Raw genomic sequence first — 57,671 nt, 5'->3', positions numbered from 1 at the left:
TCAAAACATCTTTGGACAATCTTGAAGCATTTGTAGGGAATGACGCTATAACGAGTTAAAGAAGGTCTAGAATTCTTTCTAGCTTCATGCCTCGGGATCCTTTGATTAGAATTACATCTTTTTGATTTTTTAGAGTCCAATTAGACTCAAGGTCTTCATAAGATTTAAATTTTCGAACATTTGGGTTAGTACATTTAGTGGCAAAAAAATGAGTTCCGATTAAATATATTTCTTCTGTTTCTGTATTGCTTATCTGGTCTGTTATTTTTTGATGCTCTAGAGCTGCATCATCACCCAATTCAAACATATCTCCCAAAAAGACAATTTTAGTATTGTATTGTAATTGAACGAAATTATGTATAGCAGCTTCCATGCTTGATGGATTTGCATTATAGGCGTCCAGAATAATGGTATGATCTCCTTTTTTAATGATTTGTGAACGATTATTTGTAGGAGTATAGGATTCTATTGCATGTTTGATCTTGTCTATACTAATTTTGAAATGAGACCCAATAGCGATAGCAGCTGCAATATTTGTAAAGTTGTACTGGCCTATTAAATTACTGTGTATGGTACTATTTTGGTAAGAAATAATTACATTAGGATCGATCCCCATTAATTTAATAATTACATCACTGGTGTTAGATTGTGAAAAACTATACGTTTTTATTCCAGAAGATGCATTCACTAGCTTTTTATCCTCAAGATTAAGAAAAACTAATTTATTGTGCCTTTTTAGGTAATCATAAAGTTCTGTTTTTCCTTTTAAGACACCTTCTATACTTCCAAAACCTTCTAGGTGAGCTTTGCCGATATTTGTAATATATCCATAGTCTGGCGTGGCAATAGAGCATAAAAATGCAATTTCCTCCAGGTGATTGGCTCCCATTTCTACAATTCCTATTTGAGTTTCCTTTGTCATTGATAAAAGTGTAAGAGGAACTCCGATATGGTTGTTGAGATTGCCTATCGTTGCAGTAGTCTTAAAAGAAGAAGAAAGGACACTGTTGATTAATTCTTTTGTGGTGGTTTTTCCATTGCTTCCGGTTAAAGCAATAATAGGAATATTTAAGTGCTTACGATGAAACGAAGCTAAGTCTTGTAGCGTTTGTAGAACATCATCTACAAGAATATGTTTTTCTGTTGTTTTAAATGCTACTTCATCAATTATTGCATATGCTGCTCCATGTTCCAGGGCTTTTTGTGCATATGTGTTTCCATTAAATTTTTCTCCTTTTAAAGCAAAAAAAATGACACTAGGCTCTATTTTTCGAGTATCTGTACATACGCCATTGCTGGCTAGGAATAATTGATGTATTTGGGTGATGGTCATTAATTATATGATATTAAAAAGCCCTGACAAATATGTACAGGGCTTTTGGTATTTATAACGAACTTTAATTAAATTCTTATCCTTTTGGTTTCTGGTGTCTTGGTGTTTTTTTCTTTCTGGCTTTAGTACCAACACGAGACATTGCATTTCTGAAACCAATATAATCGGTAGCCATATCTTGGGGTAAGAACCTCCTTTGTGCTGGATCTAACCAATAGGCTCTGTCTTTCCAGGAACCACCTTTGTATACACGTACTTCATCATCTACAATGGTAGTTCTCTTACTAGACTCATCGTATCTTCTGTCCATTTGTGTGCTATCTTCTGCATCAGGACCTACATAATGAATAGGTGCATTGTACATTCTTCTGTTAGGAGTAGCTTGATCTTGAAATCCTTCGTAATATCTAGAAGAACTTTTATCACCATCTCTATAGTTTCTGTTATCACTATCAGTAAAATTAGTTCTCATGTATGTTTCCTGCTCATCGATAGGAACTTGTAAAATTCCACCAGGTAATACTCGAGCTATAATTTTACCATTACTAAGTGTATCGTATACTATAGAATCTGTCATAACGATTTTTACAGTTCCATCAGGATTGATAGCGTTTTTGGTATATACATTTCCTCTATAGTAGTTAAAATCATTATATTCATCATCTACAATAGGTCTGTAAACATCTGATACCCATTCTGCAACATTCCCTGCCATATCATATAAACCATAATCATTAGGATTGTAAGATTTTACAGGAGCAGTAATATCTGCACCATCATCACTCCATCCAGCGATTCCGCCATAATCACCATCACCTTGCTTAAAGTTAGCTAATTGATCTCCACGAGTTCTTCTTTTTCCAGAACGTGTGTATTTTCCAGTCCATGGATATTTTTTTCTACCTCTATAGATATTATAACTTCTAATTTCTACTAACCCTAAAGCAGCATATTCCCATTCAGCTTCAGTTGGGAGTCTGTATTTAGGTAAAAGTAATCCATCTTTACGTTGTATATATAGTCCTGTAGAGTCATTAGATTTTGCATATCTTTCGGATGCTCTACCACCTCTTGTAGCTTCATCATTACCTCCATAAGTTTGTGAAGGAGCGTTTAAATATGTATCTGTGTCAAAAGTGCTTTCTGCAGAAACATCTTCAAAAGGAGCATTCTTTTTAATCACATCTTCTTCTTCAAGGATTCTTTCATTAACGCGGTTAGTTCTCCAATTACTGAATTCTATTGCTTGAATCCAATTTACCCCTACAACAGGATAATTAGCATACGCAGGATGACGTAAGTAATTATTGGTCATCATTTCATTAAAACCAAGTCGATTTCTCCAAACTAATGTATCAGGAAGAGCACCATAATATATGTTTCTGTATTTTGGTTCTGTAGGAGGGTATACTCCTTTTAACCAATCAAGATATTCCAGATACATTACATTAGTAACTTCGGTTTCATCCATATAAAAGGATTGAACGTGTTGCTGAGTTGGGGTATTGTTCCAGTCATGCATTACATCATCTTGTACACGTCCCATAGTGAATGTACCTCCTTCGATAAATACCAAACCAGGGCCAGTTTCTTGCTCTTTGTAATTTGTCTGTACCTGAAATCCACCATCTTTGGAATTGTATTTCCAACCTGTGGCTCTAGAACTGCTCCCATAATCGTTCTTAGAACAACTAAACAGTAAAACACTAATGGAAAGCGCCATTAGCGACTTAAAAATAAACGCGTTTTTCATAATCTTAAGTTCGTTTAAGTAGAAATTAGGGCTTGCAATATAAATAATAAACGTTAAAATTACCCTAATTTTTTCAAAATATTATCAATTCACATTTTTTTATGAATTTATAACGACTCTGGTTTAACGCAATATTTGTGAGTTTATTATTTGAGATGTAATAAAAACAAGAAATTTAAAATATTAAAAAAACATTGTACTTAAATTTTTACGTTTCTTAACAAAATGTTAAATAAGCTGATTATTTAACATTATTTTCACTTCTTGTGGTGAGCAATCTTATAATGAGGTGAGATCGTTAATTGTTTGAAATTAAATAGTTTACAAAGAGATTAAGGGCGTATGTTTGGCATGTTTTAATAAAAATTAATCACGGAAACTAAAATGAAATATAAGATATCCTTAAAATCAGCGTTTATAAACCATCAACTTAAAAAAATTAAGAACTCACTATTCTTACTAACTAAATAACTATATATTTGTCAAACTCAATTTTTAAAGGATATGAAAAGATTATTAACCCTTAGCCTATTGTGTGTTACAGTTTTCACTTTTAAAACTCAGGCTCAGGAACAAAACAGAGCAATAACAACTGCTACTCCATTTTTATTAATAGCTGCAGATGCAAGAGCGGCTGGTTTAGCAGATCAAGGAGTTGCTACTTCTCCAGATGCATTTTCACAACAATGGAATCCGGCTAAATATGCATTCATAAAAAATAAGCAAGGGGTTGGGGTTAACTATACTCCTTACTTAAGTAATCTGGTTAATGACATATTCTTGGGGAATGTAAATTATTATAATCGTCTTAATGAGCGAAGTGCTGTAGCAGCGAGTTTTAGATATTTTAGCTTAGGGGATATAGAGTTTAGACAAGGGCCTAATGATGAGCCTAATGTTCAAAAACCAAATGAATTAACCCTTGATATTTCGTATGCATTAAAACTTAGTGATAGATTCTCTATGGCTGTAGCGGGTCGCTACTTACGTTCTGATCTTAGATTACAAGGTCTTGGGGCAGATGCTAGTGCAGCAGGAAGTTTTGGTGTAGATATCGCTGGTTTTTATAGAAGTGATGAGATTGCTTTTAATTCTTTTAATGGTAGATGGAGAGCAGGAGCTACAATTTCTAATATAGGACCAAAAATAAAATATGATGATGCAGGTCAAGAAAACTTTATACCTACTAATTTTAGATTAGGAGCTGCATTCGATTTTATTCTTAATGAAGATAATAGAATTACACCTTCGTTAGAGTTTAGTAAATTACTTGTGCCAACTCCATTAGATCCAGATACTAACGGTGACGGTAATATTACAGCAGAAGAACAGCAAGCTGCAAACGATGAGTATAATGATAAAAGTGCATTTGGATCTATCTTTTCTTCTTGGGGAGATGCGCCAGATGGGTTTAGCGAAGAATTAAAAGAAATTACCTGGGCATTAGGTGCAGAATATATGTATCGTGATGTATTTGCTTTTAGAGCAGGGTACTTTAATGAATCTGAAGAAAAAGGAGCACGTAAATTCCTATCTCTAGGTGCAGGTTTCAGGTATAATATTGTAAACTTAGATATATCGTATTTATTTTCTACCTCGTCTGTTAGAAGTCCACTTGAAGGAACACTACGTTTTGGTCTTTCCTTTAATTTTGGAGACGAATATTACGACTAGAAAATATCGTAAATTAATATAAAAAGTATCAAGCCGAAGGGTTTGATACTTTTTTTGTTTATAGTACATTGTAATACTTTTATTTGTAGTTCAAATTTAGGAATACGATATGCTTTGTAGAGTGTTTAAAGGCTATGTGGGTTAAATAATACTGTATGAGGAGTTAGAAAGTAATATTAATAACACATGAAACGAGCATTAAGAAATTACTAAAATCTAAACGTGTGAAAGAAATAGAAATAAAATCTGTCTTACAGGTATATGATTCATTTGATGAGTTACCAGCAAATATTCAGGAATTGATGCAGCAATCCTTTGCTATTAGAGATAAGGCATATGCTCCTTACTCTGAGTTTTTGGTTGGAGCAGCACTTTTATTAGAGAATGGTGAGGTGGTTTTAGGGAATAATCAGGAAAATGCGTGTTATCCCTCGGGATTGTGCGCAGAACGTACAGCTATATATTATGCCGGAGCTAATTTTCCTAAGGTTCCTATTGTTACTATGGCGCTTTCTGCTAAATCTTTAAAATATCAATTATTAACCCCGACACCTCCTTGCGGTGCCTGTAGACAAGCAATAGCAGAATACGAGGTAAAACAAAATATGCCAATAGCTATTTATTTTATGGGAGAAACAGGAAAAGTGGTTAAATCATCTTCTTTATCTAATATATTACCGCTTATTTTTGATAATTCATATTTATAACGTTTTCGTTGATTTTATCAGCAAACTCCTTTCCCTTTAATTTCGAATATGTTATTTTTGTTTTTCGTTCTCTTAAAAAATAAGAGAAAAAATTAAATAATGACTAGTTTTGTAGCTAGTTTTTTTAGACATACATCAGTACAATTAAATGAAAAAGATAACCAAAGATGTTTACCTAAATTGGTACGAAGAAATGCTTTTCTGGAGAAAATTCGAAGATAAGTTAGCTCAAGTTTATATTCAACAAAAAGTAAGAGGTTTTTTACACTTATACAATGGTCAGGAAGCAATTTTGGCAGGAGCTTTACATGCGATGGATCTTACCAAGGATAAAATGATTACAGCATATCGTAATCACGTTCAGCCAATTGGTATGGGTGTAGATCCAAAACGAGTAATGGCAGAGTTGTATGGTAAAGCTACTGGTACTTCTCAAGGTTTAGGGGGGTCAATGCATATTTTCTCAAAAGAGCATCGATTTTATGGAGGACACGGAATTGTTGGAGGGCAAATACCTTTAGGAGCAGGTTTGGCATTTGCAGATAAATATCATAAAAGAGATGCAGTAACGCTTACATTTTTTGGTGATGGAGCCGCTCGTCAAGGGTCATTACATGAAACTTTTAATCTGGCAATGTTATGGAAGTTACCCGTAGTATTTTGCGTAGAGAATAATGGGTATGCTATGGGGACGTCTGTAGAAAGAACTGCAAACCATACAGATATTTGGAAATTAGGACAAGGATATGAAATGCCTTCTGGTCCAGTAGATGCAATGAATCCTATAAAAGTAGCAGAGGCTATGGATGAGGCAATAACAAGAGCAAGAACGGGTGGTGGTCCAACATTTTTAGAATTAAAAACATATCGATATAGAGGTCATTCTATGAGTGATGCGCAAAAATATCGCACAAAGGAAGAGGTGGCAGAATATCAAAAAATAGATCCAATAACTCAGATTTTGGATATTATTAAAGAGAAAAAGCACGCTACCGATGAAGAAATTGCAGTAATAGATAAACGAGTAAAAGATAGAGTGGCAGAATGTCAAAAATTTGCCGAAGAATCACCATTCCCAGAGAAGAATGTGATGTATGACGTTGTATACGAACAGGATAATTATCCATTTTTACCACACAAACCACAATAAATTATGGCTACAGTAATTAATATGCCGCGATTGAGCGATACCATGGAAGAAGGAGTGGTTGCGAAGTGGCTTGTTAAAAAAGGAGATAAAATTAGTGAAGGAGATATCCTTGCTGAAATAGAAACAGATAAAGCGACAATGGAGTTCGAATCTTTTTATGAAGGAACATTACTTCATGTAGGGATTGAAGAAGGCGAGACAGCTCCGGTAGATCAATTACTCGCAATTATCGGAGAAGAAAACGAAGATATTTCTGATTTATTAAACGGAAATACTACACCAAATGCAGAATCGGTAAAAGAAGAAAAAGTAGAAGAATCAACTCCAGTTTCTAATCAAACTGCTACAATTCCTGATGGCGTAGAGATTATTACTATGCCACGTCTTAGTGATACTATGGAAGAAGGAACCGTAGCTACCTGGTTAAAAAAAGTAGGAGATGCTGTGGAAGAAGGAGATATTCTAGCCGAAATAGAGACAGATAAAGCTACTATGGAGTTTGAGTCATTCTATAATGGAACCTTATTGCATATTGGGATAGAAGAAGGGCAAACTGCTCCAGTAGATGTTTTATTGGCAATAATTGGCCCTGCAGGAACAGATATATCTGCATTTAAAGATGGCGTTCCTGTAACAGCAGCAGTAAAAGATGTTGCACCTGCAAAAGAAGAAAAAACAGAAACAACAGTTGCAAATTCAGGAGGAAGTGCTTCGTCAGGAGGACGAATATTTGCTTCTCCGTTAGCAAAGAAAATAGCAGCAGATAAAGGAATAGACCTTTCTCTGGTAAAAGGAACAGGTGAAAACGGGCGTGTTGTTAAGAAAGATGTAGAATCATTTACACCTTCTGCAGCAGCTAGTGCTAGTACGTCACAACCAGTTAAAGAAACAACTTCTGCTCCTGTTGTACAAATATATACACCAGCAGGAGAAGAAAGTTTTGAAGAAGTGAAAAATTCGCAAATGCGTAAAGCTATTGCAAAAAGCCTTTCGGCTTCTAAATTTAATGCACCACACTACTACCTTACCATCGAGGTAAATATGGGAAATGCAATGGCATCGCGTAAGAAGATTAATGAATTACCAGATGTTAAAGTGTCTTTTAATGATATGGTGGTTAAAGCATGTGCATTGGCACTTCGTAAACACCCACAGGTTAATACGCAGTGGACAGATGTAGCGACCAGATATGCTAAGCATATTAATGTTGGGGTTGCTGTAGCAGTACCAGATGGATTGGTGGTTCCTGTTTTGCCTTTTACAGATCATATGTCTCTTACTCAAATAGGAGCTAAGGTTAAAGATTTAGCAGGTAGAGCCCGTAATAAAAAATTAACTCCGCAGGAAATGAGTGGTAGTACATTTACGGTATCTAATCTAGGGATGTTTGGAATCCAGGAATTTACTTCTATTATTAATCAGCCTAATTCAGCTATACTTTCGGTTGGTGCTATTGTAGAAAAACCAGTTGTTAAAGATGGCCAGATTGTAGTTGGTAATACAATGAAAATGACCTTAGCTTGTGATCACAGAACTGTAGATGGAGCAACAGGAGCTCAGTTTTTACAAACGTTAAAACAGTATCTTGAAAATCCGGTTACTATGCTTGCGTAGATGACTGCTATTATAATATTCATATTCAATCCTGCTTCTAATGAAGCGGGATTTTTTATCTTTATCCAAAACATATTTTTATGACAAAGAACATATTGATCATCCTGATTTCGATTTTATTTATCAATTGTAAGCAAGGAACAATTGCTCAACCACAAGCTAAAACAGCAGAAAATGCCTCTATAGAAAAAACTAAAGTTTCTGATGTTGCAGCTATAATGAATTTTTTAGCTAGCGATGAGTTGAAAGGAAGAGATACCGGAAGCGAAGGTTTAGAAAAAGCCGCAAAATTTATAGAAGAAGAGTTTAAGAAAAATAAGATAGCACCTTATTTTGAAACCTATAGAGATGCTTTTGATGCAAAAGGAACAGCAACATATAATGTTGTTGGATTTCTTAAAGGTACAGATGATGAGTTATCAAAAGAATTTATCATATTAGGAGCACATTTTGATCATATAGGTACAGGAAAAGAAGTTAATGGTGATGTAATTGCTAATGGCGCTAATGATAATGCAGCAGGAAGCAGTGCAGTAATTTCTCTGGCTAAACAATTTGCTCAATTAAAAAATAACAAACGTAGTATTCTTTTTGTGTTGTTTGGTGCAGAAGAAAGAGGATTACTAGGGTCGGCACACCTTGCAGAGGTACTAAAAGAAAAGAATATTAATGTGTATGCTATGGTTAATTTTGAAATGATAGGAGTACCATTAAATGATAAACCATATAAAGCCTATATCACAGGATATGAAATGTCTAATATGGCTCAAAAAATGAATGAATATGCAGGGTCAGAGCTGATAGGGTATTTGCCAAAAGCCAAAGAATTTCAACTGTTTAGAAGAAGCGATAATTATCCATTCTATGAGCAATTTAAAGTACCATGCCAGACGATCTCTACTTTCGATTTTACAAACTATGACTATTACCACCATGTAGATGATGAAATATCTGAAATGAATTTTGAGTTTATGGCAGAACTTATTAATAGTTGCTTTCCTGTACTTACAAAAATGGCAAATACATCGGATAAAGAAATTAAGTTAAATTAATAAAAAGAGATGGTCTGAAAAGTCAAAAAAGATATGATTTTCATAGGACCTAATTTTACAGAAGAATGAAAAATATCATCATAACAGGTGCAAGTAGAGGTATAGGGTATGAAATGGCAAAGCTATTTGCAGATGAAGGTCACCAGGTTTTGGCATTATCAAGGAATGAAAAACCTATCGATGCTCTTCAACATAAAAATATACATACATTTTCTTTTGACATCTGTAACCCAAAAGATCTTGAAAAGATGAGTAGCTACATCTCTTCTTCATGGAAACAGGTAGATATTTTGATCAATAACGCCGGTAAATTACTAAATAAACCTTTTGGTGAAATCTCTACTCAGGATTTTGAAGAGGTATATAAGGTAAATGTTTTTGGAGTAGCCGAAATTACACGTTTAACTTTGCCTCATATGAAACCCGGTAGTCATGTTGTTACAGTGAGTAGTATGGGAGGTATACAGGGAAGTATGAAGTTTCCTGGGTTAGCCGCTTATAGTTCTAGTAAAGGTGCGGTGATTACCTTAAACGAGCTATTGGCAGAAGAATATAAAGAAAGTGGTATTGGTTTTAATGTGCTTGCTCTTGGAGCTGTGCAGACCGAAATGCTGGAAGAAGCATTTCCGGGGTATCAGGCACCTTTAACAGCCATAGAAATGGCAGAATATATAAAAGAATTCTCCTTAACCGGAAATAAATTTTATAACGGAAAAGCCCTTCAGGTGTCTAGTAGTACACCATGATTTAATGAAACCTTACAGGTTTTAAAACCTGTAAGGTTTCATTTATTATGTAGCAACAATTGTTTAAAAGTATATTGATGAATATGAAAAATACTTTTGCTGCATATTAGTTTGTTTTCCTTCTATTTTTAATATAGACTACAATAAACTGCCTATAATATTTATTACTAGAGGCAATAGTTTGATTTTTTTAAATAAAACAGATAATGGTTATTCATTAAATAAGTAATGGATAACCATTATCTGTTTTGATGGATATGCATATAATGTGTAAGGTATTCTTTTATGAAAAAGGGGATATTTCCCCCTTTTTGATTAAAGGAAAAGGAATACATTTACATATGCTATTAAGAGTTGTAAAGGCGCCAAAAATGATTAATAGCATCCTAACCAAAATTATAGGCGAACTCCGAAAAGCCTTAAATAGAGTAGGAATCTTAAAACCATAAAAAATGAAACTAATTATTAAATTCTGTGTAGTGTCAGTTATGATGCTTTTTGTCTTTACAAGTTGTGATAAAGATGAAATAAATATCGAAGAATCTGGTGTTGAATCAATCAAGAGTCTTCAAAATAAAGCTCCGGAACAAGGAATTGTAGAAATCGTACATAATTATGATTATTACGGGGAAAAATTTAAAGTCCTTTATGTTTTAGATACCAAGGAATCTGAAGTGGTGAAAGTAGACGGGGATGTACAAATGGCAGAGCGTATTTTTGGAAAAAAAGATTCTCCTCAAGGATTGTTTTTTGAAGATCAAAAAGAAGGAGAGACTATCATTAATGTAAAAGTTTTTAACACTAATGATGAGGTAGATGAATATGTTGCTAAACTAGCAGGAGATTTTCCTAAGGAAAGATCAGGACAACAAATAACAAAAGAGGCTTGTGTTGATGGATCGATTAATGGTACCGGAAATTTTTATTTCTACTATCATATAAACTATGTTACAGAAATGACAGGTATACGAAGAACGAATAGATACTATTATAAAGATTGGAATTTGGGAGGATACAATGATCATATGTCTTCTCTTAGACTTACTAAGCCATGGGGAAGAAGAGCATATGTAAGGTTATACCAACATAGCTGCTATAACGGTAGAACTTTAAATTTTTATTCTCCATATTATCAAACTGCAGCTGGAGCAAACGATTTAAGAAATTACACTCTGTCTGGATGGTGGTTTTGGAGAAAATCATGGAATGATAAAACGTCATCATATAAGGTTTGGGCCTGGTAAACATACCTTGACCGTACTACATCATTGATGTTGTAAATAGAACTAGAAAAGCCATCGATTATACCTTAATTGATGGCTTTATTAATTTTGGATACCTTTTGTTTTTTCGAACTCTATTTTATGCGTTTTAAAAACTTCGTTATCAATAGTAATGATAGATGTTTTAATCAATGTTATAATAGTATCAGTCTGGTGTTCAAGAACAACTTGTGTTGCTACTTTTTTTACAGAATCTGAAACAGTTTCAAAAGGAGTGATAAAATTAATATGTTTAAGTTGGGCTCCTTCCTTTGCAGAGAGGAATTCATTTTTATTTGTATCGATAGTAAAATCGGGATTGGTCTTGGCCAATGTTTTTTTGTCTAGGTATTCCTGAAGTTTTTGAGTAATGATAAGAGTGTAGGCATCATCCTCAGAAAGATCAGATTGCTCTTCTACTTTTTCAAAACTCTCTGCAGCATCCATTTCCATAGATTTAGAAGCATTATTGGCACAGCCTAATGAGAATAAAAACACTATGATATATATGAGTCTTTTCATGATTTTATCCTGAATTTTAGTTTAACAATCTGTCCATTTAATCTTCGGGATTCTATAATCTCAATATTTTTTAAACTTTGTGTTGGTGTAGTTAATTTGTTTATAAATTCATCTTTGGCATACATTTCAATACCTAATCGCTGTGGTAGTACCTGAAAAATAGTTGCATCATTGGCAATTATTCTAGATAATTCTTTTCGTCTGTTTTTCCAATCGTTAACTTTTCCGTTAGCATAATAATGAAGCATTAAGGCATAGTCATCTGTTTTAATATGTAGGTCCTCACGGCGATCAGAAGAAGCTATTCGATATATGGTATCGGTTTTATGATAAGGAGACTGGACTACAAAACGAATAAAATCATCTTTTGTTTTCCAGGTAAAGCAGCCTGTACTGTCGCTTTTTGAATAAAAAGGAGATTCTTCATCGTTTAGTATAATAATATCGATAGGAATTTTGGTGATAGGTCGATTTCTATCCTGATCGATAAAGCAAAAACTAAAGATGTTCTGCTTAGGAATTAAGAAATATGCCAGGATCAATACGCCAAGACTTAAGGGTACAATCCAAAACCATTTAGGAATATCTAGTGTCTTTGCAGGGGTTGAAGAAATAGTGTGATTACTTTTAAAGTCATTCCAGTTTCTGTATTCGCAATATTGTGAGAGTAGATTAAGGATATCAACACGAGGTAATTTTTCTGAAGAATTTTTAAAATAACTATAGAAAGATTTTTCGCTAATCGAAGCTTTTACTCGTTTTTGTAAATCTTCCTGAAACCATATAATATCCTGTCCCTTCCAATCAGAAATATCATAACTCGAAGCAGTGTTTTCCTTTAAAAACTGTTGTGCAACAGCTTTTTTAAGGAGATCGAATAGTATTTTTTCTTCAGGAACTATAGTTTTAATGTTTTGATAATGAGTGATTTGTATTTTGTAAAATGTTTTACAATTCCTTTACAAGTATTCTACAATAGATAGATGAGGTTTGGTTTTAAGTTTGTTTTCAGTTTAACAAGATAAAAAATATAAAAATGAAAACGAACAAATTTAAAATAAGCAGAATAATAATTTTAGTAGGAGTTGTATTATCAGGATATTCTTGTGGTAACAGTGAAAGCAAATACGCTTTAGATTCAGAGAATATTATGCTAGAAGATACCGGAGAAACTCCTGTATTGTCAAGCATTGAATCTGGAGAACAAACAAAAGAAGCTACACTACTGGATAGTGATAGAATGAAAACTAAAAAAAATAATGTCGATACCAAGCTAAAGATTATTAAGAATGCTAATTGTCGAATTAAAGTTAAAGATGTTGAAGAAGCAACACTATTGGCTAGAAAAATTGCTTTAAAATACCAAGGATATATTTCTGACGAGCGATTCACAAATACAAATTATACTAAAGAAAACCGTTTTACAATAAGAATTCCTCAAGACCAGTTTGATACTGTTTTGGATAGTGTATGTGGATTGGCAGAATTCGTGGATTATAAAAATATATCTACAGTAGATGTAACCGAAGAATATATTGATATTACATCACGATTACAAACAAAGTTGAATGTAAAAGAGCGTTATGAAACCATTTTAAAAACAAGAGCTAAAACGGTAGAAGACATTTTAAAGACCGAAGAAAAACTTAGTTTGCTTCAGGAAGAAATCGAATCTTCCCAGGGAAGATTAAAATATTTAAGTAATAAGGTGTCCTATAGTACGGTTCAGGTAGATGTATATCAAACTATAATTCCAAAAGATGAACCTGTAGGGTACGAACCTCATTTTTTGGATAAAGCAAAACAAGGGTTGTCTTTTGGTTGGTCGATTATAGAAAACTTAACATTACTATTGTTTTATATCTGGCCATTGCTAGTATTAGGGAGTGTAATCTTTGTTTATTTTAGATGGATAAGAAAGTAAAAAATATTAAATTAAGCGTGCTATTCTCGTGCGCTTAATTTTGTATTTTGCGCAAGTAAAAGGAAGATTAATAATTTTGGGCATTTGAAAGAAATATTAAGGAAATATATTCCGGAACGATCTGTAGATAAGGTGTTTGATCTTATCATAAAATGTAATGTACATCTTAAAATCGTAAATGAAAGAGTTACACGACATGGGGATTATCGCAAAATGCCAGATGGGAGACACCAAATTACTGTAAATGCTTCTCTTAATAAATATCGTTTTCTCATTACCTTGATTCATGAAATAGCACATCTTGTAGCTTTTGAAAAGTATGGGCGTTATATAAAACCACATGGGATAGAATGGAAAAGAACTTTTCAACAATTAATGCTTCCCTATATTAATCCCGAAGTATTCCCAGCTAAATTATTACCTGTTATAGCACATCATTTTAAAAACCCAAGAGCTAGTAGTGATACCGATGAAAAATTATCATTAGCATTAAAACAATATGATCCTGCTAATGATAAAAATTATATCTTTGAGTTACCCCTCGGAAGTGTCTTCCGTTTATACAATGGAAAAGTCTTTAAGAAAGGTAATAAGAAAGTAAAACGTTATGAATGCGTAGAACTCAATACAGGCAGAATTTACCTTTTTAACCCAAACGCAGAAGTTGAATTATTAAATTGATTATGAACAAAAATTATTATGCAATATTGATGGCAGGTGGAGTAGGATCAAGGTTTTGGCCTGTGAGTACTTCAGAATTCCCAAAACAGTTTCACGATATGTTAGGAACAGGAGAAACACTGATTCAACGTACATTTTCACGTCTGGCTAAGATTGTTCCCAAAGAAAATATATTTATTCTTACCAACGAGCGATATAATGATCTGGTTTTAGAGCAGTTACCAGAAGCAGAGCAACGACAGGTAGTAACCGAGCCTGCAATGCGTAATACAGCACCATGTATCCTATATGCAGCATTAAAGATCCAGAAGGATAACCCTGATGCAGTTATGGTAGTTGCGCCTAGTGATCATTGGATCGAGGATGAAGATGCATTTATAGCAAATCTAGAATATAGTTTTACAGCATGTTTAGAACATGATATTTTGATGACCTTGGGAATTCAACCCACGTTTCCTAATACGGGATATGGTTATATTCAATATGATAAAGAAAGCGAAGAAGCTAAGAAAAAAGTAGCTCAATTTACAGAAAAACCAGATTATGATACTGCCAAAAAGTTTTTAAGTGAAGGAAACTATTTATGGAATGCCGGGATTTTTATCTGGAGTGTACAAAGTATAATAACTGCTTTCGCCAAATTTCAGCAACAGATGACTGCTTTATTCGAAAAAGGGTCGGTTGTCTATAATACGATGCAGGAGAACGATTTTATACAAGAAAATTATCCGCTGGCCGAGAACATATCTATCGATTATGCTATTTTGGAGAAAGCAGATAATGTATACGTGCTTCCGGCAACTTTTGATTGGAATGACTTAGGAACCTGGGGGTCGTTATATGATAAATTAGATAAAACAAAAGCTAATAATGCTGTAGTTAATGCCAGAGTATTACCAGAAGATGCATCTGGTAATATGATTAGAACATCTGATGATAAAATTGTGGTAGTCGATGGGCTTAAGGATTATATTATTATAGACAAAGAAGAGGTACTTTTGATTTATCCCAAAAAGAAAGAACAGGATATTAAAAAGGTACTTAAAAAAGTAAAAGAAACCTACGGAGAACAATACGGATAAAGTACAATGACAGAAAACACAAATCAACCCGTTCCTGATCAGGACGAGATGGCAGAAACAGTAAAGAGAGATGCCAAAGGCCTTTTTGCCAGTGCTAATACATTTGTTAGAGAACTATTAGATATAAGATCAGAGACAGATAAGGATCAAACAATAGAGGATGTTAAAAATGATATCCCTTTTAAAGGACATAATGCCTGGATTCTTATTTTTTCGGTATTTGTAGCGTCTATTGGTCTTAATGTAAGTTCTACGGCAGTAGTGATAGGAGCGATGTTAATTTCTCCATTAATGGGACCAATTGTTGGAATTGGATTATCTATTGCCATTAATGATATTGATACATTAAGAAGATCTCTGGTTAATCTGGGTGTGATGGTAGGTCTAAGTGTTCTTGCTGCCACATTATATTTTTGGGCTTCCCCTTTAACAGAATTAACTCCAGAGTTAGAATCCAGGACAGCACCTACTATCCTGGATGTATTAGTTGCAGTTTTTGGAGGTTTGGCACTAATTGTCGCCAAATCTAAAAAAGGAACAATGCCTAATGCTATAGCAGGAGTAGCTATTGCTACTGCGTTAATGCCACCTCTATGTACGGTAGGGTATGGTATTGCAGAGTGGAAATTAGAGTATGCCCTGGGAGCACTGTATTTGTTTTCTATTAATGCCACATTTATTGCTTTATCTACATTTATCGTTTCCAAATTATTGCGTTTCCCGATGTTGCGGTATGCTAATTCTGCAAAAAGAAAACGTATAGCACGACTTGCTTCTTTACTAGCAATATTGGTAATGATACCTGCGAGTTATACATTTTATGTAACTCTTAATGAGAGTAATGCAGAACGGGATTATAAGGCATTTAAAGCTAATGAAATTGATGCTAATGAAAACTTGTACCTCAGAAAAGATTTCTATGACTATAATAATGAATCTATAAAATTATATTTTGATGGAGAGATTAATGAGGCTACAGTGAGTGATTTGCAAAATGAAATTAAAAAATATACCAGTATTAGTGATTTTGCATTGGCAATAAATGGTAATAAGTCAAGAGGTATTGATCAGGTATCCAAAGCATATGATAGGTCTATAGTGCAGTTAAATCGTGTAGAAAAAGAAAATGATAAGCTTCTGGATGAAATTGAAGACCTTAAGATTAAGATAGCCGGTCTAGAAACTCAACTTAAAGAAGCAAATAAGGTAGTTCCGGTAACTGTAATGCCGTATGCCAGTATAGCCAAAGATGCAAAAATACGATTCCCAGACCTGGCAGAACTAGGATATGGTGAGGTACAAAAATCAAATTTCTTAAAAGTAGATACCGTGCAAGTTATCTTTCCCAGATGGAAATTTCAGGTATCCGATAGTCTTAATACTATTAGGGTGAATAAACTACAAGAATGGATTACCAAAGAAATGAAAGCAGATACATTGTATGTAGAGTAATGAAGGGGGGTAGATAAAATAAATCTATATTCTTTTTCTGTAATTATTGTCTTAGGACTATCTGCACTTTACGAAGGTGGAGTTAAGAAAGTAACAACTCGTTGGGAAATAGATACTATATAATCAATAGAGGATAATAAAAATTTTTAAATCTTATCATATTGTACTTTAAAAATGACGAGAATCGAAATAGTAACAGAAAGAACAAAACTAAGATTAATCACGTTATCGGATTTAGATTCGATTCATAAATTACATTCTTTGCCCGAAACCGATAAATATAATACCTTGGGAATTCCAATACATATTGAAGAAACTAAATCTATAATAGAGCCCTGGATTGAAGAAAATCAATTGCATGAAATAAAGAAGTATACATTTGCAATTGAAACTAAATCTGATGGAAAATTTATAGGCCTATTTGGATTAAAAATCGGAAATAAAAAATATAATAGAGGAGAAGTTTGGTATAAGATACATTCTGATTATTGGAAAAAAGGATATGCTACAGAATCTTTAAGAGCAGTAATAGATTTCGGATTTGAAACTCTCAAATTACATCGAATGGAAGCTGGATGTGCGGTAGATAATATTGGCTCTATAAAAGTTCTTGAGAAAGCAGGAATGATAAGAGAAGGAAGAGGTAGGCAAGTATTGCCTTTAAAATCAGGATGGTCAGACAATTTTGGATACTCGATACTTAAAACCGATAAAAGAAAAAATAACTAAGGAAGCAATAGTAGTCGTTGTATAAGTCTAGATTTGTTATAAAAGATGTTTTTTATAAATCTTTTTAATTAGTTTCTTCATTGCTTTCTGTATTATAGTTGGAGGGCAACCCCTTTATTTTAAAATCAAAACCAGAACTCTTTTTTTATAAGATATAGTCCAAACGTATTCGGCTCATCACTTTTTTATACTTAATCATCACAAAGTTGATTTGTATCACGACATGAATGTTTTTATTCTTGATATTTGGTAATGGTACACAAGTGTTATTATTTTGTGTAGTCTCAAAATCTCAAAAGATATACTCCAATGTTTAAAAAAATAGATGCAAAGCTTAATACCGTTCTTCTTTTGATTATGGTAATCATGATTTCTTGTGTACAAGAAAGAAAAATAGGTAAAGTAATAAAAGATCAAAATTATATTACTTGTACTAATTTTGAATGCCTTGAAAAAAATAAAAATAAACGAATAGTTGTTAAAGGAATACTTAGAACATTTACTCCTAATAAAACAGGAAAAGGAGCAGGTCATATGTTTTGGGACTGGGAAATACTATTGGATAACCAAATAGCGATACCTGTAATAAGTAAGGATCAAAGATTAGATTTATCTACATACAATAAAAAGAACGTACTAATTGATGGTAATGTGTTTTATGGTATAGTAATAGGGAGTCCAGAAGGACAAAATGCAACTGGATATAGAATAGATGCTCACTCAGTGCAAGAACAAACTACAAGCAGCAAAAAAGAATAGGATTTGGTATGATAGTCTAATGAATTAAAGAGGTTGGTTACAAGGAGTATTTCTATAGTAGAGATAAGATGACCAAATGATTATTTTGGCAGGCATTAACTTAATTTTATAACATTTTTTTATAGTCGTTTTATACCTTACGCTGATAATAGTTTTTGTTTCAGTAGTCATGACAGATTTTAGAAATATAGCGTATTTAAAATTTGGAAATATTCGGCAAAGAAAAGCATATGACACCCTATTAAGCTTGGGTATTATGCAAGTATTGAAAGCATATACCCCGATTCTTACAGGAACTATACCTATTGATATTGATGTACCGCAAAGTGATCTGGATATCATTTGTGAATGCGAAGACCATGCAAAATTTTCAAACATGATTATTGGGTCATTTCAAAAAGAAAAAAACTTTGCGATTTCGACCCGAACATATAGTAAAACAAAAAGAACGATTTGTCGGTTTCGATCCAATGGATTCGATATAGAGATTTTTGGGCAAGATATTCCTACAGAACAACAAGATGCGTATAGACATATGATCGTAGAATATAAGATTTTGAAGGAAAAAGGAGTTCAGTTTCGGTCCAAAATAAAGGAGTTAAAATTTAATGGAGTGAAAACCGAACAAGCATTTGCTCAACTCTTAGGTCTGAAAGGAGATCCTTATAAGGAACTATTAAATTTGAGATATTAAAAAACAAGAGGCTGTAGAGTTTAAAAACGATAATCTTTACACTTTAAAAAACATATGAAAATAAAAGTCCTTGACGGTATATTTATAAGGTATAATATTGTAGATAAAACCAAACAATCGATTTGGTTTTTACATGGATTTGCTGACTCTGGTTTAGCCTATAAAGAGGTTTTTAGCTCTGATCTTGCATCAGAATTTAATCTTTATATTGTAGATCTTCCTGGGTTTGGAGTTAGTCCTGTGCATTCTAACTATATATCGATTAAAGAGCAGGCAGATTTGCTTTCTAAAGTAATAGAAAAAGAAACAGAGAACAATGTAGAAGTAAATATTGTTGCACATTCGATAGGTGCGTTAATAGGAACCTGGGTTTGCCAACAATTAGCAAGTAAGATTAATTATTATATTAATATAGAAGGAAATCTAACAGAGGCAGATAGCTATTTTTCAAGCAAACCTTTGCAATATAATACAGCAGAAGAATTTGCCCAATACTTTGAAAAAAGGATTTTTGAAAATGCAACAAGAGAAGAACGATATAAAAGATATTATTGCAGCTTTAGGTTTGCCGAACCACAGGGAATGCGTAACTGGGGGATTACAAGCCAGGAACACATTAAGGATAATCAATGCGGGTTTGAGTTCAAAGACTTAACTTGTAATAAGATATATATATGGGGGGATTTGGATACTCCAAAAGACACCCAGAGATTTATAAAACAACATAATATCCCAAACAAGCTTTATAAAGGCGTAGGACACTGGCATATGATAGAAAATGCAAAGCATTTCTATGCTGATGTAAGTAAGATTATAAAAAAAGTATACTCCATATAACAAATCCTAATTCGAGGATAGTATGAATCAAAAATGATGTCAAAACAAGAAATCGAAAAATATCATTTTCTAAAAGATGAACCCCAAAAGAGGCAGTTTGATATTTATGATTTGGCCGAATATCAAAAAACGAATTCTCAACATTCTTCAAAACCACATACACACAGTTTTTATCAAATTATTTGGTTTAAAAGCAATAAAGGAAAGCACTTTATAGATTTTGAAGAGTATGATATAAAAAAAAACCGGATTTTTTTTATTGCTAAAAATCAGATTCATTTTTTTGAAAAACGCCAGGACTATAATGGTTTATTACTTCATTTTAATGAATCATTTATTTTAAATAATGAAACCGATATCAACTTTTTTCTTACCTACTCTATATTCAATAATCATCAAGAACCCTTCTATCAGGTTCCTAATGAGCAGGAACACCAGATTTTAAGCTATTTTCAGCAAATAGAAAATGAAACGAAAAATAGTGGTGAGTTTGGTAACCAAATGATTCTATCTAATGTACTAAAAGCTTTTTTGCTTCGTATAGAACGTGAGAAGCGAAAAAATGGTAAAACAATCAAAACAGACTTAAGCCGTAATTTTACATATCTCAAGTTTAGAGATCTTTTAGAACATAATTTTAATCAAAATTGGTCTGTATCCAATTATGCAGATGAGCTTTCCATTTCAACAAAAACACTTAATTCTATTATTAAATCCGAAATGGGGAAAACAACTTCGCAAGTGATTGTCGATAGAATCCTTTTGGAAGCCAAAAGAAAATTGATACATACTAATGCGCGTATAAACCAAATCGGGTATGATTTAGGATTTCAAGATCCTTATTATTTTATCAAGTATTTTAAAAAACATCTTAAAATCTCTCCCTCAGAGTTTAGGAAAACGATTTCCTAAATTTACTAATTATAGTAGGTTTTGTCCATTTTATTGGGTTTGGTTGCGAGCTATTTTTGTTCTGTAACAAAATTATAAATGCAATGAAATCAAAATTTAAATTTTCGATCAGACTATTGCCAATATTCGCGACAATAGTGTTATTAACTTTAACATCAATGACAATGGACAAAAAAGTAGAAACAAATGCCTATTTACAAATTACCCTTAAAATCAAATCAGAAAATCGAGAACGTGCTGCTGGTATATATCTTAAATACAAAGAGCCATTTTTAAAACAAATCAAAGGAGCAGTATCAAAAGAATTGATCCTAAGAACCGAAGATGTACAGGTGATGCATGGTTTTGAATCTGAAGCGGATGCAAAAGCATACCTGTCATCTAGCTTATTCGAAAAAGATGTGGTTAGAGAATTAAAACCTTATCTAGAAAGCGCCCCAGATGTTAGAGTTTATTCTGTTTTTAGAAATTAGAACCTACTCTCTTTAAGAAAAGAGACACTTATAGCGGCTATTTTTTTATGCAATGGAAGGCAATTTGAGTTTGGGATCAAATTGTCTTCTATTTTTTTGTAACTCAATACGAATACTGTTTATAATACGACTGATAATGCTATCTGTAAACATGAATATTATTTTTGTTGATTTATTGCTACACTTTATGTAGCTTTGCTATTAAATATGTAGCAATTTATAATATGGCAACACCAAAACCAGGAAAACCAGTTAGAGGATCAAAAACCGGACAACCTATCATGGCTCTTTTTGATTTGTTAGGAAGAAGTTGGGCTATGGGAATAATATGGCATTTGTATAGAGGCCCAAGTACATTTAGGAAATTACAAGAGTATTGCGAATCAATTTCTCCCACTACGTTAAATAAGAGATTAAAGGAGCTTACAGAATCTCATCTCATAGAGCGTTCTATTGATGGATATATGCTAACTAAGCAAGGGAAAGAATTATTCGAATTATTATCTCCACTAGGTAAATGGGCAAAAACCTGGGCAAATAACTATAGTTCGAAATGAAAAAACAATATTATAGTAATCCATTTTTTGATAGAGCAGCCGAAAACAGAAGAACTTCTTCAGTAATTTCTTCAAATGATGTTTTGATTATTTCGTTTCAACATAAATTTTATTTCTTTCAAGAAAAGGAAAGAAAAGAGTTGGCTTTATTTCCATTAGAATTATTTAAACAGGTTTCTCTTAACAGTTCTTTTTTAGGAGTGCAGAAAGACAAAAAAATCTGGACAGCCGACTTAACAGAAACAGATGTAAAAAGTGTTTCAAAAATTTTAAAAGGAGGTTGGTTTTATGATGTTCGGGATTTGGTGGATCAATTAGAAAATGAACAGGCAGCACTTTTGGCGTATGCTTTAGGGATAAATAAGTGGCATCAAATAACCAGGTTTTGTGGTGCTTGTGGAGCAGATACTACAAACTGGGAAAATGGACATAGCAAAAAATGTAAAAACCCAAAATGCTCTACTATTTTCTATCCACAAATCTCACCAGCTATTATTGTACTTATTGAGTATAAACCAAAAGAAGGGCAACCATTGTGTTTGTTGAATAAAAGAAAAGTTGATAATGGGTATATGTGTTCTACATTTGCAGGGTTTGTCGAAATAGGAGAAAGCCTTGAAGATGCTGTAGTAAGGGAAATGAAAGAAGAAGTAAATGTAGATGTAACTAATTTACGCTATGTCGACTCGCAACCATGGTCATTTTCATCTTCTTTAATGATGGGATTTGTTGCCGAAGTAGAACATACAAAATTTGAGGTTGATGGCGAAGAAATTAAGGATGCTGCCTGGTTTTCGGCAAAACAAATACATGAGAGTGTATCAAAAGAAGAACTAATACTTTCGAGACCAGATTCGATAGCCAGATTTTTAATAGAAACCTGGGCGAATAACAACCTAAACAAAATGTTATGAGGAAAATTGATAAACCTATTTCTGGTGAGTTTCCTGCCTACTCTAGTATGTACATGGATTTGTTGCAGGATGACGGCAAAATTTTAAACCATTTGTGGGATAATTTCATTACCATCAAAAGTTTTATATACAATTTGCCAGAAGAAAAATTGTACCACAAGTATGCTAAGAATAAGTGGACTATTAAAGAAATCCTGGTGCATATTATTGATGATGAACGTATTTTTTCATACCGGGCATTACGATATGCGAGAAATGATAAAACACCTTTACCTGGGTTTGAAGAAAAAGATTATGCAATTTATTCTAAAGCTAATGAGCGAAGTTTAGAAAGTATATTTGATGAATATGAGATGGTAAGAAAATCAACCATAGCACTTTTTAAATATCTGCCAGATGATTGTTTTATGAGAAGTGGTGCATCTGTCGGAAATATTAATCACAGAACTGTTAGGGGATTAGCATACCATATAGCAGGGCATGAACTAAGGCATTTTAATATCATAAAAGAACGGTATTTGAATATAAAACCAGAATAGTGTAGATGTCAAAATTGTAACCAAGAACTAAAAAAAATACGCAATGTTTATTATCAATTTTAATTTTGTTAAACCAATAGAAGAAGTTAATCGTTTTACCGAAGCCCACCGTATTTATATTTCAGAACAATACAACACAGGGAAATTTATAATAGGAGGGCCCAAATCACCAAGAACAGGAGGAATTGTAATCGCAAATTGCGACTCTGAAGAAGAAGTTTATGAAATCTTAGATAAAGATCCGCTAATACAAAAAGAAGTAGCAGAATATAGTATAATAGAGTTCACCCCTGTAATGAGTACAACAGATTTAAATCATTATCATAAATGAGAACAGAATGCCGAGGTTTGTGTGATATATCGTTATAATAACTTAGAAAGTGCAATAACTCCTTTTTTTAAATGCTCTTCGGATAATGATGCATACCCTAAACGGAAACCATGTATGGGGTTGATAAAACTAAATTTATTAGGTGTAATAATATCTATACCTTGCATGTTTAGTTTTTTGGCAATCCGAAAAACATCTACCTCTTTTTTAGGCATCAGCCAAAAAGCAAGCCCTCCATCTGGTTTACTAAAAGATACTTTTTCTTTTAGATAGGTATGAAGTAAGGTTTCGAAATAGTCTCTTTTGGCTTTGTATATCGCCGAAGTCTTTTTTAAATGACGTTTTACTTCTCCGTCTTTTATTAATTGTAAAATGGCTTGCTCCATGATATTATCACCCTGTACATCAATAATTTTACGAAGATCTCCTGCCTTTTTTATAAAATTTTGGCTTCCCACCAAATAACCAATACGCAGGGCAGGTGCAATGATCTTACTTAATGTTCCTATGTAAATAAAATGCTGAACGTTATCAAAACTAGAAATCGGTAAAACTGGCCTGTATCCAAAATGGAATTCATTATCGTAATCATCCTCAATGATGGTAAATCCATATTGATTAGATAATGAAATTAACTCTAAACGTCTTTGGAGGCTCATGGTTACAGTTGTGGGAAATTGATGATGAGGAGTTGTGTATATTGCTTTTATCTTTTTATGCTTTTTTAAATAATACTTTACATCATCGATACTTAACCCTTTATCATCTATCGAAACAGGAAGAAGATTGGCTCCAATACTCTCAAAAGCTCGCCATGCTGGTTTATAACCTGGATTTTCTATTAATACAAAATCATTTTTTTCTAATAAACAATGACTTGTTAAATACATTGCCATTTGACTACCTCTGGTGATGCAAATTTCATGAATTGAAATATTCATCCCTCGTTTAAAATTTAGCATTTGTACCATTGCATTTCTAAATTCAGAATCCCCTAGTTCATTACTGTACCCCATCATTTGCCAACGAGCTTTGCGATTAAAAATTTGCCTGTATGCTCTTGCTAATGCCGTGGTAGGGGCAAGTCTACTATCCGGAAACCCGTCATCAAAAACGATCAATGGTTTTGATGAATGCTTATCATCTGTAGTATTTTGCCTGTAAACACTTTTATGTTGGTCCTGTTTAGGAAAAACATTAGCCACAAATGTTCCTTTTCTTTCTTTAGAAACAAGCCACCCTTCTGCGATCAAGACGTTTAAACCTTCAACAACCGTATTCCTGTTTACTTTTATTAATTCTGCTAATTGTCTACTTCCAGGTAAAGCCTGGTTTTTATGTAATTGCTCATTTTTAATTGCATCAATAATAGCATCTGCAATTTGTAGATATATAGCTTTCTTACTAGTAAGATCGATTTTAATTTGAAGTTTCCAAGGTCTAAGCATCTGGACTATCTATTTATGTCTTTTCTGTACCATAAAGATAGTCCAAATATAAAATACTTTTACATTGTAATAATACAATGAACAAAAATTAGAAAACAATGGAAACTAAAGAAAAAAAATTCAGTTCAAAAGATTTTCATGAAACTTTTGCAAGACCAAAATTTGTAATGCCCGATACATTAATACATAAAAATGTAGAAAATGCAGGGGTACACGATCAGTTCTCTACAGAAAGAAAACATCCTGTTTTTTTTATAGATCTACCTAGTAAAAATGTAAGTATGACGATTGGAGGTTTGTTACCAGACCAAATGACAAATAAACATAGGCATACGTATGAAACATTATTGTATGTAATCGAAGGAGAAGGGTATACCGAAATAGAAGGTGTGAGAGTGGATTGGAAAGCAGGAGATGCTGTATACATTCCTAGTTGGACCTGGCATCGTCATAAAAATTTGAGTAGTACAAAAAATGCAAAATACATTGCCAGCGAAAATGCACCCCAGCTTCAAAACTTAGGTGTGGCACTTCGTGAAGAAGAAGGTAGAGATTTATAATCATCAAAAAAAAATACATTATGAAAAATGTACAATTTAAGGGTGTGATTGCTTACCCAATAACACCATTTGATACTAATGAAAAGGTAGATGTTGATTTGTTTAGAAAACTTTTAGAACGACTAATAAGGAATGGATCTCACGGTATTGCTCCTTTAGGAAGTACAGGTGTACTTCCATATCTTACTGATCAGGAAAAAGAGGCGATAACCGAAGCAACAATTCAGCAAGTGAATAAACGACTTCCTGTTTTAGTTGGAGTTTCGAATCTAACAACAGAAAGAACAGTGCATCATGCTAAGTTTGCAGAAAAAGCTGGTGCTACAGCGGTTATGATCATCCCAATGAGTTACTGGAAATTGACAGATGATGAGATCGTTCGACACTATGACACGGTAGCAAAACAGATTTCTATTCCGATTATGGCCTATAATAATCCTGCTACAAGTGGAGTAGATATGTCACCTGTATTACTAAAACGTTTGTTAGAAATCCCTAATGTTACCATGATTAAAGAAAGCACAGGCGATGTGCAACGTATGCACTATTTAAGAAAAGAATTGGGGGAAGATGTAGCTTTTTATAATGGTTCGAATCCTTTGGCATTAGCCGCTCTTTCTGCAGGAGCAACGGGTTGGTGTACTGCAGCTCCAAATCTTATTCCCGAACTTAATATTGCGTTGTATGATGCAATTCAAAAAAATGATTTGAGAGATGCGCAAAACATATTTTATAAACAGATCAATCTCCTGAAATTTATAGTTAACAAAGGATTACCAAGAGCAGTTCAGGCAGGTTTAACGATTTTAGGAGAAGAGGGAGGGGGGTTACGTAGTCCTTTAAAATCATTAACAGATATAGAAAGTAACGAGTTAAAAACTATTCTGGAAAAATCAGGGTGTGGTATTGAAAAAGTATTGGGATAAGAATGGATACTAATAAAAACGAGTAATTAATTTTTGTATTTAATATAACTGATTTAATAATAAGCAGGATCAATATTTTTGGTCCTGCTTTTTCTATGATTATTAGTTAAAAAACATTTTATAGTACTCACTTACTGAAAGAATGTAACAAATGAATCTAAGTTTTTTGACAAACTATTAGGAGTGAAATCACTGTTTTCAGGGGTCGGGGTATTTATTCTTTATATCGTTTTTATATACAGAATAATGAATCCTAAAATTTTAAAAACTTTTAAAAATGAAAAAAACTTATTTATTTGTATTATTGATAATCATTATTACGGTGGGTGTATCCTGTAGTAAAGATGATGATGCGGTAATTACTACTATTACCATCAAAGATTTTACCACTACTATTGAAGAAAACCCTACAATGAATCAGGAGTTGGGTACTATAAAGGCGACAACCAATCAAGGAAAGTTAGCTTTTAGTATTAAAAGCGAAACTCCCAAAGGAGCTATAGCTATAGATGCAGCTACTGGAAAACTCACAGTAAAAAAAGCGTCTTTGTTTGATTATGAAGCTTACCATAAACTTACCGCTGTAGTATTGGCCGTAAATGGAGAGGTAACTAAAGAGGCTAATGTAACAATTGTACTTAAAGACATTGAAGATTCAGGGGCGACTACCATTACAATAAAAGATTTTACAGCAACTATTGAAGAAAATCCAAAAGTAGGCCAGGAGCTAGGTACTGTAGAAGCAACAACTAATCGGGGAGAACTATCTTTTAGTCTTAAAAATGAAACTCCAAAAGGAGCTATGTCTATAGATGAAATTACTGGAAAATTGATGGTAAAAGAGGCATCTTTGTTTGATCCTAAAACTCATCCTAAACTTACGGCAATAGTATTGGCGGTAAATGGCGATATAAGCAAAGAGGCCAATGTTGAGATCACTTTTAAGACCAGTGGAAAGAATATTGTTTTTCCTGATAAAAATTTTAAAAAGAAACTTTTAAAACATGATCCTAAGATAGATATTAATGATGATGGTGAAATCTCCATAGAAGAAGCCAAGAATGTAAAAAACGTGGATGTACCTGTGGCATATATAACAGACCTTACAGGTATTGAGTATTTTACTAATCTGGAAAGGCTGAACTGTAGTGTCAATATGCTAAAAGTATTAGATGTCAGTAAGAATACAGTACTAAAAGAACTGCATTGCTTTTATAATCAAATTGGTATTTTGAATGTTAGTAATAATAGTAATCTAAAAATATTGAATTGTGGGAATAATGAACTAAATACTCTGGATGTTAGTGTAAATATTGCTTTAGAAACATTGTATTGTGGGATGAATAAACTAAAGACTTTGGATATTAGTAAAAATACCAACCTAGTAAAATTAATATGTAGCAAGAATCAATTAACAGTTTTGGATGTTAGTAAAAATATAGTTTTAGAAGAGCTATATTGTGTTGATAATCAATTGAGTATGTTAAATGTTGGTAAAAATAGTAACTTAAAAGTATTGGGGTCTTCTAGTAATCCATTAGGAATCTTGGATGTAAGTAAAAACATAGTTTTAGAAAGTTTATTTTGTGCAAGTAACCAATTAACTACCTTGGATCTTACTAAGAATATTAACTTAAAAGAATTAGGTTGTTCAAATAACCGACTAACAACTTTAGATGTCAGTAAAAATATAGATTTAGTAGATTTAACGCCTGCCTATAACCAATTAAGTGTTATCGATATTAGTAAGAATACAGCTATAGAATTATTATGGGTTACAGGAAATAAGCTAAACACTTTGGATATTAGTAATAATAAGGCTTTAACTGTATTGAGGTGTGTTTCTAACTTGTTAACTACTTTGGATGCCAGTGCGAATACAAATTTAGAAACATTATATTGCAAAGACAATCAATTAACGTCCTTAAACCTTAAAAATGGGGCTACTGATAAAATAATCAATGTAACAATGCAAGGTAATGCACCTGGATTATGTGTAGAGGTAGATGATCCCTCAGCATCCAATATTGCAGATTGGATAAAGGATTCTGGAACTACGTTTAAAAGGGTATGTGACGCATGGTAGTCAGGTAGCTTTTAAAAACCAGAGTATAGAAATGAAGAAAATTAAGTAGCTTCAAACAGAAAAGAATGCTACTTAAATTAAATTGATAAGCAGGACTTACATTTTTTGAAGTCCTGCTTATTAATTGATGCTATAAACTGTAGATGATAAATAACAAAAACAAATATAGGTGGATTTGATTCGTTGGTTTTATTTATAGGAAGAGTTTTGGTTATTGAAATGACTCCGAGACCTAGTGTACTATTGGTCTTTGCTAATAATATGAATTAAGGAATAAGAACTGTTGAAACTACTACTACTACTACTACTACACAAAAAGATAGAACAATTGTAATGAGGATATCTTTAAATCTTATTTAAACCGTTAATTATAACCCTTTTAATTGAGCATCACGAACTTTTTTAAACAAATTAGAAGAGTATACAAAATCGGTTACTGCTTTATTATCGGTTTTGAATATTTGGGTTTTATCACCTTCCCATTCTAAATTACCATTTTTAAGAAAAACGATTTTTTCACCAATTTCCATTACCGAATTCATATCGTGCGTATTGATTACGGTGGTGATATTGTATTCTTCAGTAATTTCTTTAATTAGATTATCTATAACAATAGCAGTTCTGGGATCAAGTCCAGAGTTAGGTTCATCACAGAATAGATATTTGGGACGCGTTACTATGGCACGTGCAATGGCAACACGTTTTTGCATTCCACCACTAATTTCTGAAGGCAACTTTTTCTCAGCATTTTCAAGATGTACACGATCTAAAACCTCATGAACCCGCTCTAACATTTCTTCCTTTTTTTGTTTAGTAAACATCATAAGAGGAAACATTACATTTTCTTCTACAGTCATAGAGTCAAATAACGCACTACCCTGAAAAACCATTCCCATCTGCTCTCGCAAGCTTCTTTGTTCTTCCTCATTAAGTTCGGAATATGTGCTACCATCATAGCAAATAGAACCTTGTTCTGGAGTAAAAAGTCCAAGTAAGCATTTTAAGAATACAGTTTTACCACTTCCACTGGTACCAATGATGAGATTAGTTTTGCCTCTATCAAAGGTTGTAGTAATTCCTTTTAGAATTTCTTCTCCGTTAAACCCTTTATGTAAATTGGTAACTTCTATCATTAGCTTAATAATAGTTGAGTGAGAATATAATTAGATATGACAATAGAAACCGTAGTCCATACAAAGGCAGAAGTACTTGCTTTACCAACTTCTAGTGCACCACCTTTCATATAATACCCATGAAATGATGGTATGGTTGCTAGTAGAAAAGAATATAAAAAAGTTTTTATAAAAGCATATACCAGGTGATAAGGAATAAACTCCTCTCGCAGTCCTGTCAAAAATTCTGAGCTAGAAATAAATCCCCCATAAACTCCGGCAACATATCCTCCAAATATACCTACAAACATTGCTATCGCAATAATAAAAGGATAAGTAAGCATGGCAATGATTTTAGGGAAAACTAAATAATTGAGAGAGTTGATACCCATTACCTCTAGTGCGTCGATTTGTTCGGTTACTCGCATTGTACCAATACTCGAGGTAATAAAAGAACCTACTTTACCTGCCATGATAACAGAAATAAATGTAGGAGCAAATTCAAGTATTACGGATTGTCTTGAAGCAAAAGCAATAAGCTTTTTGGGAATTAGAGGGTTAGTAAGATTGAGTGCAGTTTGGATAGCTACAACCGCTCCAATAAAAAAGGCTAGAAATACTGTTATTCCTAAAGAACCAATAATTAAATCATCTATCTCTTTAAATATCAGATTCCGTATCACAGAACCTTTAGTCATTCGACTAAAAACGCCTTTTAACATTAAAAAATAGCGACCAATATCGTCTAAGTAAAACATGCATTATAATTAGAAAGGCTAAAATAGAAAAAAAATTATCCATAGCATTTAACCTTCTATTAAAGTTTTACATTTGTAGGAATAGTATTTTAGCTATTTAAATTCAAAATATAATGACAAAAAGAGTATTTCTAATCTTATTAGTTGCGTTGTGCTGCATGCCTTGTAAAGCACAGGTAGCGGTTCAAATCAATAGTTCGCCAAAACTGGTAGTTGGTATTGTTGTAGACCAAATGCGATATGATTATTTAACCCGTTTTTATAATCGATTCGGTGATAGGGGGTTTAAGCGTATGATCAATGAAGGTTTTAATTGTAAAAACAATCATTTTAATTATGTACCTACTTATACCGGTCCTGGTCATGCTTCTATATATACAGGAACTACACCAAAAAATCATGGAATTATCTCTAATCATTGGTATGATAAGTTTGGTAAAGCAATGGTGTATTGTGCAAGCGATTCATTGGTTAAAGCAGTAGGATCTAATAGCGAAATGGAACGAATGTCTCCTCGTCGTATGAAAACATCTACTGTAAGTGATCAAAATAGATTACATACACAATTAAAAGGAAAAACAATTGGTATTGCTATAAAGGACCGAGGTGCTATTCTGCCAGCTGGCCATTCTGCCAATGGCGCATATTGGTTTAGAGGTAAAGATGAAGGGAAATGGATAACCAGTACCTATTACCGTAACGAATTACCAGATTGGGTTAAAAAATTTAATACTTCTAACCAGGCAGAGTCTTATTTAAAAGTATGGAATACCCTTTATGATATTAATACATATGCAGAAAGTGGTCCGGATCAGAATGAGTTCGAGGGCGGATATAAAGGTAAAGAAACAGTTACGTTTCCTTATGATTTAGCAAAGCTAAAAGATCAAAATTCTGGATATGATATTATTAAATCATCAGCTTATGGAAATAGCTTAACCACCGACTTTGCAATTGCTGCAATCGAAGGGGAACAACTGGGAGCAGATAAGACTACAGATTTTCTTACAGTAAGTTTTTCTAGTACAGATTATGTTGGGCATAACTTTGGAGTAAATTCTAAAGAAATTCAAGATACATATTTGCGATTAGATAAAGATTTAGAACGTTTTTTTGATGCTTTGGATACTAAAGTAGGTAAGGGGCAATATACCGTTTTCCTTACGGCAGATCATGGAGCTGTACATGTACCGTCATATTTAAAATCTGTTAAGATTCCTGCAGGTTATTTTGATAGAGATGCATTTACGACCAAGGTTAAAGCATTTGTAAAAGCACAGTTTAAAGTAGATGGATTGATCGAAAATATATCAAACAATCAAGTGTTTTTTGATTATAACATGTTAAAAAAACATACAATATCTGCAGAAAAACTTGAGAAAGCACTCGCTCATTATATGCTTCAGGAAAATCAAATTGATAAAGTATTTACCAGGAACCAATTAGAAACAGGTGAATATGTTACCGGTATTGCAGCGCTGATTCAAAAAGGATTTAATCAAAAAAGAAGTGGTGATGTGGTATATGTGATGGATCCTGCTACGATATCGTATTCTAAAACAGGTTCGACTCATGGGAGTGGTTTAACCTATGATACTCATGCCCCTTTATTATTTTTTGGACAAGGAATACAAAAAGGAAGTACGACTCAAGAAACATATATCCCGGATATTGCACCTACTATTTCTGCTTTATTAGGAATTACTTTCCCTAACGGAGCTACAGGAAAGGTATTATCCTTTGTATTAGAGTAGGGGTTATTCTTTTAATTTTTGATATATGGATTGTGCACTTTTAACTGCACCTTCCATATATCCTCCAAATTGAGTTGCAGTTTCAGCACCTGCAATAAATAAGGTATTATCAAAAAAATCTTTTTGATAGATAGGGTGACCGTTATTTTGATGAGGAAAGATAAAATGTTCAGAATCATTAAAGGTATTGGATTCTTGTCTCCAAATCTCTTCCTTATATTGAGAATATTCTAAAGCAGCATCACCAAAGAGTTTTTGAAGTTGGTGTATCACCTTAGATTTTCTGTTCTTTTTGGTTTCCAGATACATTTCATTTTGCAAAAAGCCTTTTAGGGCATATTTAGTATTTCTGTGATTTGAGTGATCATATAGTTCTGTTATTGGCCCCACATTACTAAATACAGTTCCCGAAAATTTGTTTTCTTTCCAAAATGGTCTTTTGTAAGCAATTCCAAACTTTATAGCATCTCCCATCCAGGTATGGGTATTGTTAGCGATTTTAAGAGTGTTTTTAGGTAAAGAAGGATTAAAATGTATAGTATTTACAAGAAGCTTAGGCGGTAATGTAGATACTACTTTATGCGCATGATAGTTGTGGTTAGTAGTATTAATTTCAAATTGATTTTTAGTATAATTAATACTTGTTACTTTTTCATTTAAAATAAGTTCTTCCTTGGTAAGAGATGAGGCCAAAGTATTAAGTAAAGCAATAGTTCCTCCTTGTATTCGGTAACTTGGTTGTTGGTTTGGTGGTAAATGTATGTGTTGAGGTGGGGCAGTAGATAGCGATTCAAACAATGCAGTTCCTTTTATGAATTGTTCAAAAACAGGTAGCTTTAATTCTTCTAATACTTTTAGTAACTCCTGATGTTGGATTCCTATCCAGGTAGCTCCCATTTCTATTGGTGTTTCATCATTAGTAAGAACTGTATGTATTCTTCCACCAATTCTACTTCTAGCTTCGATAATTTTAAAAGAAATATTGTGCCCTTTTAATCTATAAGCAAGTAACAATCCTGTTAATCCGGCACCAATTATAAGTACTTCTGATTTCATTATAGTTAAATGTAAAAAGTAAAGCCTCCTTTTTGAGGCCTTACTTTGATATTATTTTTTTAATTACGTCCGGCAATTACGCCACCATCAGTATCCCATATCGCACCAGTAACCCAGGAGGCTTTATCAGATAATAGAAAAGTGATACTATTGGCAATATCTTGCGGAGTTCCATTTCTTCCTATAGGGTGAAAATTATTAAATCCTACCAACGCTTTTTTAGCTTCTTCGGCACTGCCAAAAACACTATCATAAACCGGAGTTTCGACTACGGCAGGAGATACTGCATTTACTCTAATCCCGTGATCTGCCAGCTCCATTGCCAGGTGTTGAGTAAGAGTATGTAGTCCTGCTTTTTGCATAGAATAAGCAGAAGAAGGAGTTGCTTTTACAGCTTGTTTTGCCCACATCGAACCTACGTTTACAATAGCTCCACTATTATTTTCTTTCATTTTCTTAGCGGCAGATTGCGTTATAAAAAAGAAACCTCTATTAAGATCCTGATAAGCATCGTAATCCTCTACCGTATGATCCAGAAATGCTTTTGGCCCAAAGATCCCGGATGCGTTTACAAGATAATCTAAGCGATCTAGTCCAGAAATGGTATTGGTCAATTTGTTTACACTGGCTGTATCTGTAATATCGACCTGGTGTTTAATTATGTTATCTGCATCTGGTATTTTAGATATATTTCTCCCTACTACGTGCACTGTAGCACCTCCTTCGATTAAAGTATTTACGGTAGCATTACCAATTCCACTGGTTCCGCCAACGACCAAAGCTGTTTTGTTTTTGAATGTTGTCATTTTTAGTTTTTTAAGATGAATAAAATTGAACAGACAAGTCTGTCTTTAATTAGTAAAATTTTTTTAGTTCAGTATGTTTTTACAAAGAGATAAACCAGTATCTATTGGCCATTGATTTTGATGTAATTTACTTTCAGAAATAGAGCTTTCGTAAATTAAATAAACTCTTTTGGCCAGTGCTTCATTTGCAGAAGCTATGTTTTGATTACAGTTCTGTTCTACCAGTTCTTTTATAAATTCGATAAACTCTTCTTTTTGTTTTTGAATCTCTTTTCTGATTTTTTCATTTTCTCTCGGGATTTCGGCAATAGTATTTACACACCAGCATCCATTAAAATCTTTTTCTGCAAAGAATTCTATAAGAAAATGAAATAAAGCATACAGTTGATTCTTTCCTTTTTTGGCATTACCCACAAAGGTTTTTATATTTTTTGTAAACAGATCATTTCTAAACCTAAGATAAGCAAGGCAGATATCTTCTTTTGAAGCAAAATGATTGTATAGCGTTGCTTTTGCAATACCTGCTTCTTTTATGATTTCATTTATACCAGTGCGATTATATCCTTTTTGGTAAAAAAGATCAGAGGCAGTTTCTATGATATGTTGTCTTACTAAAGAGTGTTTCACGGCACAAAACTACAAAATAATTTTAAAAACAGACAAGTCTGTCTATTTTTAATTCAAAATTAGTATAAAGAGGTGTAAAAATAGGAGGTCTATTTAAAAACAAATCAGCAAATTCTATAGAATTTGCTGATTTGTTTTTTTTAAAGAATAAGATTTAATTTTAGATATTTAATTCGTTAAAAACTTCTACAAGTATAGGATCAGATGGTCTTGGGGCATAAGGATTTACAATTTTACCTTCTGGGTCAATTAATATGAATCTGGGTATTGTTCTTATACTATAGTCAATGGCAAATTGAGATTTTGAAGCTTTATCAGCAAGTAATTGGATTCCTCCAAGCTCTTTTTCTTTAACCATTGCTCTCCATGCATCATGTTTTGGTTTCTTATCTATAGAGATACTTACAAATTCAATATTTTTATTGTGATATTGTTTTTCGATTTTCTTTAGATGTGGAATTTCTGCTTTACAAGGCCCACACCAGGTCGCCCAAACATCAATATATACATATTTTCCTTTAAGGTCACTAAGTGAAGTTGTACCTCCTTTGTAGTTCTTGTAATTGGTAAACACTGGAGAATTATTTCCTTTTGCCAGTCGTTCATTTAAATCTTTTATTTTTTCATACTTAAGGGTTAATTCGTTTTTTAATTTCTCATCATCAGATGCTACCATGATTAAATCATATAATTCTGCTACATTTTCATTTTCTTGAGTTACTTTACGTGCTATGTTTTTTATAAAAGCGTCTTTGATATTTTTACTACTAATCTGAGCCAGATTCTCTATCATTGCTTTACCTATAAAAATACCATCTTTGGCTGCTTTTTCTTCAGAAATTCTGTCGAATATACTAAAGCTTAATTGTCTATATGGGCCAGAGTTTTCAAAATCTTCGGTGTTATCAATATTAAAATCTTTTAATTCAGTCAAAAACCCTTCAGGAGTTTTATAATTTTCTTTTTTAGCATAATAACCGTGAGTTGACTGATAATTATTCAGCATTGATAAATATTCATAATGATTATCCTTAGTTTGGGCAACCACAAATTCGGGATCTAAATCTTTATATTTTTTAATCACATCATTTTTAGCCTGTTTGTTTTGCAATACCAATTTTTTAAACTCATCGGCTTCTTTTATAAAAAGTTTTTGATATCCTTCTGGGCCACCGGCAAAAAGACTTTCTTCTATTATTGCTTTTTCTGCCAGATAGTTGTTAGCATCTGCAGCAGTACCTGTATATTTTATACTTTCATGAAACTGTTTAGTATCTATTGTTAATTCTAATTGATCTCCATGATCTAAGTACAAAGATGATCTTTGCCGACCAATTATAAAAGAGTAGGAACCTTTGGATTCGATCTTTAAAGTATCAGAGAATGTGCCATCTTCATTAATTGAGATTGCTTTTTTGAAGTTATTACCATTTCCATATACACTAATCTCATTTTCTACGACATTATTTACTTTTCCTGAGAAAAGCACATAATCTATTTTACTTTCTTTGTTACACGAAGTTAGGTATAGTATGTGAGTTAATGCCCAAAGGAATGGTTTGATTTTCATAAGGTATATATTAAATACTAAGTTCGTTAAAAACCTCTACAAGTTTAGGGTCGGATGGTCTTGGTGCGCTTGCACTTACAATATTACCTTCGGGATCAATTAAGATAAACCTAGGGATTCCTTTTATTCCATAATCAACAATAAATTGAGACCTCCAATTGTTGTCTGCGAATAATTGAACTCCACCTAATTCCTTTTCTTTAACCATTGCTTTCCAGGCATCGTGTTGTGGTTTTTTATCAATAGAGATACTTACAAATTCGATATTCTTATCGTGATATTCTTTTTCGATTTTCTTTAGGTGCGGAATTTCGGCCTTACAAGGTCCACACCAGGTAGCCCAAACATCTATGTATACATATTTTCCTTTAAGATCACTTAAAGAAGTTGTTCCTCCTTTGTAATTTTCGTAATCATTAAATATGGGCGACACATTACCTTTAACCAATACTTTTATTTTTTCGAATTTATTGGTTAATTCACTTTTAAATTCTTCATCGTCTGAGGCCGCCATAAGCATATCATATAATTCTGCAGCGTTATCATTTCTAGGTGATACTTGATATGCTATATTTTTCATAAAAGCATTTCTGATATTTTTACTCTTTAGTTGAGCCAGATTCTCCATCATTGCTTTATCCATAGAGATGCTATCATTCGTAGCTTTTTCTTCAGAAATTCTATAAAAAACATCAGAACTTAATCTTCTATAAGCGCTAGATTTCTCATAATCTTCGGCATTATCAATATTAAAATCTTTTAATTCATCCAAAAGACCTTCTGGAGCTTTATAGTCTTCTTTCTTTGCATAATGGCTATGAGTCGACGGATAATTATTTAACATTGATAAATATTCATAGCGATTATCTTTAGTTTGAGTAGCTACAAACTCGGGGTCTAAATTTTTATATTTTTTAATCGCGTCGTTTTTAGCTTGTTTATTTTGAGATATTAATTTTTTAAACTCATCGACTTCATTCATAAAAAGTTTTTTATAACCTTCTGGGCCATCAGCAAAAAGACTTTCCCCTATTAAGGCTCTTTCTGCCAGATAGTTATTGGCATCTGCAGCAGTACCTGTATATTTTATACTTTCGTCAAACTGCTTAGTGTCTATTGTTAATTCTAATTGATCCCCATGATCTAAATACAAAGATGATCTTTCACGACCAATCACAAAAGTATAGGAACCTTTGGATTCAATTTTTAAAGTATCAGAGAATGTACCATCTTCATTAATTGATATGACTTTTTTGAAATGATCACTATTTCTAAATACGCTAATCTCATTTTCTAGAGTATTACTTACTTTTCCAGAGAAAAGCACATAATCTACTTTTTCTGCTTTGTTTTCCTTATTACAAGAAGCTAAGCATAGTATGAAACTTAATGCCCAAAGAAGTGGTTTGATTTTCATGAAATTATTTTTTAAAAAAATTAATGTTTCAATGTAAGAATAATTTATGGTAAAAAAGTTAAAGAAATACTAGTTTTCTGAATGGAACTATTCGCTATAAGAGCTTTTTTTTCATTTTTTTCCAACGAAGTTTACGAATAAAGTTTCCTTCTTTTTGGGAAACAAGGAAAGTCTCTTTTTTTGCTTTTGCTTTGTAATATCCTGTTAAATAATTATTGATCAGGCTTGGTTGTTTTTTGAGCAATGCCAATTTTACTGAAGCAATTAGTGTAATCCAAAACCCGTATCGCATTCGATAAAAGGCTTCTCCTTGTTTATATTTTGCTTTAGGGTTGTATTTATTTCCGGTTGGTTTTAAGTGTTTGACATGTAAGGTGTCGTCGGTTTTTATTTCCCAATTGTGATATTGAGCTAATAACTCATCTATAGTATCCCATCCCATTGCTGGTTTAAGCCCTTTAATATCTTCGAAACACGTTTTACGATATGCTTTTAATGCTCCTCGAATGTGATCTTTGCTGGTTAGATTTTCTAAAACCCATTTTTTATTTTTTTCTATATAACAAAATCCACCTACCATTCCTGTTTTATCATTTTCCTGAAAATGATGGGTAATTTTAGCTAAGTAATTTGGTGGAAAAACAAGATCTGCATCGAATTTACAAATAATATCATAGTTTGTATCTAATGTTTTGAAACCCTCATAGAAAGCATTAATCACTTTGCTTCCCGGCATATGATTTTTAGAAGTATACGTATCTACTATGGATATATAATCATATGTATTTACATATTCATTTATGATACCTTTTGTATTGTCTGTAGAATGATCATTAACTACTACTATTTTGGTAGGAATAAGTGTTTGAGAAGTCAAAGAATCAAGAGTCTTTGCTATAAAACGCTCTTCATTATGAGCAGGTATGATAATATATATATTCAAGAAATAATTGAAGTTTTTGGTTTCAGGTTTAAAGTTAAAAAACTAAAAAGAGAGAAGCTAAGAATTTTTGACTCTCTCGGCATATACAATATAGTATCTCGGCGTAAAAAGTCTTAATAGTGGTCGTAAACCAATCTTTTTAACAGGGTGTGTCCACTTATTTCTTGCTTTAATTTCCCAGCCGGCTTTTTCGAGTAACCAATCAAATTGCCAATCTTCAAATTCGTGGTAGTGCCTGTCCCATGGATCAGTTTTACTACGATAGGCAGGAGAGAACCATAATTTTAATGGAATAGAAGCAACTAGTTTATCTGCTTTAATGTCGCGTAAAACATTAAAAGGAGCGATAAGGTGCTCAAAAATTTCGAAGGCAGTAACAATTTGAATATTTTCTTTTTGTACAGCTTCTGTATTAAGGTCCAGATCTTCGCCAGAGGTATTTGATACTGTATATCCTTCTTTTTCCATAAACTCTACAAAAGGATTTCTAACACCCAAATCTAGAACAGTACCTGGGGCAGGGGTGTTTTCTCTAAGAAATTCTAAAGTTTTTTGGTATCGCTGGTGAGGAAAATTTCCTTCGTACATAATAGTCAAATCAGTAATTATAGTGTAAAAATAGACAATTACCCAGATTACTATCTGTACATCTAAGAGAATTTTACAAAAGCTTTAAAATTGATATAAAAGAGTATTGATGTTCATCCCTGCACCTACACTGGCAAATAGCAAAATATCTCCTTCTTTAATGGATTGGTTTTCTACTTTACCATTTAAAATAAGGTCATATAGAGTAGGAACAGTAGCAACACTACTATTTCCTAGCTTTTGAATAGTCATGGGCATAATGCCGTCGGGTACTTTCTGGTCATATAGATCATAGAACCTTTTTACAATAGCTTCATCCATTTTCTCATTAGCTTGATGAATGATAATTTTTTTGATATCTGTGATGCTAATATCGGTTTTATCAAGGCAAATTTTCATGGCTTTTGGCACTTGATTTAAAGCAAATTCATATATTTTTCTCCCATGCATTTTGATGTATCTCGTATCATCATTAGAGATGTTATCGTTTGTTTTTCCGAAGAATAAAAAATTACTTTCTTCAAGTGTATAAGAAGCACTTATAGAAGAAATTATCCCTCCGGGTTGTTTTGTTTTTTCTAGTATCACAGCTCCAGATCCATCAGAATAAATCATAGAATCCCGATCATGTTTATCTATAACACGAGATAAAGTTTCTGCCCCAATAACAAGACATTTTTGAGCCATACTACTTTTTATATATGATTGGGCTTGTATGACTCCTTCTATCCAGCCAGGGCACCCAAAAAGCAAATCATATGCGACGCAGTATGGATTTTTTATTTTTAATTTATGTTTTACTCTTGCCGCAAGACTGGGGACAGTATCTGCCTGAGAGGAGTTTTTGTCTACATCGCCGAAATTATGGGCTACAATAATGTAATCAAGGGTTTCAGGATCAATTTTTGAGTCTATAATTGCTTTTTTTGCAGAAAGAAATGCTAAATCAGAAGTGTTTTGATCGGTAGAGGCATATCTACGTTCTTCAATACCTGTGATTTTTTTGAATTTATCAATTATAGCGGTAGTGTTATGTTCGATTAAAACCTTGTTTTCAGTAAAGAATTGATGATTGGTAAAGTCGTTGTTTTTTTTAATTTCATTAGGAATATAGCTTCCTGTACCCGTTATTTTGATATTCATTATACCCAATTATTTATTATAAATGGTAAGGTACATGATAGGAATTATTTTATTATGCATACATAACAGATACTACGATGCCCAACTTTTTTATGGATTTGATTAAACTCTGATTATACATTAGAAAACTCATTATAGTTTGAAACTACTTAGGAATATTTCACTGCACTTATCAACTTTCATAATATAGAGTTTTAATGCATAACCCGGGTTTAGAACCAATAGGCTATTCTATTTTTAATTGCATAACCGTTACAATGGATAAGGCTCTTGTTTTGATAAGGTGCGCTTTTTCTCCTTTAAAATTGCGATCCACTGTTTTGTGAAACAGTGATAGCCAAGTATCGAAATGGATTTTTTCTAACTTTTTTTTACTGCTTAAATTTTTATGAATCTGCATCACATTCTTTTTGTAATTTCCTGTTCTAAATAATTGCTGTTCCCAAAAATCTGTAATTTCCGGAATATGTTCTTCGAGATTAATCTTTGCAATTTTGGTAAAAAAGATGCCAATTGCAGGGTCTGCAAAAGCGTCTTTATAAAAGGCATTCATTAAGAATTCTATGTCTTGCCTTGAAGTGATATCTTTCATCTGTTCTTTTTTATTATTTTTTAGTTGTCAGATGGAATTCACCATTGAACATTTCGGTTGGGATCAACTTTAATTGTTATGGTTCATTTCATAGGTATACTGTGCAGTTTTAAAAATTATACTTATTTTCTAATCATAGTATGGTTAACGAAAAAGAGGCAACCATAAAGTCACCTCTTCATCATTTATGGGATAATAGATTTTTTAAGCTTCTGTTTCCATATACTCTTCAATAGGAGCACATGTACAAATTAAGTTCCTGTCTCCATATGCATCATCTACACGACGAACAGATGGCCAAAACTTATTATCGGCTACATATGATAATGGATATGCTGCTTGCTCTCTCGAATACGGGAAATCCCACGAGTCTGCTGTAAGCATAGCCATAGTATGTGGCGCGTTTTTCATTACGTTATTTGGATTATCAGCGGTAGCTTCTGCTATTTCCTTACGTATCGCAATCAGGGCATCACAAAAACGATCTAATTCTGATTTACTTTCGCTTTCGGTAGGTTCGATCATAATAGTTCCTGCTACCGGGAAAGAAACTGTTGGAGCATGAAATCCATAATCCATAAGTCGTTTTGCAATATCGGTAACCTCTATACCATTTGTTTTAAATGGTCGACAGTCTAGAATCATTTCATGAGCAGCTCTTCCTTTTTCTCCTACATACAATACATTGTAATGCCCATCTAAGCGTTCTTTGATATAATTAGCATTCAAAATAGCATATTGGGTAGCTTCTTTTAAACCATTTACTCCAAGCATGGTAATATATCCATAAGAAATCAAACATGCCAGAGCAGATCCCCAAGGAGCTGCAGAAATTGCTGTTATTGCCTGATCTCCTCCTGTAGTGATTATTGGATTACCCGGTAAAAATGGAACCAGCTGCTTCGCAACACAAATTGGTCCAACGCCAGGCCCACCACCACCGTGAGGTATAGCAAAGGTCTTGTGTAAGTTAAGGTGGCATACATCTGCGCCTATTGCACCCGGATTGGTTAAACCAACCTGTGCATTCATATTGGCACCATCCATATATACTTGTCCGCCATTATCATGAATAATTTGAGTGATTTCTCTAATCCCAGACTCATATACACCATGTGTAGACGGATACGTAACCATTAAAGCGGCAAGGTTATCTTTATATTTTAGTGCTTTTTCTCTTAGGTCATCTATATCAATATTACCTTCTTCTGTGGCTTTGGTAACAATTACTTTCATTCCTGCCATTACTGCAGAGGCGGGATTTGTGCCATGAGCAGATGAAGGGATCAAACAAATATTACGATGATGATCTCCATTTGACTCATGATATGCTCTAATTACCATTAATCCGGCAAATTCTCCCTGTGCACCAGAATTTGGTTGTAAAGAGGTAGCTGCAAATCCTGTGATTTCTGTAAGCTGTTCTTCGAGTTTTTTTAGAACTTCTTGATATCCCTGAGCTTGATGTACTGGAACAAAAGGATGAATGTTCCCCCATTGTGGATCACTAAGAGGTAACATTTCTGCCGCTGCATTAAGTTTCATTGTACAGGATCCCAACGGAATCATAGAATGATTTAATGACAGATCTTTTCGTTCTAATTTTTTTATATAACGCATCAATTCTGTCTCAGAATGGTAAGAATTGAATACTTCATTTGTTAAAAACTCGGTATTACGTTTTAGATTTTTATCTATGGTATTCGAATTATCAATTTCCTGAATAGGAGTATATTCTTTTCCTTCAACTTTTGCAAAAATTGATAGGATCGTATTTAGATCTTCAATTGTTGTTGCTTCATTTAAAGAAATTGAAACTGTTTCTGAATCCGGATAGAAGAAATTTACTTCATGAGCTTCTGCGATTTCTTTTATTTTGGTTGCATCACCTTGTATTCGAATGGTATCAAAATAAGCTGTGTTAAGTTGATTGAAACCTAGTTTTTCTAATTTTGTACTTAATGTTACTGCCGATGTGTTAACTTTTGAGGCAATATAACTTAAGCCTTCTGGACCATGATATACACTGTACATTCCGGCCATAACAGCCAATAGTACTTGTGCTGTACAGATATTAGAAGTTGCTTTATCTCGTTTAATATGTTGTTCACGCGTTTGTAATGCCATTCGTAAGGCACGACCTCCATTTAAATCTTGAGTAACTCCTATAATTCTACCAGGAATAGTCCTTTTATATGCTTCTCTTGTAGCAAAAAATCCAGCATGTGGCCCACCATATCCAAGAGGGATTCCAAAACGTTGTGTAGTTCCTACGACAACATCTACATCAAAGCTTCCCGGGGATTTTAATGATACTAAGCTTAATATATCTGCAGCTACGGCAACTTTGATTTCTGCCTGGTGAGCTTTTTCTACAAAATCTGCATAATCATATACCTGACCCGATTTACCCGGGTATTGCAAAATAGCACCATAAAATTCGGTCGAAAAATCAAATTGCTGATGATCTCCTACTACTAATTGGATATCAAGAGGAATTGCTCTTGTTTGTAGTAAAGAAAGTGTTTGCGGTAATATTTCTTCGGAAACAAAAAACTTGTTTACATTATTTTTTTTCTGATCTCTGGATCGTACAGCAAATAACATAGTCATTGCTTCTGCAGCAGCTGTACTCTCATCTAATAAAGAGGCGTTAGCTAATTCCATACCTGTAAGATCACAGATCATGGTTTGAAAATTTAGTAATGCTTCTAATCGACCTTGTGCAATTTCTGCTTGATAAGGCGTGTATGCGGTATACCATCCTGGGTTTTCAAGAATGTTACGTTGTATAACTGCGGGTAAACTAGCTTCGTGATATCCTAAACCGATGTAGGTTTTGAATACTTTATTTTTTGCAGAAAGCTTTTGTATATGTGCAGAATATTCTTGTTCACTTAAGGCAAAATCTAGATTTAACGATTTTTTTAAAAGAATATCATCAGGAACAGTTTCATGTATTAATTGTTCTAAAGAATCTGCTTTAATTGTGTTTAACATCTCGCCAAGATCTTTTGTTGAAGGACCTATATGACGTAGTTTAAAGGAATCGGTTTTCATAACGAAAAAAAACAGTTGAAATTGAGATTTCAAAAATACATATTTAATTGCTAAAACTTTCACAATTAATTAACCTAGACCTATCAAGTTTTTAACCAAATTCGGGTTTTGTTAACACATAACCCCTAATAAGTAACGTGAAAACCTTAAAAAGCATATTCAGATTCTATATTAACGGTAGTATTCATGTTGCTTTAGCTATATGTGCTTTGGTGCAAATTACTTTTATTAAATATGGAATATCTGGTCAATTTATCTATATCCTTTTTTCTTTTTTAGGTGCTATTACGGCATATAATTTTGTAAAATATTCTAAAGTCTCAAAACTTTACCACAAAAGATTGACCAAATCGATGAAAGGGATTCGTGTTTTAACCATTTTGAGTTGCGTGTCTTTTATCTATCTTTCGTTTAGAGTGTCGATTAATACGTGGATCTATATGGCACCGTTTATAGCACTTACTGTTTTGTATGTTGTTCCTGTTTTTCCTAACAAAAAGAACCTAAGGAGCCTTGCAGGGGTAAAAATCTTTATTATCGGAATGGTTTGGGCTGGTATGACTGTATTGGTCCCATTAGTATATGTTAAAGGAAATCTGAATTTAAATTTTTTAATAGAAATGATTCAACGGTTTTTATTTATTGTGGTTATGATGTTACCTTTCGAAGTGAGAGACTTGCAGTATGATGATGTAGCTTTAGAAACGATTCCGCAAAAAATAGGAGTGACAAGAACCAAGCTTTTTGGTAGTATTTTATTGGTTATTTTTTTATTATTAACTGCTGTAAAAAATGAGTTGTTATCTTCGATAGAAATTTTGAGTACTATATTGATAACTACAATAAGTTTATTCTTTTTATGGGGAACAGATAAGAAACAATCAGAATATTATTGTTCTTTTTGGGTAGAGAGTATTCCTATAATGTGGTTAATAATCCTTGTTATTCTTGAGTCTTTATTTAGTTAATCCTCTTTGTTATTTCTTTTTTCATTGCTTCTTTATCTGAAGCGCTGATTGACTGTGTTGTAGATTTATTAATGGTTTTTGTAAGTTTTGTGTTTCTTTTGGAATACGCTCGTGTTACTTTACAATACACCAGGCGAATATTAAGTTTTATTATTTCGAGAAAAGAAGCTTCACCATATTGATTTTTATCGCAAATATGTTTTGCTTCTTCACAGGATACAAATACTTTATTCTTATTCGTAGTTTTCATTATGCTATTTGGGTAATTCTTTTATTCGAGGGCATTATACTATAACTATTTAAGGTTACATTCTTTGCTTTAACCGTTCTTTCATTGCTTCTTTATCAGAACGGTTAATACTAATCACTTTTGGGCTTTTTACCAATTTGGTTAACTTCATGTTTTTTGCAGTGTACTTTCTGCATGCTCTACAATATATTAAATGTATGTTCAGCTTTACTTTTTCCCAAAAAGAAGCTTCTTTATACTGATTTTTGTCGCAGAAGTGATTTGCTTCTGAACAACTTACTATTATTCCCTTTTTATTACTCATTTTTCCTAAAACCAATTTTTTTCCAGGCATTCGGCCATGGCTGTACGTGCTCTATGGATGATCACCCATAAGTTAGACGCAGTGATATCAAATTCATTACAAATAGCTTCAGTATCGAAACCTTGTATTGTTTTTAATTTAAAAATAACAGCTTGTTTTTGAGGCAATTTTCCCATACAATCATGTATGGCTAGACCTAACTCTTCGTTTTCGATCTCACCTTCTGCATTGCCATCAAAAGGATCTGCTACACGTTCTTCTAACCAATCGCCTTCAGTTTCAGAATCAGAGGTATAGTTCATTCTTACCTCTGCTTTACCTTTGTTACTATTAATTTTACGATAGTGATCGATGATTTTTCTTTTCAGAATAGAAATAAGCCAGGTACGTTCACTAGCTTCGCCTTTAAAATTTTTCATGGATTTAAGTCCGGCAAAGAATGTTTCCTGTACTAAATCTTGAGCAATTTCTTTATCATCAACTCTTACAATGGTATAGTTGAATAGGTAATCACTGTACTTATCCACCCACATATTTGGGTCTATGGTATTTGTTGACATTATATTTCCTGTTGTTATATTCACCAAAAATAGGATAAAAAGTTGAATCTTATAGGCGCTTTAACGAATCAGTATTTTGTGTCTATTAATATTGAATCCTTACAAATAGTTATTATGATGCGATTTTACTACATTTTTAGATTCTAAATACAGTTTTATAGATTGATTGCGAGCAGAAAGAAATTGAGTAAGATGTTTTTTTAGGGCTAGATTATCAAATAATTTACCTAAAATACCGTAGGGTGTTTCGTATTCGAGTATATCGATCATTTCTGTTCCAAATGCTGTTTTGTAAAAAATGTGTTGATGCTTAAAAAACTTAAAACATCCTTTAACCATTTCATCGGTAAAATTATTCGGGGATTCATACTTGGTAATTATACTTTTGTGAATGAGATAAATTCCAAAATGTAGCCCTCTCCAGGTAACCGTTTCTCCTAATTCGATTAATCCCGAAGTTTTTCCTGCTATAGCTTTTTCTTTAGTCTTGTTTGCCGATACCATATGAAAGTCAATACTCCTAGCTAAATCAAATACTTCTTTAACCGGAGTTTTTATTTGAGTTGTTAGTCGTATAATTGTCATAATTTTCTAAATAAGTGAAATTAATGCTGGTTTAAGTTCGGGATATAAGAACTGAAATCCATTATTCATAAGTTTTGAAGGAATTACATTTCTACTCTTGAGTACAAGTTCAGCTTCTGTGTTAATAATTCTTGCTCCAAGTTGAAGTGTATGTTTTGAAATAGGAACTCCGAAGGGGATTTTCATAACTTTTCTAAGTGTTTTCATAAAGGCTGAATTGGTTACTGGTTTAGGTGAAACAATATTTATCACACCTTCAATGCTAGGGTTTTTAATAATAAATTCGATACTTCTTGCAAAGTCTATTTCGTGTATCCAGCTTAATTTTTGATTCCCATAGCCTTGTTTTCCTCCTAATCCAATTTTGGCTAAATTAAGAATTGATGGTAAAGCTCCTCCCTTTTCTCCTAAGACAATAGAGGTTCTTAATGCAATTTTTCTGGTTTTAGGAGTTTGTTGGTTGAAAAATGTTTTTTCCCATGATGTAGCAACATCAACAGAAAAACCAGTTCCTATTTCTCCATCAATTTCATCCATTTCTTTATCTAAAGAATGTCGATAGATAGTTGCTGTTGATGAATTTAACCAGATTTTGGGAGGGTTTTTGCATTTACGTATACCTTCTCCCAAAATAGAGGTTGAAGTCACTCTTGAATTTAAAATAAGATCTTTATTCTTTTGGGTATATCTACAATCTACCGATTTGCCAGCTAAATTGATTACTATTTCTGCATTCTCTAGTTCATATATCCAATCTCCAGAGGTTTTTGCATTCCAATGAATAAATTGAACATTATTTTCTGTTCTACTTTTTCCACGAGTTAGAATTGTAATAGTTTCTGCTTTCGTTTTAAAATACGCTACGAGTACTTTTCCAAGAAAACCTGTCCCTGCTGCTATGACTATTTTTTTCATATGTTTTCTAATTTCATTTTTCTGCGGTGATTAAATAATATCCAAAACTTTTGGTATGTAAACCAGAAAGCAGTGCAAATAGTGATCCTTTTAAGTTTTTCCAACTTTGTGGTTTTAGAGTTTCTTTTCTACATAGTTTTTTAAACATAAATCCTGTAATTGCAAATGGAACATGAAGAACAGAAGGTGCAACTCTAAATGATACATCCTCGATATTTACATTCCTAAAACCTATATGTTTTAATGTCTGTTCTATTTTTTTAATACTTCCCAAACCTTCTAGACTCCATCCTTTGCAAAGTTGTTCGTAGCAATAATTACTACCGATACATAATTGCTCTTTATTTATTTTTAAGAATGCATCGGCTATTACTAATTTAGAGCCTGGCTTTAGTATTCTATATGCTTCTTGTAAAGCCTCTTTACTATGCCCAGAATGACAAAAACTTTCTATAGCATAAGCCCCATCTACACTATTGGTTTTGAAAGATGTATGGCAATAGTTTTCTTCTAAAATTAGTCCATTCTTATGTTGCAATCTTTTATTTCCTTCTCTTACCTGAAAAGAAGAAAGTGTTACGCCAATGATGTGCAGTAGAGGATACTTTCTTAATCCATATTGTATAGTGCCACCAATGCCGCACCCAAGGTCTGCTACAAGTGAATTTTGTTTAGGAACTTGTAAACGATCAAAAACCTGCTGATTCATTTCGTTAAGCATTGAATCTCTTTTTAGAATACTGGTTTTAAAAGGAGTATAGTATCCAAAATGCATATTGAAATCGGTACTCCAGAACTCATAATCTTCTGTTGCTTCATCGTAAAACCTGATTATTTTTTCTTTTGTAGTAGATTTTTTAAGCCTTAGTTTGTGTAATATGGTAAGTGTACTCATAATGATATAGTTTTAGTAGAGGTTAAAAAAACCAATACAATTATAGATTAACAATAAAGTATAAACAGTGGCAAAAAGGACAAATAGGCAATTCATAACATAGCTACCTATTTTGAATATCTTTTTCTTTGGAATTTCATACATAGGATAATATGCAATTTGGGTCGCAACTTTACCAACCCAGTACGCTGCAATTAGTCCAGTTAATGCAATTGCCAATTCAGATTTTTCCTTAAGGTGAGAGGTAAGTAGGATTGCTATTAATCCAAAAGAAAAATTGAGACCTTGGATATATCTTCCGTACGTTTTTGCAATTTCTTGATTGAGTGGCTTTAGCTGCTTTACATCGGTATACCAATCAAATACTTTATGTCTTATATAAGGATATATTACTGCAGTGAATATTTGACCGATGCCTGCTGTAATAATCAACCAGTTTGGAATATTGAATTTCATGTTTTATTAATTTTAAAGTTTCAGAAAAAATTGAAACTATAATTGAAAATAAAAAGGAGAACGCCTCCTTTTTGTTTACTGTGCTCTTTTATTTAATTAATTTCACCAATGCTTTTGTGATCCAGTTATGATCCTGACCAATAACTCTATTCATTAAAACATCTAATGTATCAGCCATTTCATGTAGTGCTTTAGTTTGTTTTATTAATTCTTTGGTTTTTGCGGTTCCATCTTCATCGATGTTCGAAACATCTTTTAAGATTTTAATAGTCGGTTGTAACTCTCTTCTACTTCTTTCTTTGGCGATTTGTCTTGCCAGTTCTTGTACATCCTTCTCTGAAGTGAAATATTCTTTTCGTTCTCCCATTTTATTCTCTTTAAAAACAATACCCCAATCCATCAATTGACGTAAATTCATACTGGTGTTGCCTCTAGAGATTTGTAATTGTTCCATAATATCTTCCATAGAAAGAGGTTCTGGAGATATTAATAATAAAGCATGGATCTGTGCCATTGCTTTATTGATGCCCCATAAGGTTCCTAAAGATCCCCAGGTAGAAATAAACTTATTTTTTGCTTCATCATAATTCATATTGCAAATATATAAAAAATTTTAAACTTTCAAAAAATACTGAAACATTGAAAATGGTATAGCCCAAGTCAATAGTATTTTGATGCGATGTATTGGCTATAGTATGGCCAAAGGGTGTACTAAATTGTGTTTTAGGACATCTTTTCATTGATTTAGGACATGCTTATATTGGCTAGGTAGGACTTTTTTGATAGTTTAGTTTACTTAAACACACAAAATCAACTTATGAAACTTAATAACCTACTTTGGAGCATTTGCTATGTGACTTGGGATTCCTCCCGATCTTTGCAATCGATCTATAACATCACTTCACAAAAAGAACTTATTACTATCAAGAGGTAGACTATAGATTTTAGGTATCACTTTAATCTTTGGTGGTACGTATATATGGTCTGGTAGAAATAGATTTATTTTTACTATTGATGAGTGAATGATATCATATTTTATAGATGATAATTTTTAAAAAGCATTCACTTATTACCTTATTTATAACGGATAGATTATTACGGATTTACCTTGATTATTCTATGATTAAACGTCTTTTGTTCGACTTTGATATTATGTACTTTAGCTACTACACAAACACAAATTATAAACTCAACAAACTAAACTAACGATGAGAAAACTAAATCTATTTTTTTTAGCGGTATCGCTAAGCGTATTAACGTCATGTATTTATGCGCAGGAACGATCAAAAATGTTTCATGCAACGATGGATACTCAGGATGCATTGAAACTAAAAAAGAATCATCCAAATGATGTAAGAATTATTAAATCGGTTAACGAATATAGTGCCGTAATGCTGAATGAACATTCGGCAGAAGAACTACATCACACAGGATTAAGGCATGGGCCAGGATATTTTTATGAAACTTCAGAAAAAGCTGCTATAGAAGCAATAGTGAAAGCTAATTCAATTCAAAAATCAAAAAATCAATCCTTAACAAAAGCAGCAGTTGCTTTCGAGATTACTCAAGATCAATTGGTAAATCAAAGTTTAGGGTTGGTAAATAACACTAATATTGATAGACAAATTAAAGAGCTTGAAAATTATGGTACCCGCTATCACACTAAAGCTAGTGCAAAAAGAGCTTCTACAGATTTAAAAGCAAAATGGGAGGGACTTGCCGGTAATCGTAGTGATGTATCGGTTAGACTTGTAAATCATTCTGGCTCTCAAATGCCGTCTGTTATTATGACGATTACCGGTACAGAAAAACCAAATGAATATGTGGTTTTAGGAGGACATTTGGATTCAACATCACCGAGTAATCAAAATAATGCTCCGGGAGCAGATGATAATGCTTCTGGTATTGCAACGATAACTGAAGTTGCCAGAGTATTGTTTAGTATGAATTACAAGCCAAAAAGAACAGTAGAGTTTATGGCATTTGCTGCAGAAGAAATAGGTCTGGTAGGGTCTAAAGAAATAGCAAGAGATTATAAGAATCGTAATGTAAATATAGTGAGTTATGTACAGTTGGATATGACTAATTACAAAGGGTCTACAAATGATATTTTTATTACAACTGATTCATATAATAGTACTTCTTTGAATAATTTTTTAACTAGATTAATGGATCATTATAATGCTTCGGGAACACATAAAATTACATATGGTACTTCTGCTTGTAACTATGGATGTTCTGATCACCATAGTTTTGCACAACAAGGATATGAAACAGCATTTCCTATTGAAGCTAAATTCAGAGAAAGTAACCCGAAGATTCATACTTCTGGAGATACATCATCTAACTTTCCTACTGCGAATGCAACACATGCTGCCAAATTTGCCAAATTAGCTTTAGAATATCTTATAGAAGTTTCTAACGCTGGGGGTGTAGTAAACCCTCCAACTGGATATTGTGCTTCTAATGGGAAAAAACCAGCTGATGAATATATTGGTAAAGTAGCTTTAGGAACTATTAATAAAACCTCTGCTGCAGGAAGTGGAGGGTATAGCGATTTTACAGCAGAAACTACTAATCTTTCTAAAGGAACATCACATACCATTACGGTTACACCAAAATGGCCAGGAAGTACTTATAATGAAGGATATGCTGTATGGATTGATTATAACCAGGATAAGGATTTTGCTGATTCTGGTGAATTAGTTTGGAGCAAAGCAGCTTCAAAAACAACACCAGTGAGTGGTAGCTTTACTGTACCCGCTAGTGCAAAAAATGGAAGTACAAGAATGAGAGTTTCTATGAAATATAATGCGATTCCTACTGCTTGTGAGTCCTTTGAATATGGAGAAGTAGAAGACTATACTGTTGTTATCGGAGGATCTGGTGGGGGAGATACTCAGGCGCCTTCTGCTCCTGCAGGATTATCCTCATCAAATGTAGCACAAACTACTTTAACACTATCATGGACATCTTCTACAGATAACGTTGGCGTGACCAGATATGATGTGTATAAAGGAAATACGGTTGAAACTTCTGTTTCTGGAACCACGACTAACATCACGGGGTTAACAGCTAGTACCGCCTATACATTTAGTGTAAAAGCAAAAGATGCTGCAGGTAATGTATCTGCTGCAAGTAATGTGATAAATGTAACTACTACAGGAGGAAGCAGTGATCCTTGTGCTGGTGTTGCACCGTATAACTCTTCTACAAATTACCAACCTGGAGATCGAGTAACGTATCAAGGTAATCTTTATGAAAGAACTAATAATAATGGTTGGACGCATATCGGACCTTGTGGAGCACCGTTCGCAAGAAGCTCTACTGTTGATGTATTAGCAGATGATAGCATGTCTTTTGATTTTTATCCTAATCCAGTAACAGAAGATCATATAGAGATTACTGTTAATAATGAATTATGGAAATCAGGAAGTGTATTGGTTGTAGATGTAAAAGGAAATATTGTACGAGAGATTAGGCTTAAAAATAAAGTTACTCAAGTCAATACTTCTAAATTTTCTACTGGAGTATACTTTTTGACACTTTTTAATGGATCAAAAAGTGCTACAAAACAGATGATTATAAAATAATTATAATATATCATATAAACCCATCTTAACTTCTTCTTTATTCTCTACCAACAAAAAAGTTAAGATGGGTTTATTGATAACTATCCCGGTATGATTTGCGCACTTAATTAGTGATAAAATCAGACATATTACGGTATTTAGAGCTTTGTTAAGGAGAATCTTTTTCTTATGAAATTTTGTTTCACTTATTTTGAGATAGAACAAAAAAACTGCAAATACACAAAAAATAATAGAAATTACTCAAACAATATTCCAACCCCAATACAACTGTTAGAGCTCTAAATAGGGTATCCAAATTCGTCATAATTCAGGGAGAAGTATATTCTTCTTAAAAACAAAAAAAGCAGATACATTAGTAAAATGTGTCTGCTTTTTTATTGTTAAAATACCTCTATTGTTTGCCCAAGAGATCAGAAATTCTGTAAAGCATAGATATCTCACACTTATGGGCTCTTAAAAGAACAAATGATCTATAACATTAATAAAGGACAATCAAAGAGGTATTAACAAAATTGTTTAAAGGCACATATTTCAGTTTTATACAAAGAAAAATAACAGCATGACATATTATTAGGGCAATCAGAATCAGAATTACATTCTGTATACCTACCACCGTTAATACTTTTTTGCTGAGTTTTACTTAAGACCTTTCCTAAATTTAAAATTGTTTTTTTCATTTTTTACAATAATTTAATTAATATGAATTTGGTATAACACTATTTAATTCTAAAAATCCACAGCTATTCTTGAGCTTTAATTTTAATGCGCCTTAGTTCAAAAAAAAGAATAATATTTTCATCCTTATACCCTGAAAACAGGGTTTTGGGATTTCCAATATGTAAAATGGATTTAAGAGACTTTATTATTACTCAATCACGTAAGTATAAAGGCTTATATAGTATTGTGTTCATATTTATGAAAAGGAAATATTGTACAAGAGATCAGGCATAAAAGTAAAGCTGTCTAAATCGATATTTCAAAGTTTTCTGGCAGAGTGTACTTTTTGGTAGATCAAAAAAAATACAAAGAAGACGATTATAAAGTGATAATGAAGGATATTATTAGATTTACCAAATGGGTCTGTTGCAGTTTTTAGCTTCAATAGACCCATTTGGTATTTTTTATTTAATTAATCCTGCTCGTTTTAATAACGCTTCAGGTTTAGGTTCTTGTCCTCTAAAACGTTTATAAAGAGTCATAGGGTTTTCTGTACCTCCTTTAGATAACACATGATCTTTAAATTTGGTAGCGATTTCACGATTAAAAATTCCATTTTCTTTAAAATACTCAAAAGCATCAGCATCTAATACTTCTGCCCATTTATAAGAATAATACCCCGCAGAATACCCTCCTTGAAAAATATGTGAAAAAGCTGTACTCATACAGTTTTCCTCTACATTTGGATACAAAGAAGTTGCCGAAAAAGTAGTTTTTTCATGCGCTTTTACGTCTTTTATATCACTAGGATCTTGTGCATGCCATGACATGTCGAGTAGTCCAAAACTCAATTGACGCAGTGTAGCCATACCTTCCATAAAGGTTGCAGATTCTTTAATCTTTTCAACCAATTCCATTGGGATTATTTCACCTGTTTCATAGTGTTTTGCAAAAAGCTCTAAAGCTTCTTTTTCATAACACCAATTTTCCATAACCTGGCTAGGTAATTCTACAAAATCCCAGTATACACTAGTTCCCGACAAACCCGGATAGGTAGTATTGGCCAGCATACCATGTAATGCATGACCAAATTCATGAAATAGTGTTGTTACTTCATTAAACGTTAATAAAGATGGTTTACTAGGTGTAGGTTTGGTGAAGTTGCAAACAATAGAGACATGAGGTCTTATGTTTTTATCATTCTTCCTCATTTGTGATTTATACGATGTCATCCATGCTCCATTGCGTTTCCCTGGTCTGGGATGAAAATCGGCATAAAACAATGAAACAAAATTACCTTCAGTATCAGTAACATGATACGTTTTTACTTCTTCATGGTATTTGTCTACATCATTAACTTCTTTAAACTGAAGACCAAATAATTTATGGGCTACAGTAAAAACCCCTTCAATTACATTTTCTAGCTTGAAATAAGGTTTCAGTTTTTCATCATCAAGGTCAAAAAGCTTTTGTTTTAGTTTTTCAGAATAGTAAGCTCCGTCCCATTTTTGTAAGTGATCAATCCCATCTAATTCCTTGGCATAAGAAGCTAATTGTTTAAATTCTCTTTCTGCTGCGGGTTTTGCCTTCTCTAAAATTTCATTTAGAAAAGAAAATACAGTATCGGGAGTTTCTGCCATTCGTTCTTCTAGGATATAATTGGCATGAGAGGAATATCCTAAAAGAAGAGCACGTTGATGTCTAAGATTTGCAATTTTTAAAACAATTTCCTGGTTGTCAAGATCATTGTTGTGAAATCCTTTAGACCCAAAAGCAAGAGCTAGTTTTTTGCGCAACTCTCGATTATCGGCATAAGTAATAAAAGGAATATAGCTTGGGTAGTCCAGGGTGATTAACCATCCTTTTTTATCTTTTGCTTCTGCCATAGATTTGGCTGCTTCCTTAGCTCCTTCTGGTAAACCAGCTACATCAGATTCGTTGGTAAGCAACATCTCAAATTTATTAGTCTCGGCCAAGACATTTTCGCCAAACTTTAGGCTTAGTGTAGAAAGCTCTTTATCAATCTCTCTTAGTTTTTCTTTTTTTTCATCAGGAAGATTAGCTCCATTTCTCGAGAACGATTTATATCTTTTTTCAAGAAGTCTGGATTGTTCTGGATTAAGATCTAATGATTCTTTTTGTGTATACACTACTTCGATTCTCTTAAATAAATCGAGATTAAGTGCTATGTCATTACTAAATTCTGAAAGTAAAGGAGAGGCTTCTTGTGCTATTTTTTGAATTTCCTCATTAGTCTCAGCACTATTTAAATTAAAAAAGACACTGGTAACTCTATCTAACAACTCTCCGCAATATTCTAATGCCTCTATAGTATTAGAAAATGAAGGTGGCTCGGAATTAGAGACTATGGTATCAACTTGTTTTTTGGCAATAGAAATGCCGTTTTTTATAGCCGGTAAAAAATGATCTGACTTTATTTCTGAAAATGGTGCAGCATCAAATGGTTTTAATAGTGGATTGTTCATTGTGTATTAATGATTTCTTCTTGTTTTTTATATTATATGTTCTTACATCGGAAAAAATAGCCTTTTATCGAAAAATGAGTCCAGGTTATAGGCGTTTTTCATTAAACTAAATTTTATACCAATAGATTTGATTAGGTTTATTAGTATGGTCTGGTATTTAGAATAAAAGATTATTTTTATTTGGGGTATGAATATAAATAATTGTTCTAATGCAAAGACCAAATATATCGAAAGAGCTGCATTTTGCAGCTCTTTTGTCTTCTATTTTTCACTAAAAAATGGGTTTTTGAGTAAAAAAACTGTTTTACTGTCTGTTTTTTCGATCAGAAAAATGTTAATTAAATCTTAATTATTGTTTTTTATCGATGAAATTGGTATTTCATCGAAAACTATGAATATTTTAGCATTACTTTTATTGTGTAATTAAAGTAAGGTTTTACCTTTGTCGTAGGTTTTAAGAGTAATGGTCTTACGATGAATTTTTTGTGTAATATATTTAAGTTGGTTAATAAATATTGTTATATTCTTTTGTAAGGCCTGATATTCAAAAGAGTCACTGAAAAGTGACTCTTTTTTTTGTTATTTTTTTATCTGCTTAGCACCTTCGATTACTTTTTGCTTTAATCCTTCTTTATAAACTAAGATTTTATCTAAAACACATGTATCACTTGCACCTATAATTTGTGCTGCCAAAATACCAGCATTGAGTGCGCCATCTAAAGCTACAGTAGCTACAGGAACTCCACCAGGCATTTGTAAAATAGATAAAACAGAATCCCATCCATCGATAGAATTACGTGATTTAACAGGAACGCCAATCACGGGTAGGGGAGATAATGAAGCCACCATCCCAGGAAGATGAGCAGCGCCACCAGCACCAGCTACAATAACTTGTATGCCTCTGGTATGGGCATTTTTGGCATAATCAAATAATTTTTCTGGGGTACGATGTGCCGAAACAATATCTACTTCGACTTCGATATCAAAACCTTGTAATACTTCGATAGCTTTTTCCATTACAGGCATATCACTAGTACTACCCATTATTATTCCCACCTTGCTCATTATATTTTTTGTTATTGTTAGTATTTGTTTGTCAAAAAATTAGTAATCATAATAGAGTATGAAGGTATATAAAATAAGTTTCTACATCTCTATTAACTAATTACTTGTATTGTGTTTTTTACTTTTTCAGCTATTTTTCGAGCTTCATCTATGTTTTCATGAACGATAGTAACATGCCCCATTTTTCTATAAGGACGTGTTTGTTTTTTACCATAAATATGGGGAGTAACCCCCTTCATTTTCATGATTTCTTCTATGTTTTTATAAATAACATCTCCAGTGTATCCTTCTTGACCTACCAGATTGACCATAATACCACCTACTTTACTTTCTGTAGCTCCCAAAGGTAAATCTAGGATAGCTCTTATGTGTTGTTCGAATTGATTAGTATAACTGGCTTCGATGCTATAATGTCCACTATTATGTGGTCTTGGCGCAACTTCATTTACAAGAATCTCATCCTCTTGTGTTTGAAACATTTCTACAGCCAGTACTCCTACATGCTCAAAAGCTTTAGACACTTTCTCGGCAATTTTTACTGCTTTTTGTGCAATTTTAGAATCAATTCTGGCTGGGCAAATCACATATTCTACCTGGTTGGCCTCTGGATGAAACTCCATCTCTACCACAGGATAGGTTTTGATTTCTCCACTAGGATTGCGAACAACAATTACAGCTAATTCATTTTTGAAATCAACTAAATGTTCTGCAATGCATTCTGTATCAGGAAGTTTTGCTAAATCTGCTCCGGATCTAACAATCGAAACACCTTTGCCATCATATCCTCCCTGCGT

General features: G+C 33.0%; 56 protein-coding genes (2 of these 56 cut by a window edge). 28 read left to right on the top strand and 28 right to left on the bottom strand.

Annotated features, from left to right (window positions below; genetic code table 11):
• A protein-coding gene (locus DK441_RS06530) for a DUF2652 domain-containing protein (protein WP_109097992.1) crosses the window boundary here: on the top strand, nucleotides 1–59 show its end. It extends 1,027 nt beyond the left edge of the window; only the last 59 of its 1,086 coding nucleotides appear in the window; its start codon lies off the left edge, out of view; its stop codon occupies nucleotides 57–59.
• Here DK441_RS06530 and murF read toward each other — a convergent pair.
• Complete coding sequence (gene murF / locus DK441_RS06525) at nucleotides 56–1,333, bottom strand: UDP-N-acetylmuramoyl-tripeptide--D-alanyl-D-alanine ligase (RefSeq protein WP_109097991.1); 1,278 nt, start codon at nucleotides 1,331–1,333, stop codon at nucleotides 56–58. The two genes, DK441_RS06530 and murF, sit on opposite strands and share 4 nt — an antisense overlap.
• Nucleotides 1,334–1,409: 76 nt before the next feature.
• The gene (gene gldJ, locus DK441_RS06520) at nucleotides 1,410–3,086 is read right to left on the bottom strand and encodes a gliding motility lipoprotein GldJ (RefSeq protein ID WP_109097990.1); all 1,677 of its coding nucleotides are present in this window, start codon (nucleotides 3,084–3,086) and stop codon (nucleotides 1,410–1,412) included.
• 504 nt (nucleotides 3,087–3,590) lie between these two features.
• On the opposite strand from gldJ, the gene porV reads away from it, so the two are divergent.
• The 7 genes from porV to DK441_RS06480 all read left to right on the top strand — a co-directional run bounded on the left by porV (nucleotide 3,591) and on the right by DK441_RS06480 (nucleotide 11,273).
• Nucleotides 3,591–4,760: a type IX secretion system outer membrane channel protein PorV gene (gene porV, locus DK441_RS06515; RefSeq protein ID WP_074409071.1), complete on the top strand. Its 1,170-nt coding sequence runs from the start codon at nucleotides 3,591–3,593 to the stop codon at nucleotides 4,758–4,760.
• 197 nt (nucleotides 4,761–4,957) lie between these two features.
• The gene (locus DK441_RS06510) at nucleotides 4,958–5,467 is read left to right on the top strand and encodes a cytidine deaminase (RefSeq protein ID WP_370444304.1); all 510 of its coding nucleotides are present in this window, start codon (nucleotides 4,958–4,960) and stop codon (nucleotides 5,465–5,467) included.
• Nucleotides 5,468–5,615: 148 nt separating this feature from the next.
• Nucleotides 5,616–6,617: a pyruvate dehydrogenase (acetyl-transferring) E1 component subunit alpha gene (gene pdhA / locus DK441_RS06505; protein WP_109097988.1), complete on the top strand. Its 1,002-nt coding sequence runs from the start codon at nucleotides 5,616–5,618 to the stop codon at nucleotides 6,615–6,617.
• 3 nt (nucleotides 6,618–6,620) lie between these two features.
• The gene (locus DK441_RS06500) at nucleotides 6,621–8,231 is read left to right on the top strand and encodes a pyruvate dehydrogenase complex dihydrolipoamide acetyltransferase (protein ID WP_109097987.1); all 1,611 of its coding nucleotides are present in this window, start codon (nucleotides 6,621–6,623) and stop codon (nucleotides 8,229–8,231) included.
• An 80-nt stretch (nucleotides 8,232–8,311) separates the two neighbouring features.
• Nucleotides 8,312–9,283 carry a M20/M25/M40 family metallo-hydrolase gene (locus DK441_RS06495; RefSeq protein ID WP_109097986.1) on the top strand — a complete coding sequence of 324 codons (972 nt, stop codon included), beginning with the start codon at nucleotides 8,312–8,314 and terminating at the stop codon, nucleotides 9,281–9,283.
• Nucleotides 9,284–9,348: 65 nt separating this feature from the next.
• The gene (locus DK441_RS06490) at nucleotides 9,349–10,029 is read left to right on the top strand and encodes an SDR family oxidoreductase (protein WP_109097985.1); all 681 of its coding nucleotides are present in this window, start codon (nucleotides 9,349–9,351) and stop codon (nucleotides 10,027–10,029) included.
• 452 nt (nucleotides 10,030–10,481) lie between these two features.
• Nucleotides 10,482–11,273 carry a hypothetical protein gene (locus DK441_RS06480; protein ID WP_160111968.1) on the top strand — a complete coding sequence of 264 codons (792 nt, stop codon included), beginning with the start codon at nucleotides 10,482–10,484 and terminating at the stop codon, nucleotides 11,271–11,273.
• A gap of 81 nt (nucleotides 11,274–11,354) precedes the next feature.
• On the opposite strand, the gene DK441_RS06475 is transcribed toward DK441_RS06480, so the two are convergent.
• Nucleotides 11,355–11,813 (bottom strand): hypothetical protein, encoded by a 459-nt coding sequence (locus DK441_RS06475; protein ID WP_109097982.1) that lies wholly within the window; start codon nucleotides 11,811–11,813, stop codon nucleotides 11,355–11,357.
• On the bottom strand, nucleotides 11,810–12,355 hold the full coding sequence (locus DK441_RS06470) for a hypothetical protein (RefSeq protein WP_109097981.1): 546 nt from the start codon (nucleotides 12,353–12,355) through the stop codon (nucleotides 11,810–11,812). The genes DK441_RS06475 and DK441_RS06470 overlap by 4 nt, the downstream gene beginning before the upstream one ends.
• Before the next feature lie 494 nt (nucleotides 12,356–12,849).
• Here DK441_RS06470 and DK441_RS06465 point away from each other — a divergent pair, with 494 nt between their 5' ends.
• From DK441_RS06465 to DK441_RS06400, 14 genes are all read left to right on the top strand, one after another.
• Entirely contained in the window at nucleotides 12,850–13,737 is an 888-nt protein-coding gene (locus tag DK441_RS06465; RefSeq protein WP_109097980.1) for a DUF4349 domain-containing protein, read from the top strand.
• Between the two features lie 84 nt (nucleotides 13,738–13,821).
• On the top strand, nucleotides 13,822–14,418 hold the full coding sequence (locus DK441_RS06460) for a SprT-like domain-containing protein (RefSeq protein WP_034243726.1): 597 nt from the start codon (nucleotides 13,822–13,824) through the stop codon (nucleotides 14,416–14,418).
• A 2-nt stretch (nucleotides 14,419–14,420) separates the two neighbouring features.
• Nucleotides 14,421–15,500: a mannose-1-phosphate guanylyltransferase gene (locus DK441_RS06455; protein WP_109097979.1), complete on the top strand. Its 1,080-nt coding sequence runs from the start codon at nucleotides 14,421–14,423 to the stop codon at nucleotides 15,498–15,500.
• A gap of 6 nt (nucleotides 15,501–15,506) precedes the next feature.
• Nucleotides 15,507–16,952 (top strand): DUF389 domain-containing protein, encoded by a 1,446-nt coding sequence (locus DK441_RS06450; RefSeq protein ID WP_235015717.1) that lies wholly within the window; start codon nucleotides 15,507–15,509, stop codon nucleotides 16,950–16,952.
• Between the two features lie 174 nt (nucleotides 16,953–17,126).
• Nucleotides 17,127–17,681 (top strand): GNAT family N-acetyltransferase, encoded by a 555-nt coding sequence (locus DK441_RS06445; RefSeq protein ID WP_109097978.1) that lies wholly within the window; start codon nucleotides 17,127–17,129, stop codon nucleotides 17,679–17,681.
• A 309-nt stretch (nucleotides 17,682–17,990) separates the two neighbouring features.
• Entirely contained in the window at nucleotides 17,991–18,440 is a 450-nt protein-coding gene (locus DK441_RS06440; protein WP_109097977.1) for a hypothetical protein, read from the top strand.
• A gap of 169 nt (nucleotides 18,441–18,609) precedes the next feature.
• Nucleotides 18,610–19,134, top strand: a complete 525-nt coding sequence (locus tag DK441_RS06435; RefSeq protein ID WP_109097976.1) for a DUF4269 domain-containing protein — start codon at nucleotides 18,610–18,612, stop codon at nucleotides 19,132–19,134.
• 54 nt (nucleotides 19,135–19,188) lie between these two features.
• Entirely contained in the window at nucleotides 19,189–19,971 is a 783-nt protein-coding gene (locus DK441_RS06430; RefSeq protein ID WP_109097975.1) for an alpha/beta fold hydrolase, read from the top strand.
• Between the two features lie 36 nt (nucleotides 19,972–20,007).
• Complete coding sequence (locus DK441_RS06425; protein WP_235015716.1) at nucleotides 20,008–20,883, top strand: AraC family transcriptional regulator; 876 nt, start codon at nucleotides 20,008–20,010, stop codon at nucleotides 20,881–20,883.
• Between the two features lie 164 nt (nucleotides 20,884–21,047).
• Entirely contained in the window at nucleotides 21,048–21,356 is a 309-nt protein-coding gene (locus DK441_RS06420) for a hypothetical protein (protein ID WP_109097973.1), read from the top strand.
• A 224-nt stretch (nucleotides 21,357–21,580) separates the two neighbouring features.
• Complete coding sequence (locus tag DK441_RS06415; protein ID WP_074409052.1) at nucleotides 21,581–21,913, top strand: helix-turn-helix domain-containing protein; 333 nt, start codon at nucleotides 21,581–21,583, stop codon at nucleotides 21,911–21,913.
• Entirely contained in the window at nucleotides 21,910–22,827 is a 918-nt protein-coding gene (gene nudC / locus DK441_RS06410) for an NAD(+) diphosphatase (protein WP_109097972.1), read from the top strand. The genes DK441_RS06415 and nudC overlap by 4 nt, the downstream gene beginning before the upstream one ends.
• Nucleotides 22,824–23,366, top strand: coding sequence for a DinB family protein (locus DK441_RS06405; protein WP_109097971.1), 543 nt, complete (start codon nucleotides 22,824–22,826; stop codon nucleotides 23,364–23,366). Before nudC ends, DK441_RS06405 begins: the two co-directional genes overlap by 4 nt.
• A 43-nt stretch (nucleotides 23,367–23,409) precedes the next feature.
• A complete protein-coding gene (locus tag DK441_RS06400) occupies nucleotides 23,410–23,697 on the top strand; it encodes a YciI family protein (RefSeq protein WP_109097970.1) in 288 nt (95 codons plus the stop codon).
• 32 nt (nucleotides 23,698–23,729) lie between these two features.
• Here the strand turns inward: DK441_RS06400 and DK441_RS06395 are convergent, their stop codons facing one another.
• Nucleotides 23,730–25,145, bottom strand: coding sequence for a PLP-dependent aminotransferase family protein (locus DK441_RS06395; RefSeq protein WP_109097969.1), 1,416 nt, complete (start codon nucleotides 25,143–25,145; stop codon nucleotides 23,730–23,732).
• A 98-nt stretch (nucleotides 25,146–25,243) separates the two neighbouring features.
• On the opposite strand from DK441_RS06395, the gene DK441_RS06390 reads away from it, so the two are divergent.
• From DK441_RS06390 to DK441_RS06380, 3 genes are all read left to right on the top strand, one after another.
• Nucleotides 25,244–25,705 carry a cupin domain-containing protein gene (locus DK441_RS06390; protein ID WP_024772055.1) on the top strand — a complete coding sequence of 154 codons (462 nt, stop codon included), beginning with the start codon at nucleotides 25,244–25,246 and terminating at the stop codon, nucleotides 25,703–25,705.
• Between the two features lie 20 nt (nucleotides 25,706–25,725).
• Nucleotides 25,726–26,631 (top strand): dihydrodipicolinate synthase family protein, encoded by a 906-nt coding sequence (locus tag DK441_RS06385; RefSeq protein ID WP_109097968.1) that lies wholly within the window; start codon nucleotides 25,726–25,728, stop codon nucleotides 26,629–26,631.
• A gap of 277 nt (nucleotides 26,632–26,908) precedes the next feature.
• A complete protein-coding gene (locus DK441_RS06380) occupies nucleotides 26,909–28,717 on the top strand; it encodes a hypothetical protein (protein ID WP_109097967.1) in 1,809 nt (602 codons plus the stop codon).
• Nucleotides 28,718–29,085: 368 nt separating this feature from the next.
• On the opposite strand, the gene DK441_RS06375 is transcribed toward DK441_RS06380, so the two are convergent.
• On the bottom strand, nucleotides 29,086–29,850 hold the full coding sequence (locus DK441_RS06375; RefSeq protein ID WP_074409044.1) for an ABC transporter ATP-binding protein: 765 nt from the start codon (nucleotides 29,848–29,850) through the stop codon (nucleotides 29,086–29,088).
• Nucleotides 29,850–30,587, bottom strand: coding sequence for an ABC transporter permease (locus tag DK441_RS06370; RefSeq protein WP_074409043.1), 738 nt, complete (start codon nucleotides 30,585–30,587; stop codon nucleotides 29,850–29,852). Before DK441_RS06370 ends, DK441_RS06375 begins: the two co-directional genes overlap by 1 nt.
• Before the next feature lie 113 nt (nucleotides 30,588–30,700).
• Here DK441_RS06370 and pafA point away from each other — a divergent pair, with 113 nt between their 5' ends.
• A complete protein-coding gene (gene pafA / locus DK441_RS06365) occupies nucleotides 30,701–32,341 on the top strand; it encodes an alkaline phosphatase PafA (protein WP_109097966.1) in 1,641 nt (546 codons plus the stop codon).
• A gap of 3 nt (nucleotides 32,342–32,344) precedes the next feature.
• Here pafA and DK441_RS06360 read toward each other — a convergent pair whose 3' ends face one another.
• From DK441_RS06360 to gcvP, 10 genes are all read right to left on the bottom strand, one after another.
• A complete protein-coding gene (locus DK441_RS06360; RefSeq protein ID WP_109097965.1) occupies nucleotides 32,345–33,397 on the bottom strand; it encodes an FAD-dependent oxidoreductase in 1,053 nt (350 codons plus the stop codon).
• A 59-nt stretch (nucleotides 33,398–33,456) separates the two neighbouring features.
• Nucleotides 33,457–34,203: an SDR family NAD(P)-dependent oxidoreductase gene (locus tag DK441_RS06355; protein ID WP_109097964.1), complete on the bottom strand. Its 747-nt coding sequence runs from the start codon at nucleotides 34,201–34,203 to the stop codon at nucleotides 33,457–33,459.
• Between the two features lie 63 nt (nucleotides 34,204–34,266).
• Nucleotides 34,267–34,830: a TetR/AcrR family transcriptional regulator gene (locus DK441_RS06350; RefSeq protein ID WP_109097963.1), complete on the bottom strand. Its 564-nt coding sequence runs from the start codon at nucleotides 34,828–34,830 to the stop codon at nucleotides 34,267–34,269.
• 160 nt (nucleotides 34,831–34,990) lie between these two features.
• Nucleotides 34,991–36,400, bottom strand: a complete 1,410-nt coding sequence (locus tag DK441_RS06345) for a TlpA disulfide reductase family protein (protein ID WP_109097962.1) — start codon at nucleotides 36,398–36,400, stop codon at nucleotides 34,991–34,993.
• Nucleotides 36,401–36,410: 10 nt separating this feature from the next.
• Nucleotides 36,411–37,817 (bottom strand): TlpA disulfide reductase family protein, encoded by a 1,407-nt coding sequence (locus DK441_RS06340; protein ID WP_109097961.1) that lies wholly within the window; start codon nucleotides 37,815–37,817, stop codon nucleotides 36,411–36,413.
• Nucleotides 37,818–37,911: 94 nt separating this feature from the next.
• Nucleotides 37,912–38,760 carry a glycosyltransferase family A protein gene (locus DK441_RS06335; protein ID WP_109097960.1) on the bottom strand — a complete coding sequence of 283 codons (849 nt, stop codon included), beginning with the start codon at nucleotides 38,758–38,760 and terminating at the stop codon, nucleotides 37,912–37,914.
• 57 nt (nucleotides 38,761–38,817) lie between these two features.
• A complete protein-coding gene (locus DK441_RS06330; protein WP_109097959.1) occupies nucleotides 38,818–39,348 on the bottom strand; it encodes a methyltransferase in 531 nt (176 codons plus the stop codon).
• An 84-nt stretch (nucleotides 39,349–39,432) separates the two neighbouring features.
• Nucleotides 39,433–40,491 carry a 3-oxoacyl-ACP synthase III family protein gene (locus DK441_RS06325; protein WP_109097958.1) on the bottom strand — a complete coding sequence of 353 codons (1,059 nt, stop codon included), beginning with the start codon at nucleotides 40,489–40,491 and terminating at the stop codon, nucleotides 39,433–39,435.
• Between the two features lie 226 nt (nucleotides 40,492–40,717).
• Nucleotides 40,718–41,083 carry a group III truncated hemoglobin gene (locus DK441_RS06320; RefSeq protein ID WP_024772068.1) on the bottom strand — a complete coding sequence of 122 codons (366 nt, stop codon included), beginning with the start codon at nucleotides 41,081–41,083 and terminating at the stop codon, nucleotides 40,718–40,720.
• A 204-nt stretch (nucleotides 41,084–41,287) separates the two neighbouring features.
• Nucleotides 41,288–44,143, bottom strand: coding sequence for an aminomethyl-transferring glycine dehydrogenase (gene gcvP / locus DK441_RS06315; RefSeq protein ID WP_109097957.1), 2,856 nt, complete (start codon nucleotides 44,141–44,143; stop codon nucleotides 41,288–41,290).
• Between the two features lie 137 nt (nucleotides 44,144–44,280).
• Between gcvP and DK441_RS06310 the strand changes: the two genes are divergently transcribed.
• Nucleotides 44,281–45,111, top strand: a complete 831-nt coding sequence (locus DK441_RS06310; RefSeq protein ID WP_109097956.1) for a hypothetical protein — start codon at nucleotides 44,281–44,283, stop codon at nucleotides 45,109–45,111.
• Here DK441_RS06310 and DK441_RS06305 read toward each other — a convergent pair.
• The 8 genes from DK441_RS06305 to DK441_RS06270 all read right to left on the bottom strand — a co-directional run bounded on the left by DK441_RS06305 (nucleotide 45,104) and on the right by DK441_RS06270 (nucleotide 49,668).
• Nucleotides 45,104–45,361 (bottom strand): hypothetical protein, encoded by a 258-nt coding sequence (locus DK441_RS06305; RefSeq protein WP_109097955.1) that lies wholly within the window; start codon nucleotides 45,359–45,361, stop codon nucleotides 45,104–45,106. The two genes, DK441_RS06310 and DK441_RS06305, sit on opposite strands and share 8 nt — an antisense overlap.
• Before the next feature lie 55 nt (nucleotides 45,362–45,416).
• Nucleotides 45,417–45,665, bottom strand: coding sequence for a hypothetical protein (locus tag DK441_RS06300; RefSeq protein WP_074409123.1), 249 nt, complete (start codon nucleotides 45,663–45,665; stop codon nucleotides 45,417–45,419).
• Between the two features lie 5 nt (nucleotides 45,666–45,670).
• Nucleotides 45,671–46,225 carry a sigma-70 family RNA polymerase sigma factor gene (locus tag DK441_RS06295; protein ID WP_025666410.1) on the bottom strand — a complete coding sequence of 185 codons (555 nt, stop codon included), beginning with the start codon at nucleotides 46,223–46,225 and terminating at the stop codon, nucleotides 45,671–45,673.
• Nucleotides 46,226–46,324: 99 nt separating this feature from the next.
• Nucleotides 46,325–46,810 carry an SRPBCC family protein gene (locus DK441_RS06290; protein ID WP_109097954.1) on the bottom strand — a complete coding sequence of 162 codons (486 nt, stop codon included), beginning with the start codon at nucleotides 46,808–46,810 and terminating at the stop codon, nucleotides 46,325–46,327.
• Nucleotides 46,811–46,816: 6 nt separating this feature from the next.
• A complete protein-coding gene (locus tag DK441_RS06285) occupies nucleotides 46,817–47,725 on the bottom strand; it encodes a TIGR01777 family oxidoreductase (protein WP_109097953.1) in 909 nt (302 codons plus the stop codon).
• A gap of 13 nt (nucleotides 47,726–47,738) precedes the next feature.
• On the bottom strand, nucleotides 47,739–48,620 hold the full coding sequence (locus DK441_RS06280; protein WP_200822829.1) for a cyclopropane-fatty-acyl-phospholipid synthase family protein: 882 nt from the start codon (nucleotides 48,618–48,620) through the stop codon (nucleotides 47,739–47,741).
• Between the two features lie 12 nt (nucleotides 48,621–48,632).
• Nucleotides 48,633–49,076, bottom strand: coding sequence for a hypothetical protein (locus tag DK441_RS06275; protein ID WP_109097951.1), 444 nt, complete (start codon nucleotides 49,074–49,076; stop codon nucleotides 48,633–48,635).
• A gap of 88 nt (nucleotides 49,077–49,164) precedes the next feature.
• Nucleotides 49,165–49,668, bottom strand: a complete 504-nt coding sequence (locus tag DK441_RS06270) for a GbsR/MarR family transcriptional regulator (protein ID WP_074409029.1) — start codon at nucleotides 49,666–49,668, stop codon at nucleotides 49,165–49,167.
• 616 nt (nucleotides 49,669–50,284) lie between these two features.
• On the opposite strand from DK441_RS06270, the gene DK441_RS06265 reads away from it, so the two are divergent.
• A complete protein-coding gene (locus DK441_RS06265; protein WP_109097950.1) occupies nucleotides 50,285–52,669 on the top strand; it encodes a M20/M25/M40 family metallo-hydrolase in 2,385 nt (794 codons plus the stop codon).
• 1,121 nt (nucleotides 52,670–53,790) lie between these two features.
• Here the strand turns inward: DK441_RS06265 and DK441_RS06250 are convergent.
• From DK441_RS06250 to DK441_RS06240, 3 genes are all read right to left on the bottom strand, one after another.
• Nucleotides 53,791–55,812: a M3 family metallopeptidase gene (locus DK441_RS06250; protein WP_109097948.1), complete on the bottom strand. Its 2,022-nt coding sequence runs from the start codon at nucleotides 55,810–55,812 to the stop codon at nucleotides 53,791–53,793.
• A gap of 579 nt (nucleotides 55,813–56,391) precedes the next feature.
• Nucleotides 56,392–56,877, bottom strand: a complete 486-nt coding sequence (gene purE, locus DK441_RS06245) for a 5-(carboxyamino)imidazole ribonucleotide mutase (protein ID WP_109097947.1) — start codon at nucleotides 56,875–56,877, stop codon at nucleotides 56,392–56,394.
• 92 nt (nucleotides 56,878–56,969) lie between these two features.
• Nucleotides 56,970–57,671, bottom strand: partial view of a 5-(carboxyamino)imidazole ribonucleotide synthase gene (locus tag DK441_RS06240; protein WP_074409122.1) — the 3' portion only. The gene runs 453 nt beyond the window's last position; the window shows 702 of its 1,155 coding nt (coding positions 454–1,155); its start codon lies beyond the right edge, outside the window; it ends in the stop codon at nucleotides 56,970–56,972.

Source organism: Aquimarina sp. AU58 (genome assembly GCF_900312745.1).
GTDB classification, from domain to species: domain Bacteria; phylum Bacteroidota; class Bacteroidia; order Flavobacteriales; family Flavobacteriaceae; genus Aquimarina; species Aquimarina spinulae.
Note: the sequence above shows the minus strand (reverse complement) of the source record. Positions and strands in the feature narration are given on the sequence as shown.

Coding starts and splice junctions, on each gene's coding strand:
- murF (WP_109097991.1), bottom strand. CDS start 1,333: ATGACCATCACCCAAATACATCAATTATTCCTAGCCAGCAATGGCGTA.
- gldJ (WP_109097990.1), bottom strand. CDS start 3,086: ATGAAAAACGCGTTTATTTTTAAGTCGCTAATGGCGCTTTCCATTAGT.
- porV (WP_074409071.1), top strand. CDS start 3,591: ATGAAAAGATTATTAACCCTTAGCCTATTGTGTGTTACAGTTTTCACT.
- pdhA (WP_109097988.1), top strand. CDS start 5,616: ATGAAAAAGATAACCAAAGATGTTTACCTAAATTGGTACGAAGAAATG.
- DK441_RS06500 (WP_109097987.1), top strand. CDS start 6,621: ATGGCTACAGTAATTAATATGCCGCGATTGAGCGATACCATGGAAGAA.
- DK441_RS06495 (WP_109097986.1), top strand. CDS start 8,312: ATGACAAAGAACATATTGATCATCCTGATTTCGATTTTATTTATCAAT.
- DK441_RS06490 (WP_109097985.1), top strand. CDS start 9,349: ATGAAAAATATCATCATAACAGGTGCAAGTAGAGGTATAGGGTATGAA.
- DK441_RS06480 (WP_160111968.1), top strand. CDS start 10,482: ATGAAACTAATTATTAAATTCTGTGTAGTGTCAGTTATGATGCTTTTT.
- DK441_RS06475 (WP_109097982.1), bottom strand. CDS start 11,813: ATGAAAAGACTCATATATATCATAGTGTTTTTATTCTCATTAGGCTGT.
- DK441_RS06465 (WP_109097980.1), top strand. CDS start 12,850: ATGAAAACGAACAAATTTAAAATAAGCAGAATAATAATTTTAGTAGGA.
- DK441_RS06455 (WP_109097979.1), top strand. CDS start 14,421: ATGAACAAAAATTATTATGCAATATTGATGGCAGGTGGAGTAGGATCA.
- DK441_RS06450 (WP_235015717.1), top strand. CDS start 15,507: ATGACAGAAAACACAAATCAACCCGTTCCTGATCAGGACGAGATGGCA.
- DK441_RS06445 (WP_109097978.1), top strand. CDS start 17,127: ATGACGAGAATCGAAATAGTAACAGAAAGAACAAAACTAAGATTAATC.
- DK441_RS06440 (WP_109097977.1), top strand. CDS start 17,991: ATGTTTAAAAAAATAGATGCAAAGCTTAATACCGTTCTTCTTTTGATT.
- DK441_RS06435 (WP_109097976.1), top strand. CDS start 18,610: ATGACAGATTTTAGAAATATAGCGTATTTAAAATTTGGAAATATTCGG.
- DK441_RS06430 (WP_109097975.1), top strand. CDS start 19,189: ATGAAAATAAAAGTCCTTGACGGTATATTTATAAGGTATAATATTGTA.
- DK441_RS06425 (WP_235015716.1), top strand. CDS start 20,008: ATGTCAAAACAAGAAATCGAAAAATATCATTTTCTAAAAGATGAACCC.
- DK441_RS06420 (WP_109097973.1), top strand. CDS start 21,048: ATGGACAAAAAAGTAGAAACAAATGCCTATTTACAAATTACCCTTAAA.
- DK441_RS06415 (WP_074409052.1), top strand. CDS start 21,581: ATGGCAACACCAAAACCAGGAAAACCAGTTAGAGGATCAAAAACCGGA.
- nudC (WP_109097972.1), top strand. CDS start 21,910: ATGAAAAAACAATATTATAGTAATCCATTTTTTGATAGAGCAGCCGAA.
- DK441_RS06405 (WP_109097971.1), top strand. CDS start 22,824: ATGAGGAAAATTGATAAACCTATTTCTGGTGAGTTTCCTGCCTACTCT.
- DK441_RS06400 (WP_109097970.1), top strand. CDS start 23,410: ATGTTTATTATCAATTTTAATTTTGTTAAACCAATAGAAGAAGTTAAT.
- DK441_RS06395 (WP_109097969.1), bottom strand. CDS start 25,145: ATGCTTAGACCTTGGAAACTTCAAATTAAAATCGATCTTACTAGTAAG.
- DK441_RS06390 (WP_024772055.1), top strand. CDS start 25,244: ATGGAAACTAAAGAAAAAAAATTCAGTTCAAAAGATTTTCATGAAACT.
- DK441_RS06385 (WP_109097968.1), top strand. CDS start 25,726: ATGAAAAATGTACAATTTAAGGGTGTGATTGCTTACCCAATAACACCA.
- DK441_RS06380 (WP_109097967.1), top strand. CDS start 26,909: ATGAAAAAAACTTATTTATTTGTATTATTGATAATCATTATTACGGTG.
- DK441_RS06375 (WP_074409044.1), bottom strand. CDS start 29,850: ATGATAGAAGTTACCAATTTACATAAAGGGTTTAACGGAGAAGAAATT.
- DK441_RS06370 (WP_074409043.1), bottom strand. CDS start 30,587: ATGTTTTACTTAGACGATATTGGTCGCTATTTTTTAATGTTAAAAGGC.
- pafA (WP_109097966.1), top strand. CDS start 30,701: ATGACAAAAAGAGTATTTCTAATCTTATTAGTTGCGTTGTGCTGCATG.
- DK441_RS06360 (WP_109097965.1), bottom strand. CDS start 33,397: ATGAAATCAGAAGTACTTATAATTGGTGCCGGATTAACAGGATTGTTA.
- DK441_RS06355 (WP_109097964.1), bottom strand. CDS start 34,203: ATGACAACATTCAAAAACAAAACAGCTTTGGTCGTTGGCGGAACCAGT.
- DK441_RS06345 (WP_109097962.1), bottom strand. CDS start 36,400: ATGAAAATCAAACCATTCCTTTGGGCATTAACTCACATACTATACCTA.
- DK441_RS06340 (WP_109097961.1), bottom strand. CDS start 37,817: ATGAAAATCAAACCACTTCTTTGGGCATTAAGTTTCATACTATGCTTA.
- DK441_RS06330 (WP_109097959.1), bottom strand. CDS start 39,348: ATGTACGAAGGAAATTTTCCTCACCAGCGATACCAAAAAACTTTAGAA.
- DK441_RS06325 (WP_109097958.1), bottom strand. CDS start 40,491: ATGAATATCAAAATAACGGGTACAGGAAGCTATATTCCTAATGAAATT.
- DK441_RS06320 (WP_024772068.1), bottom strand. CDS start 41,083: ATGAAAGATATCACTTCAAGGCAAGACATAGAATTCTTAATGAATGCC.
- gcvP (WP_109097957.1), bottom strand. CDS start 44,143: ATGAAAACCGATTCCTTTAAACTACGTCATATAGGTCCTTCAACAAAA.
- DK441_RS06305 (WP_109097955.1), bottom strand. CDS start 45,361: ATGAAAACTACGAATAAGAATAAAGTATTTGTATCCTGTGAAGAAGCA.
- DK441_RS06300 (WP_074409123.1), bottom strand. CDS start 45,665: ATGAGTAATAAAAAGGGAATAATAGTAAGTTGTTCAGAAGCAAATCAC.
- DK441_RS06295 (WP_025666410.1), bottom strand. CDS start 46,225: ATGTCAACAAATACCATAGACCCAAATATGTGGGTGGATAAGTACAGT.
- DK441_RS06290 (WP_109097954.1), bottom strand. CDS start 46,810: ATGACAATTATACGACTAACAACTCAAATAAAAACTCCGGTTAAAGAA.
- DK441_RS06285 (WP_109097953.1), bottom strand. CDS start 47,725: ATGAAAAAAATAGTCATAGCAGCAGGGACAGGTTTTCTTGGAAAAGTA.
- DK441_RS06280 (WP_200822829.1), bottom strand. CDS start 48,620: ATGAGTACACTTACCATATTACACAAACTAAGGCTTAAAAAATCTACT.
- DK441_RS06275 (WP_109097951.1), bottom strand. CDS start 49,076: ATGAAATTCAATATTCCAAACTGGTTGATTATTACAGCAGGCATCGGT.
- DK441_RS06270 (WP_074409029.1), bottom strand. CDS start 49,668: ATGAATTATGATGAAGCAAAAAATAAGTTTATTTCTACCTGGGGATCT.
- DK441_RS06265 (WP_109097950.1), top strand. CDS start 50,285: ATGAGAAAACTAAATCTATTTTTTTTAGCGGTATCGCTAAGCGTATTA.
- DK441_RS06250 (WP_109097948.1), bottom strand. CDS start 55,812: ATGAACAATCCACTATTAAAACCATTTGATGCTGCACCATTTTCAGAA.
- purE (WP_109097947.1), bottom strand. CDS start 56,877: ATGAGCAAGGTGGGAATAATAATGGGTAGTACTAGTGATATGCCTGTA.